Genomic DNA, 57,671 nt, shown 5'->3' with positions numbered 1-57,671 from the left:
TCAGATTGGTGACTTAAGCTTAGACACTCGCAGCTCTAAAGTGCTGTGGCAAGGGCAAGCTGTAAGCCTGACAGCATTAGAATATAAAGTTGTTGCTTACTTTATGCATAATCAGAACAAAGTCATATCTCGTACTGAGCTCATTGAACATATTTACAAACAAGACTTCGACCGTGACTCCAACACTGTCGAAGTATTTATTGGTCGTATTCGTAAAAAAATCGCGCCGAAGATCATCAAAACGGTTCGTGGGCTTGGTTACCAATTAAATGCCGAGTAACACTCTCAATATAAGTGGACAGCCTATTCAGATCATTGTACTTATGACGAATAGAAACTGGCTGGTAATAAATGAATTTAAAAAGAAACACACTTAAAAATACCAGCCTAAAAAGCCGCTTGCTCCTTGCCGCGGCTTTTTGGCTTGGTGCCATGATATTAGCAGCAGGTATCGGTATACCAAAGCTGGTTAACGACTACCTCGTCGATGACATGAAACAACAGCTTGGCTTAACCATGGATGAGCTAACAGCCAATATCGAAACCAATAATCATGGAGCACTGATAATGGCTGAGCGCCTTTCAGACCCCAGATTAAACCAACCTTACAGCGGCATCTATTGGCGCGCATCAACTCAAGATCAAATCATTCGTTCTCGCTCGCTATGGGACAAAGACCTCACTATAAAACGGTCACCGATAAATACGTCAGTCAAAGGGCCTAAAGAGGAGAAGCTGATCTATATTGAGCAAGATATCTACCTTCCCGAGCTAAGTGACCCCGTCACTATAACTATAGGCATGAATGACAATTCATTAGAATCGACACTCAATCAGCTCACAGGGCAAGTGTGGCTGATATTAATTCTATTATTCGTTGGTGTTTTATTGTTGATTGGTATTCAAGTCAGTTGGTCTCTACTTCCTCTGAATAAGATGCAACGAGAGTTAGCATTACTAAGAAAGGGTGAACAACAAGGTTTAAGCGATAATTACCCAAAAGAAGTGTCACCATTAGTGTCCGATCTCAATGCCTTACTCTTCCATTATCAAGAATTGTTAGAGCGAGCTCGTAACCACGCAGGCAACCTTTCTCACGCCTTAAAAACACCACTATCAGTTCTCAAAAATGAAATAGAAAGGCTTCCCGATGATGAAAAGAAACTCTTACAGGAACCTATCCATCAAATTCAAAGCCAAATAGATTATCACCTTGGCCGTGCACGTATGGCAGGCGCAATGAACATCCTTTCCGTTAAGTCGTCGCCTTGTGAACGTGTCGAGGCAATTGCGATGGCGTTTGACAAAGTCTATGCCGACAATGACGTAACCATGGTCAACGAACTGGGTTTAGAACTTGATGTCGCAGTTGAAAAAACCGACCTCGATGAGATGCTCGGAAACCTGCTCGAGAACAGCTATAAATGGGCACGTAGTATTATTCGAGTGCACGCCAAGGAACTTACTGGCGGCAATGTTGAATTAATTGTAGAGGATGACGGACAAGGTATCCCTGAAGAAAAACTCGAACAGGTAACGAAGCGAGGTGTTCGTCTTGACGAAACTACACCAGGAACAGGACTTGGGCTTAATATTGTGAATGAGATGGCTCACAGTTATCGAGGCAGTTTAACACTCCGTAAAAGCTCTATGGGTGGCTTAAGAGCCTCTCTAATCCTAAAGGTTTCTCAGACTCGTTAGAACCTCGATACCGGTTATTGAGTAAGTTGGTAACTATTACTGTCTAATTCTACCTTTAACCAAAGAGGGTGAATTCTATTTTCCAAATAGCCCGACATTTGAAAGACAGACCAAACATCATCGACATAAACGAACACTTTATCGACAAACAAATTTTTTAGCCCTCTAAATTAACAATCAAAAAGGATCTTACTTGCTCAATTAATTATGTGATGTTAGTATCCGCGCTCGCTTAAGCATGATCTCGTTTATGCTTAAGCATTGCCACATACTCAAGGTCGCATTGAGGTGTGAAGTTAATTTTTACTAATTTGAGAGTAAAACTATGAAATTTGAAGCAGTAGTACGTACTGAACTAGGTAAAGGTGCGAGCCGCCGCCTACGTCACGCTGGTAAATTCCCAGCTGTAATCTACGGTGGCGAAGCAGCAGCTGTAGCTATCGAACTTGTTCACGCTGACGTGATCAACCAAATGGATAAGCCTGAATTCTACGAAACAATCACTCTAGTGATTGACGGCGCAGAAGTTAAGGTTAAACCGCAAGACGTTCAACGTCACGCGTTCAAGCCTAAAGTTGAGCACATGGACTTCATCCGTATCTAATTCCCTACCAAGGAATAAGATTGGATAAATCCAAGCCTTCTGCATAGAAAAGATAATCGATCTTACCAATCGAAAAATCTAGAAATTCGAAACCCCGATGCTACCAACATCGGGGTTTCACCGTTTTTGAGCCCTCAAAAACGTCGTAAATCTCGCGCAACACACTGAAAACAATCGACTTTCCCCTTCCCCACTTTATTCCAACCTTGTTTGGGTGGATTAAGGGTGGACGAAAGGTGGACTTATACAGTAGTTTTTCTAAAAAAATAATAGGACACCTTTTAATCTAATTCAATGCCCGCAACAATCAGCCCCTCAGCGATACAAGATCAGCGACATTTAGCGCTAACTCTAGACACAGTACACACCTTAAAGGCCCTTTCAGAAACTGAATTGACAATTAACATAACAACCACAAAACCAACTCACAAACCGAACAGGGAACCATTTAAATTAACGCTTAATTACCATTAATAACTAAGATTCTGGTTCCAAAACACAACCTTATTCATTAATCAAAGTTATACTTGACGCCGCAACCTATCTAACTGAATATGAAAGAAAATATCATTAATAGCTAGGTGCAAACCTCGGTAGAGGTTCAAGGAGTACGAGTGAAATATCAGATTGTTGGTGGTGCTGGCCTGCACCGCAGCGAGACTAAAACCATTGATATGATGGTTCAACAGCTTCCTGACAGTTGGTTTGGATATGCCGGTTTAGTGGTTACGGATAGTCAAGGTTCAATGGAAATTGACGCACTTATTATCACAGCAGACCGGCTATTATTAGTTGAATTAAAAGAGTGGAATGGCACCATTACTTACGAAGGAGGAAAATGGTTCCAAAATGGGAAGCCTCGAGGTAAGAGCCCTTATCAAATTAAGCGCGAGCATGCGTTAAGATTGAAAAACCTTTTACAAGAAGAGCTTTCTCGAAAACTTGGCTACTTCCTACATGTCGAAGCTCATGTGGTACTTTGCGGTAATGCAGGCCCAGAAAACCTACCTACAAGTGAACGTCGCTTTGTACATACTCGTGATGAATTTTTAACTATTGGAAAACCTAAGCATTACGATAATTTAGTTCAAGCCACTAACTTCGCACATCTCTTTGAGGGTGAACATAAACGCCCCAACTCCCCTCAAGTATTACCAATTATTCAGGCTTTCTTTGATGGCCCCAAAGTTAAACCTTTACCATTAAAAGAAAACGACTATATCGCTAACGAGAAACCATTTTTCAGTCACCCCCGCAATATATACAGTGAGTTCCGAGCTGGCCATAAAGACAATGCTCTCCATAGAGGCTTACTTCGCACATGGGATTTCGATGCATTAGGTGTTGCATACGCTGAACAATCAATATGGGCAGAAATAGCCTTACGTGAAACTCGAGTAGGACGTCAAGTGCGTAATGGCAGTGCTACTATGCAAGATTATATGCTTCGTTCTGTTAGCGAGATTTCAGAAGAGAACGTAACCGACGATGCTCGTGAGCTTTACGAATTGCGTAGAAGCTTTAAAAGGTTAGATGAAGTTCTAGACAGCGAAGCTAAAGAGTGGAGTAAACCTGAACGAATCGACCGTGTACGAGCCCTGTTAGCACCATTCTCTGAATTACACAGCTTAGGTGTAGGCCACCGCGACATCGACCCTCATAATCTTTGGTATGCCGAAGATCAGAAAAGCATTGTTGTCACAGGATTTGGCTCCGCATCTATCGATGGACGAGATAACTTAGAAGAACTGCGTACAACGCTACAAAGTGCACCTTATCTTATCCCTGAAGATGCTTTTGAAGAGGCAGCCGAACCATACCGCCAAGACGTCTTTATGTTAGCTGTTATAGCCTATCGTATTTGTTTTTCAGGAGAATCACTATTAGTAGAAAATCAAGTACCAGAGTGGCGAATACCGCAAGAAGATCTATTTGGAGGGGCTCTCACACCTTGGTTTGAGCAGGCTTTAAACCTAGAGCCAAGCAAACGATTCCCTCGTGCGGATATCATGTTAAATGAGTTCAATTCAGCAACACAGGAACAAATCCAAGGACATGATGAAGCAAACCAGATCCACCAAGAAATAGAAAATAGCGATTTTTTCCGAAGTGATATGAACAGTGTGGGTGTTGTGATGGAATTTCAGCCATTACCTGAGTTCGCAGCCAGCGTTTATCCAGCTCTTGCTGCGATAGCTAAAACTGGGTATATCGACTACCTCTCCAATCAAAATGAGCAGTTATTGCAGGTGAAACTATGGGACGGAGTAACACTCAACACTCAACAGCCTGGAGTTAATCGTAGAATTCACGCATTTAAACAACGTATTGATAAGCTTGAACAACTAAACCTACCGACCCCCTCGGTCCATGCCTGTGGTTTATTAGGGCAAGGTGGGCTCTATTTAGTAAGTGAACATATTGAAGGTCAGCTCTGGTCGGAGTACATATCCTCACATGAGTTGAATCACGCACAGAGACTGAGCATTGCGGAGACATTAATACATACGGTACTCCGGTTCCATGAAAAGCAGCTACCACATGGAGACTTATGCCCAAATAAACTACTAGTTCAAGACGACGAACAGTTAGCTTTAACACTAACTGGATTACTAGAATATAGTGATGAATTGACTTCGAACAAGTGCTATCAACCCACGAACCCAGATGCTACAGATGCTTTTGGGCGAGATTGCTTTGCAATTTATAAAATAGTAGAGGAGCTTTTCCATGAAAACATGCCTCTTGCTGTCGCAGAAGAAATTAGCCGAGCAAGTCAGTCACCTGATGGGATTCCAATTGCGTTAGATCCTTTACTACAATCCCTGACAGCTCCCGACCAACCCGAAACTGAAATCAACTCTAAGCCTCAAATAAATTTAGAGGATTCCATTTCAATACGCTGGCGCGGAGAAGCATGGCCGGCCGACTTAAAATTACTAGAACCAAATGATGGTGGATATCACTTCAATTGCAGTTGGTCTAATAACCCCCGCTTTCCTAATGAATTACGTTGTTTTATTACAGGCCTTGGTGAGCAGTTATTAGTAGACCTTAACCCTGAGGATCGCTGTATATCAAGAATAAACTACAACACAGGTCTATCGATTGAAGAAACGATAAAGGCGGGGAAACACTCTCAAACTAAGATTGAATCACAATTATCAATTCAACAAGGGGTACTTACTGAACGCAATGATTTCATAGAACTACTAATGTCCCTTGAGCCTGTAATCGACGCTATTATCGAAAGAGCAAATCCAAATCAAGAAATGGAAGAGCATGACTTTGATGTAAGTGATTCGCAACCAGTTGAACTATGGCAAGCACTTGCTGATACCGAAGGGGAATTACGTGAACAAGTGACTATTGACTCTGCGGAATTTAAGGAGTCGACTAGTGGTTGTTTACTATACCCATACACTACTGAATCTGGCTCAGACCTCAATTTTGAAGTCGATGATAAAATTCTCGTTTACCTCAAAGAAAAAAATGATTCGATTCAATTAGGAGAACTCCGTCTTACTGAAACGACTCAAAACCTTTTAGCCATACGTTTCGATTTCGATTCCGCTCGTAAGCGAATCCAAGATGGTAGTCAGCTACAATTAGAGTCAATTCGAGACAAGTCTTCACGAGAGCTACGTTTAAAAGCACTACAACGAGTAATTGATCATAAAGCTGAAATTCCACAACTTGCGCAGTATTTTGACTATCACGAAAAAGTACAAATGCAAACAATGGAACCATTACCAAGTGTCGAAGCTTTGCGGAAACGATACGATCAACCAGGTCAAGAGTTTAATGATCAGCAATTAGCGGCATTCCAACAACTAGTATCTCAAGGGCCTGTTGGCGTTTTACAAGGTCCCCCTGGTACGGGTAAAACAACTTTCGTTTCAAAGTTTATCCACTACCTATACAAACATTGTGGAGTAAATAACATACTTCTAGTGGGTCAGTCACATACGGCCGTTGATAACGTAGCAATAAAAGCCAGAGAACTATGCCATCAACAAGGCATGGCTTTGGACACAGTTCGGATTGGTCACGAACAAATGATCGACGAGGGTATGCTGTGCGTTGAAACCAAAGCTCTCCAACGTCAGATACAACATAAATTTCATAGAGAATATGACTTACGAGTCAGTACTCTCGGTAAGCGGCTGGGCATGGCACCTTCTTTAGTTGAACAGCTATGCCAATTACATAGGACCCTAAACCCACTACTTGTATCACTTGCTCAATGCCGACGTGAAGTTTTGAAGTTAGAAAAAAATAAAAGTAATGGCCCTATCTATCAAGAAGCCGTTTCAAAAGAACTAAAGCAACTTGAGCACATAGAACAACGAATTCAGGCAGTGGTTTATTCTATGTTCGAAAGTGAGTTTTCGGAACCTCTAACTTATGACGAAACGCTACTTTCACAGTTGGCTGAAATCATATCGGCCCAACGTTGCTACAACAACCCTGAGAACCTTAGCCGCTTTTTACAATTACTAGAAATGAGCCAAGAGTGGATGGATGTACTTCAGGGAGGAGAGGCTGGTTTTGATCGATTCATGTTCAAAAGTAAACAGTTAGTATGTGGAACCTTAGTAGGTGTTGGTCGTCGTCGCTTAGAGCTAACTGAGTCTAGCTTTGACTGGGTTATTGTCGATGAAGCTGGTAGAGCACAAGCTGCAGAATTGATGGTTGCATTACAGTCAGGTAAAAGAGTACTGCTTGTTGGCGACCATAAACAACTACCACCATTCTACCAACAACAGCACCTCAAACTAGCAGCCAAGAAACTAGAGCTTGGTCGAGGCATTTTTTATGAATCTGATTTTGAAAAAGCTTTCAAAGCGACAAATGGAGTTGCTCTAGACACTCAATATAGAATGGTAGAACCTATTGGTGACCTCGTTTCGGAATGTTTTTACGCTAAAGATATGGGTAAGTTGCATACAGGTCGCGGAGCCTCTCCTGAATGGTATCAGAAACTACCTAGCCCTTGGAATAAATCAGTGACTTGGATTGACAGTTCAAGCTCATGTGCAAATGGTGGTGAAAAACAAAAAGGAAATGGACGCTATTATAACCCCCGAGAGATTCAAATTTTACTAGAAGCATTACAGACCTTAGCGGACGATGACACGATAGATCAATTAGAAAACACCATCACAGCAGAACAGCCTTATCCAATAGGTATTATTACTATGTATAGGCAGCAAAAAGAGGAAATTGAAAACGCAATTAGCCGTGCAGAGTGGGCAGGTAGAATACGTAACTTAATCAAGATTAATACCGTTGACTCGTATCAAGGGCAAGAAAATAAAATCATCATTCTAAGCCTAGTTCGTGACAACACAGAAAAGTTACAAGGCTTTTTGAGGGACGCTCCACGTATCAATGTCGCGATATCACGCTCACAAGAACGTCTGCTTGTATTAGGGGCAGGAAGAATGTGGTCAAAGGATAATAATGATTCAGCACTAGGGACGGTACATGAATTCATTAGTAATCAGGTTTCCGCAGCTAATCCAAATTATCAAGTACTTTGCGGCCATAGCTTATTAGGAGAAAATGAATAATGTCAGAGCCACGTCTAGGTAATGTGATCACTTTATTAATACCAGCTCGCAGTTACAAAATAAACTGCGCTTGGACAAAAGAAAAATTAATGCCTGGCATAGAACAATTCGCTTGTCGCCTGTTGCTTATTTTTGACCAACTTTACCCGAGTGAGCTACAAAGCTATTTTGGTCTTAACGACAGAGAGCGAGAAGTTCTACTAGATAGTTTACTTGCCAACCGCCTAATTAACGTCAATCCAGAAGGTCATGTTGAGGCAAGCTCATTTTTAAGAAAACATGCAGCAACTAATGAAGGCAAACCAAGCCTTGTCAAATATCAAGAGCAAACAGAAGATGTTGCTTTTGATTTACTGACCCTATCAGTTTGTAAACCACAGCAACATCGCAGGCTGACATCAGGCTTGCCTGAATTACTACCTCGGGATAAGTTAGACGCTGATATCTCGTCAATAACCGAAGCATTTAGTACCCAATTCCGACATCATTTAATGCTAAGCCGAAATAATGATTATGAGCGTCAAAGGACTCAACTTTACAAAGTTATGGGGTGTAGCTCGAATGAAATGGTACAAATTCCTGTAGATGTTGAAGTTAGCTATAACGCTGTCCATAACAGCACCCCTCAAAAGTTTACGCGTTCCTACGAGCGTATTGGCAACAATCGAATACCGTTAGCAAATGACTTGGAAGCTCACATCGCAGATTTTCTAGGCGAGCAGCTACTTGATGAATCAGGCTTAAATTGCACAGATTACTGCCATTTAGTTCATGACCCCGTATTGGAAAAATTCTCAAACGGGTATCAGTTTGATTACTCGGGCTGGCTAGAAGCCAGAGAGAAGCGGAATACTGGGTACGGTTGTAACCAAACATTTGGCATATTGGGAGCTGTATATCTGCCAGACAACGCTAAACGTTTCATTAACGAGTTAAAAGACGCTTTGCGTATGCAAGATAGTTCGATTCCACCCAAAGCCATTTGGTACAGCAGTGATGTTCCACTTTGGGGGGCGAATAGTAGTCTGCTAGCTCGCTTCAATAGAGATATAGGCGATATCTTAGATAACAATTGCGAGACTCAAGGAGGTCGCGTAACGCTTTTACATTCGAGTAAAAATAACGGCGAGAGTCGCCTAAAGCGCAAGCAACATCTTGGGCGATTTGCTAACGGTGTCAGTTTATCTTCAGAAGCACAATTTGATAGATTAGAGCTGTTATTAATCCCAGGAGTTATAGGGGTAGTTCAATATCATGGACAACCACATATGGATAGCGCTTTAACTCTACCTATAGGCTACGTTACGACAGATCCAGAGCGCTTGCAATTACTTGAATTCTTATTAGCTAAAAGAATTAATGGTGCTACAGCTTCTGTAAATTGGAGTGATGGCAAATACGATACTCTTGCCACTTTTTTACCTGATAGTTTATTGATTAAACTCGATAAAAAAAGCGGCTGTGAGATTGAGCAAGCGATCCGCCGCGAGCAAAAGGTTTTAAATAGCAACGCAGCAAGAGCAATACTTTCACTTCGAAGCAAGCCATAATTTAGTGGGATATTAAAGGTCTCTTTTACACATTGAGACCTTTAACTTTCTACATTTAACCAAGAGTAACTATAATATAAATAAGCAATTGACCATCTACTTCTATTGTGAATCTTCTAGTTTTTTAATTAGTTGCCCAAAATCTTCAGCCCATAACCAATTTTCGTGGTCGTTATTTTCGATAAGATTATAGCGCTTATCTGACCACTCAACGAAAACGACATGGTCACCTTCTACTAGAACGTTCACACCATAATTAATCAATAAATTTCTTAAAACTAGGAGAACTTCTATAAAGGTAAGCGTGCTTTTCCCCGAAATTATGTTGCTGAACTTCAACTTTCTTCTCAGCGTGAGTTGAACAACAACTTCTGCACTCTGGGTTTGGACAAATATATCTCCCTTCAGTGCACCGCTCAGTGAGATCTCTGCTGTCGATAATTTCATAACATTTAAAACCAATACAATGGTTGATGTAATAATCAATATTGTATTCTTGGCAATCTTCACAGTTGCACTTAAAGACTGTTAATCTATATGCAGCACTTACTGGCACTTTTATCTTCTGACCTGTGGATGGATCGTGTTTGACCACCTCAACACGCGCGTACTTCATGTTTGGCACCATCAACTTATCACAGGTACGGCAATGCAAACGCGAGTGAAGCTCTCTTATTCGATTCAAGTATCCAGCAAGCTTAATAGCAAAATCTCGTTTTGATGGCTCATTAAATGTTGCGTAGTTTAAACCATAGTGGCAGAGCCAATCGAATATCGAATATTGTTCAAAGTTTTGCTTAATACGGGTTCTACTCGAGGGTCATTACAGCGACGAGCACGACACAAGTAGACATTTTCCGGTCTGCTATATTTAGAAATTTTTTCTTTTTTCCACACAAAAGCTTCACATGACAAGTTAATATGTGGGTATTCGTTCTTAAGGGTATTGCACTGTGGAAACAGTTTAAATATCGATGGATGATCAATATCTAATTTATTATTTAAAATAGCACTCCATATTTCATGTAATATGACAGATGAAATTGTTTCAACACTATTTTCATAATTAATAAGAGGCAACAACTTTGATAACATCCAGCACTCAGGATCTGTAGCAATGTCTTTATCATTTTCTACATCTTCTACAAATGACATGTCTTTGTTATATGCCTTAATTCTGATGTTATGCTTTTTCACTAATAATTGATTAGCATTATATAGAGGATTAATAATACTATTTTTCGTGAAATCTAAAAAATTATTGAAACACTGCTTATAAATAGTTCGCACATAATTCTGAACATCTGTATTTTTTTTACAGAGCACATCAAATACAAAAGTATCTATCTCATCAATTCTATTGCTAAGAGAATCAATATCAATTAAGTTCTTGAACACTAGAGTAAGTAACGCACTTGTGTCAAAAAACCTCAGGTTCTCTTGGTAATATGATTTTCTAGTATCATCATCTAATGATTCAAGCCAAACTAAAATTGAATCTAGATGCTGTTCGAAAAAAGCATTCTTAAACTCCTTATCTTCTAAAGATAATATAGGTAGCAAATGATGCATCTCCTCAGCTGTGATAGAGTGCTTAATTGCCTGAGCTTTTAAGTACTCTAAAACTACTTTATCATTTTCAGTTAAGCATTGAATAATGTCACAGTAGTGAGTGACATGCGCTTGTTTAAGTAATTTGATCCCTTCGAGTCTAGTCGTCTGGTTTGTCAGAGTAAAAGTAACGATAGCCTCGTTCACTTTTCCACTAGTCCCAATCTTTGAATTTACCAGAAAACCAAGAAATTCTTGAATTTGATTTTTGATATAAGTAGGTGGTAGTAGGTTACTTGAAATGTCATTTTCAAGGTAGTCTGCGAGATTCCGCACTTTGCTATAAATATTGAATAAGTTAGCGCTTTTCATTCTATAATTTACTGAACGCAAAAACTCTTCATCGTAAGGTAGCGCTTCTGAGAAAGATTGAACTAACGCTATTTTCGTTTTTTCAGATACGCTATCTATTGCGCAATCAATTAAATGACACTTTGACAGTAACTTTAAAAATTGTACTGAAAGTTCATCGTAAGACTCATTAAGATCGATAACTTTCAGTTTTTTTATAAATGCTTTATTAACAAGTTCGATTGGCAGATCAAGTACAGACAACTCAGAGTTTATGATCATATCCACCGTGAGACCCGAAACATAACATTTGAGTACAGGGTTATCCTTTGATTTTTTACCTAATAGTTTTACGACAGAAGATAAAATACCTAACTCAGATTTTACGATGTTGATAAAGTCTAACTGTTCTTTATTAGATAAAGAATCCATGAAGTTTTCATATAAGTCATTTGATCGAGATAAATGAGCAACAGTACTAGTTAAAATTTCTAACTTTAAGTTTATATTACTTAAAGATGACCACCACTCAAATAGTTTTTCATAGTTATGAAAGAAGTAACTATTAGGTATAGTGGAGGGATTAATTGCAGAGTTGTACAGGTCTTCAGCACTTAGTTTTTCTACAAGTATTGAAAACAAAGCAACGTGATTGTCACATTCTTTCAAAATCCTAGATAAAATAGGAATTAATCTGACTTGATGTCTTACCTTTTTAATAATATCTTTTCCAAAGTCACCTTGCAGTATCTTGATGATTGAGTTTTTATAAGAACATCGTGAAATAACCTTATCTAAATCTGCGGCATAAAGAAGAAAATTAACCATTTCTTCAGATGAGGGCTGTTCGCTAGTCACCATCGTGGTGACATTTTTTGCGCTGAGTTTGTTCTTGGCATCTTTACTAAGTTCAAATACAACGACTTCGCCTTCTCCAAGTACGCCGCCGTTTACTTCATCTTTATGAACAAATACGCTTGTATAGTCATGTGTGGTAATAAAGCCAAAGTGGTTATTACGACCTGTTTTCTTATTTTTACCACCAAACCAGTCGACGGTACCTAAGGTGTAATTTTTTGTGTCGCTCATGCTTACCTTTTATTATGTACTTTTTTACTCGACGCTATCCCATCATTTCGCAGAATTGACCATACTAGAAGTAATTTATGGTAGCTACGTTTTAGAACTTCTTTTTAAGAATTTGGAAAAATTACTAAAAATCGCGTGACAGTATTTCAGCAAGTAAAACTGGGCTATGATGATGATCAATATCTACTTCTTTACGTTCAAAATATGTCCAAGGGCGGATAAAAGCTAACTCCTATCGGCACGAATAACTGACTATTGCAAAGCATCAGTCGAAGGCCTTTCGTAATCACCTTCAAGCCATCAAGTGGCGATACAGTGTCACCACCTGATGGGTGGCGCTCAACAACAATTAGCGCTATGTCGAGGCTGAGCTTGATGCTCTGGCTAGTTACAAATATTCGGATTCCGAATAAGGAATCCGAACTTAACTTACAAGCTTTAACGGCCTAGGTAAGCCGCGATAGCCTCTTCTCTTCCATACCCTAACTCTTCGGTAATGACCATTCTTGCTTCAAAGTCGTGCTGTTTGTCCATTCCGGTTAGTCCCTTGGTTGACGGCCCCGTCCCGCAGCAGGAGCATTAAAATCCGTCAATTCAAAGTATCGCTGAGCCGCATGCGCATGCAATGAACCATGCACTTTATCTAAGCCTATTTAGATAAAAATTCTTTTGTGTTTTTTCATCTAAGAAGCATATTTAGTATTACTGAAATCATTACCCCAACACATATCAACAACCTCACTATTTCAAGTACTTATAACTTGTGCTTTAATGCACCAATATGCTACTGGGTGAATTTAAATGGCAAGAAAAAATGATGGGATTATATGGCACTTAATGGACGCTCCATGGTGGCTAAGCGTATTGCTATCAGCATGTATTTATTTTGGACTTTCATATCTATTGCCTAACTTAGCCATTGAAAGTGACAACTTTCTCTTTAAAGCTATAGCTCCAAACTTACCCTTGATGGCACCATACTTTACGTTTTTATTTTTACTTCCCGCACCGATAGCGTTTTTCAAGCAATACAAGAGGAAGAGAAGCTTTCTTACGACGAGCTCTCAGGTTAGAGTGCATAAAAATACCTCACCGCTAAATCACCTAAACTGGATAGAATTTGAAAGTTACATCGGTGAATACTTTAAGTCTCAAGGGTATGCGGTCAAACAGTCTTTCACTCAAAAACCTGACGGCGGTGTTGATATTTGGCTCACAAAGGATAATGAGTTAAGTCTTGTCCAATGTAAGCATTGGAAAACTCGCAAAGTCGGAGTGCAAGTTCTAAGGGAAATGTACGGAGTCATGATCGCAAACAATGCCAGTAAAATGATAATTGTAACGTCGGGCGACTTTACTTCTGAGGCCGTTGCCTTTTCCCTAGATAAACGCCTATGGTTGGTCAACGGCAGTGAGCTAGTTCATATGATTGAAGACGGGCGCAGCTTTCAGAACAAACCGTTGGTGCCTCCCCCAGCGCCAAGATCCATCAGTGAACCCAGAATCTGTCCTCGTTGCCAATCTAAGCTTGTAATACGTGTAGCTAAGCGGGGAGCTAAAACTGGAATGTCTTTCTATGGGTGCTCTACGTATCCAAAGTGTCGTTATACTTGCGACTACTACCCCTCATGAAAATATCCAATTATATCATAACCTTATATTCAACAATCTAGCATTTACACCACTTTAAGCTCCCCAAAAACATTTGGGAACGAGTGAGTACAGCGCAGTACTTCATTCATGTCTACTTATGCCATTCCCTAACACATACAACAACTGTATTTACATACAGCCCACTTATTGATACTGTAAATGCATCCAGTTAAATGAGGTGTGTTATGTCAGCAAGTAACAATGGTAACAATGAAACTAGTAGTTCTGTTCCAAAGAAGCGAGATTACACGTTTCTGCAAAACCTATTGCTTTTGTGTTTGGGGTCGTTGATTTTTGCGGGGATCACCGAAGCTTACAAGAGCGATTTAACTACTGACAAAAGTTTGGTAAAAGAATATTATCGCCCACTTCGCGATGTCACATCCACCTGTATGCCTTTACAAAATCAATTGTTTCTGAAACATGGAGAATTAGCAGGTAATTACAAACTTATTCTTGATGAAATGGGCCATATGTTTACCAATTTAGAAATAGCGAACAGTTCAAGATATCAAGTTTATCCCATGTCACTAATGAAGGCTCATTCATCAGTAAAATTAGAGTTAAAACAACTGAGTGAAAAGGTATCTAAGTGCAGAGCTGACGTTTATCAAAAATATGAAGAACTTGCTCTGGCTACAGGGACCTACGGCGAATATAAAAAGTTATCTGAAGCTCACTTTAGGATCCTTAATGAGGGACATAAAGCTAGAAAGGCTGCGATTCCACAAGAAATAAAAGAGATAGACCCAAACGTTTTAGTACAAATGATGCGAGAGCTTACTGTATTCGACTTATCAACAGATGAAGCGATGGTGCTATTTAAGGAAAGAATAGATTCAATTGCAATACCTGTTATTGAATACGAGGTTGTTAAAATGGAATCTGAACAATCAGCATTTAAAGAAAATAATCGATTCCACGATGAAGTAACGTCTATCTTCTTAAATGAAATTAGCGCACGGAACTCTCCAAGCATACTTAGTCGCATATTTTGAGTGTAACAAAGTATAAACATACTTCTCCAAGCCGACATAATCGCAACAATCTGAATTGTTATCCGTGGCACTTTTCAGCTCAAAGTGCCACAAAGTTTATTTCAGGTATATGGCAAGCATTTTAATGAGCCGAATTTAACTAAATTTCTCTTACACTTAAACATTTTGTAGGTGACTGTAACTTACGATTACGCATACTTTTGGACATAAATATAACGATGCTACTCACTCCCAATCAGCGCAAGCTACTCAATACACACTTCCAGGGGATACCGGCACACGGTGTGCTGAATAAAGCGATCAAAACTAATCTTGAACTGGTACCGCTTCGTCCGCTGCTAAAAACTGGGCTCAATTTGGAGGACGTAGCAATACGCAATGGTTTGAAAAGGGTTTTAAAACGAACGACAGATGTGAGGGTTTGGGAAAGTAAGCATGCAAAACAGGCGTTACGCGAGTTTTACGCAGAGCTATGCACCAAGCACCAGACGTTACTCTCCAACTCAGCCTTATTAAGCCAGATCAAGGATTCAAAAGTCCTTGAATTCGATCATTATATCATTGAAATCAAGGCGTCAACCTTAGCCGAGAGACTGAAACAAGTATTTTGGCCTGAGTCAACAAAAGGCGATTACGGTCATATTGCCGTTTTGCAGCGTGAACTGCTGTCCGAAAATAAAATTGTGCTCAAGGGTTTTGATTATCAACAACAATTTGATCTCGATAATTTGCGTGCACTCGGTCAGGCCATTAAACAGAATCCGCCCCTTTGGAGCATAAAAAATACCATCAACTATGAACCGCTTTTAACCCAAATGATCATCGCTGCGAGAATGATGACCATATTTGTTACTTTTCCCAGTCATCGAGAAATTGTCGAATGCAATGACCCACTCATTAGTACAGTTGCTCTGAACTATCGTGAGTATTTTCGTAATGAAACAAAACTCTGCGAAGTCTTACCGGTGTCATCTGACGCACGTTTATCATTTTCTGGTAAACATGGACTGAAACGGCTAGAGGTTTTTTTTATCGAACTTTGCAAGGATCGAACCCAAATGGTCAACTTAAGTCTCATTGATGTACTGTCGAAGGATTACTGTAGCGCCACCATAAAACGTGCAGTCGAGAGTCACGGGTTTGCGAATATCACCGAATATCAAGCGCATTTATTTGCGCGTGGTAAGCTTAATTTTACTCACAAGGCCAATCAAGGCGCACTTCGACTTGACGCAACAAAAAATGGTACAGCAGGCGAGGTACTGATAGGTCAATTATTGCAATCAACCTCGGTTGAAAAAAAACTCAAAAATTATGGCGTACCTGTGACGGTTGAGTCGCAATGCTATGTCCCCTCGTTAAACCGCCGAGTCGACTTTGTGCTCGGTGGAAGGATGATTGTCGAAGTGATGATGGTCAAGACCGAGCATATGTTTGGTGATAAAGGGATTGCAACAAATCGTCGCAAAGAAGCTACGTATATCGACGGATCTAAAGCGTACTACCAGGCTCTGAGCGCCAGTGATATCCCACACCTAATCATCGGTGCAGAGAATACTATTAGGACTAGACGTGACGCGGCCAACCAACAGATTTTAGACGCAATAGATCTCTATTTTAATCGTTCAACGTTACCTTCAATACTGGCCTATGAACCGACCTACCAAACTGCATGTAACTATGACCTGGTGGGTTTAACCGGATGGTTAAAAGACACGTTGTTTTATCACAGTGGTTCACGTCTGTTACCGTCGCGTAGCGAACTCGCTGCCATCACTCTGCCGAAATGGGAATCCGCGATAGTGATGATGACGCACTTAGGTACCGGGCAAGTGTGCCAATCGGCCAACCTCTCATTCGAGTCCCATTTAAGCCGCATGGATAACCTCGATTTGAGTGACGGTACTGTCCGACGCACTATCTTAGAAAAACACTTTGGCCACCTAAAATATGTACCCAAGATAGGTTGTTGGAGCAGTTCACTAAATCCGCTAAAAACGTTTTATCAAGCACAGGGTCTCAACCTGGCGGAGGAGGATGCGAAAAAAATGTGGGTCCAGTTACAGAAAGCTCCACGAGGGCATTATGAGTCTGACGGTGAGTTAAACTTGTACAATATCGCAGCCGCTATCAGGGAACTGAAACCCTTCAAGATGGGAAGTTGTGTATTTCCGACTAAATATCAATTTGAGCTAGAATCTCTTTCTGGGGCTTATGGCCCGATGCAGAAAGCATTGGCAAGCAAGGACACCCAAACTCAGTTAAGCGAACTCACCGGTCTAATGACCATTGAACAATATGTAAAAAAAGCAATGACAATAGCGCAAGCGAACCTAGAACAGGCAGGTTTCATTGTCAGCAAAAAAAAGGCCTCTGCGTTAACAAAACATTTTCAACGTCAAGCGCAATTGGAGTGGAAAATACTACCAGCACATCGCTACAGTCGATTTTTTTGATTTTGCAGTCCTATTGTTTGTAAGCGAAGCCGAAATTGAGCGAATAAGCCCTGCTCTGCAGCACCAACACTGGGCAATAAACTAAGCAACTTTCCATGCCTGTGATTATTCGGATTCCGAAGTAGGAATCCGAACTTAACTTTCAAGCTTTAGCGACCTAGGTAAACGGCGGTAACCTCTTCCCTTCCATGCCCTAATTCCTCAGTGATGACCATTCTTGCCTCAAAGTCGCGCTGTTTGTCCTCTATTGTTAATGCCTTGGTTGACGGCCCTCCCGCAGCAGGAGCATTAAAACCCGTCAATTCAAAGTATCGCTGGTGCGCATACGCATGCCGTAACCCATGCGCTTTGTCTAAGCCCATTTTGATACAAGCTCTTTCGTATCTTTTCATCTGAGAAACGTACTTAGCATTTTCTGGAATTAAAGAGTTATTCCCTACCCACTTTTTCACCTCATCAATTAACTGACGTTGTTCCAAAGTGCGAATAGGCACATCTCTAGGTCTTGCGTCTTTGGTTTTTACTAGATGCAAATGGTCGCCTCTATCTGCTAAATGAAGCTGGACTTTCATGCACTCTTCTCGGCGTAAACCAAACGCGGCTTGCAAACGAAAACTCGCCTCAAGATACCTGTCATTGAGTGTTGCTAATTTTGAATTTACTAAGAATCTGGCTTTATTCTGGTTGGTGACATATTTGCGGTTTTCAATACCAAGGGAAGCGTTGCTTTTAGGAACTAGCCCTGGCTTCCCGATTTTTTCAGAGAGCCAACGCAGGTGAGTCATACGCGTCTTGATCGTGCCCGCTGCTAGACCTTGTGCTTGCCAATGAGTTACAAGCTTCTCGATATGTTTGCGGCCCAAGTTCCTTAGCTCAAGCTTTCTGACGTTGAGCTCTCTTAGTTGTTTGTCAGCTAACTTTAGTATCTTCTTTCGCTCTGCTTGAGTCGCTTTAGAGCCATCGGGGTTACGATTTAGAACTCGGGTAATTTGGTAAAAAAGTTCGTTGCCATAGTGCTACCTCAATATGTTAATTCTAAAAAAAAGCCGCTTTCGTTAGCGGCTCTTATCTCAGTCATTTCAAGGTTCTTATTTCATGGGTACAGTAGTAGGTATCAATGCGATTTCAGATTAGTGTTATTGCTCCCGTTCATTTCGAATGAACGCCTACTGCTTAAATCAAGTCAATAGGTAATGAAGCGAGACTACTGCGCGGTTCAGAAATTCCGAACAATTGAATGACTGTAAGCCATGTGTAATTGCTAATTCCCAGAAGCCCGTTGGGCGTTTGAGATAAGAATGCGCTGGTAATTAAAGGATTTCTTCGTCTAGTAGTCTTTGCAGCAACGGCTGCTTTTTAGTTCTCTTCCATTATTGTCTCAACCCATTCTACTCGCAACTTTGGAGGCGCTCTCAGCGCCATAGATTCTCGCCGTCATTCTTTTTCAATTCCGATAATTCGCTCGTAGCCCCCTATTGGTGAGTGCTGCCCGTCCTGTCACTCCCCAAAATTTTGGAGTGACAGGACTAGATACCCTTTTGACTAGGCGTAAAAAAGGCCGAATATATTCATATTCGGCCTTTGCATTTAAGCTATTTCGACTGATATCGTCGAAGCTTTATGAGACTGGTATTACCCTATTTCATTCACTAGGTTTTTTCTTAACCAGATGTTTTGTTGATCATTTTCATTTAGCAAAACATCAAGTGGAACTTTTACTCCACGTATTAGATCAGCACTTCTCACCTCACCCCTTAGGGTGTTCATCTCATTTGCTAAGTTTATTGGAAAGTTAACATTTGAAAGCTGTATTTCGCCTGTATACCCTAAGGTTTCAAACTGCTTGGCAAGCACTCCTAAAAAACCAATGACATAATCACCCATCCATTTACGGCTCGAAATATCTCTATATCCATTCGGATACTTAAACATAATGTCTAGTTCACGCATCTCAATACAGACGGTTTTACCGGAGAAGTTATAGTAACCATATGCTCTGATACCGAACGATGAAAACTCTATCCATGGGTTTACTTTATTTTTGACTCTATTCATGGCAATTCGACTTGCCAGTACTGTCGATACAGTATCATCAACAAATTCAAGTTCATTGATTATAGATTTCGCATCGCTCCAATCAAAAGATTCCCCCAATGAAAGGAGATAGTTCACAGCACCATGAGATATACAATTTAGTCTGTTGTTTACTACTAACGCCAATACGCAACAATCCAAATGGATATCGGGGTTCAAGTGAGCACGAATAGCAGGTAAGTGAGGTTTCAACAAGAACTCCAATGTTTCTAAGTCCTGCTTGTATGGAATTGCCGAGTATTTGTTATTACTGTCGAGTATCTCTAGATCAGAGATACTGCATAACTCTTTAAAATTGTCACAGCCATACATAAATGCGACAGCTTCTCTTGCAAAACTGAGCTTGATCTTTAAAGCTCTTGAAATGTACTTTGCGTGGGCCTCAGATTGGCTCACTGATGGGTATTTAAGCATGATTAAGCATCCTATTAGAGTTACGGGCTCACGAACCGTAATAAAGATACAAAATCGATGAAGTGATAATTCACTTCGCGCTGCTTTCGCTTCATCCGTGAGCTGATAGGTCGCGCACAACCTATATCTGACTGTATTCATCAACCGTTTTCTAGTCAATAAAATGTGCATAGATTCAAATTAAAGTTAATAGAGGAAGTCGACCCTTTATCAAATTCGGAATCCGAATTCTTCCAAAACTAAACACCTGACAAAAATCACTTCTGGCCACTTTTTGGCATAACCTCAACAGGTGGTACTTGGTGCCAAATAATGTCACTTGTGCCTGTATAGATTTTTGTTGTTTTAGCGTTCGCATGCGCCATTCGCTCAGTAGCACTCTGCCCTTGCTGTTCAATCATTCGAGCAGCCAGCCCTCGAATTTCATGATAGGTCGGCCTTAACGATTTTTTTAGGTGACTATAAAGCCCTAAAGAGTCTCGAACCTTACTGAACTCTTTACTTATATTGTGGTGATGTACTTGGTAAAGATGGTCGGTTTCTTTTGAAATGCCACGTTGCTGCTGTTTGGGTTTACGATGAACGATATAAGGACAAATCAATCTCGATGTTTTAGAAAGGTCGACAATGTCTTTAATCGTCTGAGTGACAGGAATGGCCACAGTGGAAGCATCGGACTTTTTCACCTTCTCTCGGTGAACATATAGCATTCCATACACAGCATGCCCATCCACATACTCCACCTCTTTGTCAGGGTTCCAAAGAATCCCACACACGCCTTCACGTGGTTTGTATATCCGATAACGAAGCCTATAGATCTCTCTCACAGCATGAGTTGTCTCAAGAGTTAGGCTCATTGCTACCTTCAGAAACAGTGGCGCTGCATCGTAGATCTTTTGATAGTTTTCGATATCTAGGTCGTGGCGGGCTTTTGTGTAATCTTCTCTGGTCAATCGACGCTGTTTTTTATTGAGTACAAAATTACTCTCAATAGCGCTCTCATCAGCAAGGTAGGAAAATACCTTTTTAAGGTTACTGATCTTATTGTTGAGCTGACGATTACTTAACTCTGAATAGTATTTCGAAAGGAACTCATTGATGTGCTGTAACTTGATCGATTTGGTTGGCAACCGCCCCATGAACTCATCAAGGCGGTAACAGTCCCTTTCCAAATTTCGATAAACGTCTTTGGAAAGCCGTTCTTCTTTCTTCACACGAGACAACACTAATGGAAGCCACTCTTTTAAAGGCCGATTGAATTTGTCCTTACGGCCTTTAGAGACAGCTTTGCGAAATGGGGTCATCTCAGAAAGGGAAAACGCGCTTCCTAACTCAGGACGATACTGCAAGTTATAAACATGCGCAGCTTGTATCGCTTCTTGCTCTACAGTCCCGATAGGAAATAGCTTCTTCACACCATCTACGGTCGTAAACCGAAACCGAGATTGACCCCTATGGCTCATTTTCACCAAGAATGGAGGGTAATGAGCCGTTTCTTTGCTTCTAGCTCTACCAACCATTTATGACTCCAAGAATCTTAGAAGTTCACTCACCCTGTCTGCAGGGTTCCCTATCTCGTCGTCAACACAGACTAAATATCGGCCCGTTGGCGTTCTAGTGCCCTCGAGCTTGCCATGTTTAATCCAGTTTATGATGGTGGTATTGCATATCCCTGAATCAGGGTAAAACTCATCAATAAATTGTCTAGGTCTGATTTTACGCGTCGCCATGTAGTTCTCCTTACCTTTCTCACTACATGAAAATTAAGATTTTTCATCTACTGGTAGAAAAACTATGCACGATTTTTTCAGTGACATTCTATTTGCGCAGCAATTAACGAAAAGGATTCCCGAAGCGTAAAACGATTCAACGAATCGATTTCAAGCCCACTTTAGGGTGGACTAATACAGTAGTACCAAGTTGCTAATCCATTGATTTTATTTGACTATTTCATTGGCCTTTTTAACCGTTTTTTAGGCCAATTAGAGCTTAACCACCAGCTCTAAATACATGAAATTCATATAAATCAATATCATACAGCTAAGATTACTACCAACATCGGGGTTTCACCGTTTCTGAGCCCTCAAAGACGTCATAAATCTCGCGCAATACACTGAAAATAATCAACTTTCCCCTTCCCCACTTTATCCCAGTCTTGCTTGGGTGGATTAAGGGTGGACTAGCACCTAAAACCTGGAAAATTGAAGTCGGTGCCGATATTTACTGTGGCAGGTTGCCGTCCATTTTTTGCAGCCCCTGAAGGGAGTAACCTAACTACCCGACTTAGAAAGTATGCATCAAAGATAAGCTTAATTTTCCTTAGAGATCGAGATCCTTAGGAGTGCTGACACATCAAATCAAACCTTCCTCCAACTGGTTATGATTCATCAATAATCGCTTTGATGACTTCATCTAGCTATGAGTACAAAATAGAAGAACGGCTACATTCTTTATTTCATAAAATATTTTTTCCAATCCGATTCTTTGATATCTATATGACCTCCATAAAGTGTCACTTATCAACATAAATCAAGGCACCACGTTAAGGTGATTCACGTTGACTATATGAACGAAGCAAAAAGCTAAAACTAAAAGGACTAGATAGAACCTCTAATACTGGTCATACACCTAGCATTAGAAGTCACACCGCTTTTTTATTGAAGGAACAAACTTGTTTCTCGGATTATCGTCAAAAACTAGGTACTTACCATTACTAACAAGAACTTCTAATTGGATGTTTTTGTTACCGCCACCAAGGTATTTTTCGGCCCAGCTTGGCCAAAACTTATAAACACGACCTGTAAATTTAAGTAAGCCTTTTTCGGAGAGTGGCATCATGTTTTGAGCAAAATTTCGCTCAACGACAAACCCTAGGATTCCATTCTTCAACAAAAATTCATCACCAGCGTTACGTCCAACTATTTCCCATCGCTGAGGTTCATTGGTACCGAAGTATTCAGTCGCTAATACTGAAAACGGTTGAAAACAACCACTTTCGATGCGCTCCTTTCTACTACAACTGTACATTAGAACCACACACACCAGCACAATAATCAATTTGTAGTTCATATACCTGCCTCCTATTAGTGTATCAACGCCCCGCGTTAAGTGCTCTGCAAATACGTGCCAAAATGATAGCAAAGCGACACTCAGCCAGTTGCTTTCCATGCAAGCGATGGAGAAGAAAAGATATCAGGACTCATCGAAACCTACCCTGAATACCAAGCCAAAAATGAGATACTACAAATCATGCCTGGGATAGGAAAAATAGCATTAGCGCCGTCCATCAGTAACGTTCCAGAGCTTATTATAACGAAGCACCTTCGTGTGCTTGTAGCTTCATTAGCCATTTACTGCGCCTTTCTATGTCTTACGAAGGTGACAACTAAAGCCACCAACGCCAGTAGCTGAAAAAGCCAAAATAAAGGAATAAGTCCAAATGGCTCAACTAAAAAACCATTTTCATCTACGGATGAGCCGATGATGTTATAAGCAATTAAACACAAAATACCGCTGATACAGAAAAGGACGCTTATTTTATACTTACGGAGAAAATTCATCGGAACCTCAATATTTGAACATCTAAATGTTGGACATTCTTTAAAGGTACATGGTTCCCCCCTATAAGTGTAATAAGGCAGACAAGTTATAATGCGCATAAAGGTGCGAGCAACACTCTCACTTCACTTCACTTAATTTGTACACCGTAAGCACGGAACTAAAACCAAAAAAGCCAAGCGTTGGGAATCAGTCTAAAATGAGAAAGATGGTTGTTATCTTAAATTCGATACTAAGAGACGGTGTAATGTGGGATAAAGATAGCGTCAAAAATTAGCTATTGACGCCATTGTCTCTTGTTATGTTCGTACTTTTTTCACCTCTGATCTCAATAAAACAATGTGAGCAACCGAGATTACAGCGATAATAAGTGGAATAAATACCGAAACGAGTGATAGCAAAATGTATATTTGAGACATCATTAGTTTTTCCCCAACACTGCTACTATGCGTCCAACCTGCTAAATGACCATCTGCAAAAAGCCCAAAAGAACCATAATAGTAAATTGGATACATTAACGCTGACTCTTTCCAATAACCTTTCTGCAAGTACCTAATTGAAACTCCAGAAATCAGGAATGCTAGTAGGCCACCAAACACTATAAACATAAAATCTGAAGGATATTTGAACGCCGTCCCCAAAAAACTCCCTTTTGAAACTAAACCCGCGATAATCATTCCCAAAATGAACGTGATCATAGCGTTTGTTAATCTTAGCTCTTTCATATTGCCCTCCGCTCGAACAGTATGAAATAGTCTCAGAAAGAAAATGTATAAAAAAGACTCAAGCTCGACTCATATCTCTTTTTTTAACGATGAGCTTATAACGCCGCGTTAAGTGGTGAGCAACGCAGACCACCACACTTAAAGTATTGTGCCGTAAACACTTAAGCTGAAGCAAACCAAAAATGCCAAGCGTTGGGAATCCGTCTTAAACGCTTTGTATGGATAATAAGCACTCCAATCGGGTAAGGTGAGACCCAGACTTTAGCTGCAACTAAAGTTCTTCTATCTGATAGTTCGATTAAACGACGGCTCCTCTATTGAGAGACCGATAACAAGTACGAACGTCAGATAGAACTCCAAGCACCACACTCGAATAGTCTTCTGGGTCTCGAGCCCGCATTTGCAAGCAAGAGTTAGCTTATTATGAATACAAACACACTTCAAAACATTAATGTTGGCGTTGATACTGGTAAGTCACAATTAGACATCTATATCCGTCCACTCGACATTTATTTCACCGTACCAAATACCGATAAAGGCATCAGCGATGCCATCAAAACCATTAAGAAACACAAACCTCAACGCGTCGTAATTGAAGCTACAGGTCGATTAGAAATGCCGTTCATACTCGCATGTGACAAAGCCAAATTACCTTATGTTGTTGCCAACCCACTACGTATTAAAAGGTTTGCTGAGGCTATTGGGCAACGTGCTAAGAATGACCGCTTAGATGCCGCGCTCATCGCACATTATGCCGAAAGAGTTCAACCCGAACTGACTAAGCTAAAAAGTGAAAACATACGCCTTATGAGTGACTTAGTCACGAGGCGGAACCAACTACTCACCATGCAAACCATGGAAAGAAACCGACTACAAATATTACCTAAAAATATCTCATCGACCATTACCCCGATTCTGACCGCTCTAAAAAATCAGCTTGAAAAAGTAGAGGCAAAGATAGCAAAACTGATTGAGAGCAGTCCTGAGTACCAAGCTAAGAGCACCATTCTTCAAAGCATGCCAGGCGTTGGAAAAGTCCTAGCCGCCTCCTTAATTAGCAATGTACCCGAACTCGGTTTTATTACTAACAAGCAAGCTTCTTCTCTCATTGGCGTAGCACCTATAACAAGAGAAAGTGGACGCTTTAAAGGCAAACGGATGATAAAAGGAGGTCGACCTCAAGTTAGAACCGTTATGTATATGGCAATGATGTCTGCCATCCAATGTAACCCCGTTTTTAAGGCTACTTATGAACGATTACTCGCGGCAGGTAAACCAAAAAAAGTCGCAATCGTTGCCTGCATGAGAAAGATGGTTGTAATACTTAATTCAATGATAAGAGACGGCGTAATGTGGGATAAAGGTAGCGCCAAAAATTAACTATTGACGCCATAGTCTCTTGTTAGGGCTTGAAACTGTCAGCAACAAACTTACTACCCATTGACCCCATTAATACACCTGAACCTTTGTTGATGTAGGACTTAAATCGTAAATAACTGGCTTGGGCCTTTGGACTCGATAGCAAAATAGACACTAGGAAGTACCAAGAAAAATTTAAGACAAACACACCAACAACTAATATTGATGTTGTATGAACAGGAACTTTCACGGGTAACATGGCTGCAAACACACTGCTAAATACAATTGCAGTCTTTGGATTACTTAACTGTGTCGCCAAGCCAAAAACTACCGCCTTAAAATGAGCTGGTTTACTAGTTAGCTCTGCGTCAGCAGAAACAACTTTGCTTTTGCTCGCGCGCCACATTCTCACCCCCAGATAACATAGATATAGGCCACCAAGAACTTTGAAAGCTACGTAAAACTCAGGCACAGCGTCAAAAAGTGCAATGAGCCCCATTGAGGCAATAAATGCAAATGTACTTGCCCCCAAACCTAAACCTATAGAAATACACATGGCTTCAGATCTAGATTTTGACATAGCTGTTTGCGCAACCAATATAAATGAAGGGCCTGGTGTCATCGCGCCAAAGAGTAACAGCGTAGCGATTGGCAGTAGAAATAAGTATTGCTCCAACATTTATAATCATCCTTGTACTAACTTGCGTGATTGAGCCCTAACGCCGCGTTAAGTAGTGAGCAACGCCAACCACCTAACCTAAACCATTACGCCATAAACACTAAAACCAACCTTGAACTGAGAACGCCAAGCGTTGGGAATCTGCCTTAAACGCCTTGTTATGAAACAATATTTTCGTAATTGTATATATGGTCTGCGTACAATTTGCCACCAATTTGATAAGCTTCCGGCACGACCTTGGTTAGAGAAAACCCAGCCTTGGTCAGAACTTTCTCTGAGCCAATATTACCTTCCGTGACTATTGCGCCGAAGGAACGAATTCCTTGCTCTTCAGATGCCCATGAAATCAAAGCTTTTAACGATTCGGTACCAAAGCCTCGACCGTGATATTTAGGTAGAATCAGATAACCCACTTCTGCACTACCATCGGCGATACGGAAACCAGTAACACCTATTTTCTCACCAGTTTCAGTCAGAGTCATCGTCAAGCACAACCAGTGCTCAGAACTGTTACTCCAAACAGGTAGCCTTGACTCAAAACTTTCCTTAATTGCTTCAGGTGATGGTTCATCGAAGCATAAGCTTATTACTTTTGGATCTTGATTTAGAGACTGAAATAAATCCCAGTCATCAGCCGTAATTTGAACCATTTCTAATCTATCTGTTTGTATATTCAATTGCTGAACTCTCCTTGTTTCATAACGCTAAGCTAAGTAGTGAGCAACGTAATACGAAGCCACCGCATAACACCTTAAACACATAAATCAACGCATACTAAAAATGCCACGCGTTGCGAGTCTGCCTTAAGCGCTTTGTTATATGTTTGGTTACACCTTATCCGCAAAGTAAGCCATGATTTCTTCTGTAGTCATTTCCTTAGTCTCGTTGGCAAAGCAGTAATAGCTCGGGCGCATGTCGCTAAAGTATTGCATGTCCATTTTCAAACCTTCTAAGTTTGGAAATAAGCCTACTGGCATGTTGTATTCACCTGTTTCTTTGAACTTGTAAAACAAATGAGTTCCACACTCCGTGCAGAAACCACGAGAAGCCCAAGAGGATGACTTGTACATTTTAAAGTTGTTCTCACCCTCGATTTTCACTTGAGTTCCACATTTAACTGCGAAAAATGGTGCACCACCCCAAGTTCGACATGACTGACAATGACAAACTGTGAAGTTAGGGTTGATGCTTTCTGCTGTGATTTTTACAGAACCACATAGGCAGCTAGTCTCTGCGTAAGACATTAAATTACTCCTAAATTGATGAAAACATATAACGCCGCGTTAAGTAGTGAGCAACGCTACCACAAAACCCAACCATACAACCGTAAACACAAAACCCAACGATGGAATGAAAAATGCCATACGTTGGGAATCTGTCTTAAACGCTTTGTTAGAGCGCTACTAACTCTGCAAGTTTACTAGCAACATTACCTATTGGATCTTCTGCTGTATCTAAACCACTTCGAGAGCCAAGTAACGGACTTACATCACGAAGATCTTCATACGTAGTACCGTGGACAATTGGCACGAGCAAATCTGTAGAGAGTAAAGCAGATAGCTCTTTGTCTGCGACCCCCTCCCCGGCTATGCGCTTCAAAAATGATGGAGTTACCATGACGATTCCAATTCTTGATTTAGCTAAACCTTTATCGATTTCACGCATTAAATTTGAGCCGAGCAAAACGTCTTTTTCGCTAAACCAAACTGAAACACCTTTAGCTTCGAGTAAGTCATGTAACTCATTGGCAATTCCTTTTCGGTCATCCCAAGCGTGACATAGGAACACATCACGAAGATCAGGTTTAGAAGCTCGTCTCTCTACATTTTTTCGTACTGGAGTAAGAGTTCTAATTTCAGCCGGAGTATAAACAACCGAGGAACCAGGGCTTGACCAACTAGGTCTAGGTCGGCTTGAACTTGAACCACTTGAGCTGTTGCTACTGCCGCCGTACGAAGAGTATGAAGACGATGGATACGAGGAATATGAACGGTAGCTACCACGACTACTACATGCTGGACAGTTAGCTCTAGCACTTGCTGTTCGGTGACCATTTACTGGTGCTGTACATCTTGCCATTTAACGATTTCCTAAGTATGAATTCAATCCAATGATAAATGATTGAACACAATATGAAACAACGTCAGTAAAGCATTTCAAAGACGGTCACAAAAATACCGGTGCGCTCTAACGCCGCATTAAGGTGTGAGCGGCGCTTGGCTATACTTGAGCGAAGCGAAACTGCCAAGCGTTGCGAATCACTCTTAAATGCTTTGTTAGTTGCACAATGCGCACTGAATTTTTTGTTTATTGTCAGTGATATATTTTATGTCATTTAGATAGGCTTGAAGATGACCTTGCTCTATGTTGTCAGCAAAGGTTTCATTACCATTTTCAGCTTCACTGCGCATGAACAAAACTAAAGCCTGTAATCGCTCAATCATTGCGTCAGCTAGTTGATTTCTTTCTAACGTAGTTGCACCGTAACTATCACAGAACAACTTAGCTCTAGTTACCTGCTCAAAGATTGTGCCTAACTTATCATTGCTGTCAGTTTTGAAAGGCGACCAACAATAAACTGAATATGCTAAATCCCATATTCTTGGCGCAGGGTGCGCAGTATCAAAGTCAAATACACCTACAACTGTGTTCTCGGATAGAGCAACATTGTAAGGGGTAAAGTCACCATGACAGATAACTTCAAAAGGCTCTCTTGGCTCTAGCATCCACCTGTGCGCATTGACATCTACTTTTTCCAAAAGTGGCACAGTTGAGTCATGTATTTTACGCAATAGCTTACCTGCTGACGTGAGTGCATCCACAGTCGCAATTGCACCGACTAGAGGGTAGTTATAAGTATTACCAACAACAAAACTTAGGACTTCCTGTTCTTGGTTAACACCAAGAAATCTTGGAGATTCAGCTACATTTTCTCGCTCGAGGTGTTTCAAAATAAGGTGAATTGTAGGACTCCACGGCTGAAGAGGACGATAGACAACTTCACCATCTCGATATATTGCTGATTCTCTTCCACCTGATAATTCTTCCACGAAACCTCCTCGTGCAACTAACGCCGCGTTAAGTGGTGAACAACGCCAACCACCAAACTAAAACCTTGTACCTTAAACACTAAACCTGACTGAAACTGAAACCGCCAAGCGTTGTGAATCCGCCTTAAACGCCTTGTTAGTTTTACGTTTACTACTCAGACTCCGCGATCATTTGTGCTCGCCACTCGGCTATATTTGCCCATTTCTCATCTGTTACACCGTTGTGTGACCAAAACACTACTTCACCATTAGCGTTTAAACAGTAATAATCAGAGTTATCTTCGCATATAGGTAACAGTTCCACAGGTAAATCGTAATACTCTCCAGCATTTTTCAGTGTCTCGAATATATTTGCATAGCTGGGAGGGTTCAATATTTCTAAAGCTTCAATAGGAGCGTCGCCTAGGTCATAACCAGATTTAACGAACTCTATATATTCAAGCGGAAATTCAAAACCAAGTATTCTTTGAGCTTCATCTATTTCGGCATCTGTAATTGTTTTAACCATAAATCTATCCGTTGTCATGACGCTAACTAGTACAACTAACGCCCAATTAAGTAGCTGACAACGCTACTAATACACTTAAATCTACCACCTTAATCACTGAAGTAAACCGAGTTGAAAATGCCAAGCGTTGGCAGTCTGCTTAAATTGCTTGTTATACGAGTGTTGCCTTCAGCGCCGCAGCTTGTTTTTCAAATAACCCATTGTCAGATTCAGAGTAAGACTTAGCTACATTTACCCATTGAACTCCTGTTTCATCAATATGGCGAAACTCAATTTGTAATGCATATTTTGAACAGCGAAGTAGACCAAATATAAGCCCTACAATCGTTAAAGTGATAACTAAAGCTTGCAACCAAAAAGGTGTACTCTCAAGAGTGGTGATTGCGAGCCAAACTGCTCCTGAAAAAACAAATAGCCAAAATATTATTTGCCCCAGATTATCAAGCAAACCTAGCTTCTTAACTCTCGCATTGTTAATTTTTGATAAAGGATATGAGTCTTTTTTGAAGCTAAACTCTTCTTGGCTTAGTCTAAAATCTGTTTCCTTGTACATTATTTACTCCATTCGTATAACGCCTTGTTAAGGGGTGAGCAACGCAATACTGAAGCTCCTGCATACCACCTTAATCACTAAAACCAACGCATTGTGAAAATGCCACGCGTTGCGAATCCCTCTTGAACAATTTGTTATGTTGTAGCTACGACACCCCAATTTTCTTGGACATATTGAAACCAGTAATCACAAAGCCAACTTCCTGGTACAGCTTGAGTGCGCGCTCATTTTGATAAGCTACTCTTAGCTTTATTTGATTAATACCCAATTCTTGCAGCTGTTTTTCCAACGCAGATATAGCTTGTGTACCATAACCCAAACAACGGTATTCTCCGAACACAAAGAAATCATATATAAAGGTCGAATGATCTGTAGCATTCATTGAATGCCACAAATAACCAACACGGTTTAACTGTCCATCAACCTCAGCATCAATGCATAACAATGAATGCTCATTTGCCTCAAAGCCATTAGGAAAGCAACGTTGCAGCTCTTTTTTAGCCAGCTCAATTGACAGCTCTATGGAATAACCATAATTCTTGGCTATTTCCTGACTGTAATCGTCGATAAAATACTGACAATAAGCCGAATATTCTTCTTGCCGCATTTCCCTAAGTACAACCATATCTATTCCTTTCAATGCGATGAACTCAATCCGCAACATAACGCTAAGCTAAGTAGTGAGCAACGCAATACGAAGCCACCGCATAACACCTTAAACACTAAAATCAACGCATACTAAAAATGCCACGCGTTGCGAGTCTGTCTTAAGCGCTTTGTTAGTTTGCTACCGCGATGAAGCCAAAGGTTTAGCGCCAAGATGCTGAATTAGCTATGAAACTACTGGCTTTAAACCCAAAAGTAAAACGGGCAGCTCAGAATTTAAACCCAACCAACAAAACGCACTTGGCTAAGAAGACTTTCGTAGATGCCGACAGCCACAAATGCAATTTTCAATGTCCACAGTTAACTTTCAAAACCAAAGAAGCAGCGCGCAAGAACATTGAGAAGTGAACCTTACTAACACGGAAGAAATGAATAACACCGAAAGCCAATTAACCGAAAAACTCGCTACGCGAGATGCCTATTTCGATGAAGAGTCTTTGGGAAATAACAGGTGAATAGCTAGAACGCAGAACAAGGCTTTTAGACCACAAACGCTTTTCTGCCCTTTGCAAACTAACGCTGCGTTAAGTAGTGAGCAACATTACCACCTAACCTAAACCATTGTGCCGTAAACACTAAATTCAAAGCAAACCAAAAATGCCGAGCGTTGCGAATCTGCCTTAAACGCCTTGTTAGTTGCCATTCTAAACCTTTGATTTCCACTTCATTTCAGCTTTGCCAACGCCGTTTTTCAGCGCTTTGACAACTCAAATCAGGCGCAGTTTTAAAGCGCCTGCCACTGAAACCACTTGGAACTTACAACGACGTAGAAAACTGGCCAAAAGCACCCAATAAACCTTTTGGAAAGGCAATGCCACAAAGCTGACTTTCAACGAGTAAATTCGCGTCTGCAACGGCAGAACAAAACCACAACACTAAAAATCGAACACAATTTCAGCAAACCACACCCAGATAAAAAAACGAGTAAAATTGCACGATTCATTAGCCCTAAACTTTCTGCCTTAGCTACGTTTTTTCCACTGGCAACTAACGCTAAGCTAAGTAGTGAGCAACGTAATACGAAGTCACCGCACAGCACCTTAAACACATAAATCAACGCATACTAAAAATGCCACGCGTTGCGAATCTGTCTTAAGCGCTTTGTTAGTTTGCCACCGCGATGAAGCCGGAGGTTTAGCGCCAAGGTGCTGAATTAGCTATAAAACTAATGGCTTTGAACGCAAAAGTAAAACGGACCGCTCAGAATTTAAATCCAACTAACAAAACGCACTTGGCTAAGAAGACTTTCGTAGATGCCGACAGCCACAAATACCATCTTTCAATGTTCCCGCTTAACTTTCAAAACCAAAGAAGCAACGCGCAAGAACATTGAGAAATGAACCTTACTAACACGGAAGAATTGAATGACACAAAAGCCAATTAGCCGGAAAACTGGCTACGCGAGATGCCTATTTCGATGAAAAGTCTTTGGGAAATAACAGGTGAATAGCTAGAACGCAGAACAAGGCTTTTAGACCATCAACGCTTTTCTGCCCTTTGCAAACTAACGCCCTGTTAAGGTGTGAGCAACGCAATACCAATGTTTCCGCAAACCACCTTAACCACTAAACACAACGCATAGTAAAAATGCCACGCGTTGCGAATCACTCTTAAACAGATTGTTAGATTTTAAATGCTATCTACCAACTCTTTGATTGCAGACGCTTTCCACACAATCCCTAAATCTGACTCAGAGTTAATACGACCACTATAGACACCCAAGAATTTAGTAACTGGTCCTGCAAAAATAGCCGTGTTACCGTCTTTCATTGCAACTGAACCACCACTACGATAGGCGATAACAGCAGACCCCGATTGCCCTTGCCTACTGCGGCAATCTATTAAAAAAGTAGGTAGATCTTTAAAGTTAACTTCAGGCTCTGAAGCCATAAATCCTGTAGCCCATACTGCTAATGAGCCACCCGCTTGGATTCCAAATGGAAAACCTACAACGCTTACTGAATCTGCTGGGCCAATGTGCATGTCTGGGCCAGTGTTATTTAAATCGTAAGCGTAGAGTTCTACACCTTGAAGGTCTGTTAATGGCAAAGCTACAAAATCAGCTTTCTTGCCTAGAACAGGGTGTTCTATCCATAGTGGGTTGTCATCTGCGTCCAAAATAGGTTCGACAATACCAACCCATTCACCAAGTGCCCTTTTGCTGTTATGAACTACAACAATTTCATTAGGTATGCCACCTGTTTTGGACAGTGGTTGATCTGTTTCTTGATGCCTACCTGTTACGTTGTGTCGATTAGTGATCAATAAAGGTCCAGTTCTCCCATTGACGACAAAGGCAGTACCAGTAGACAAAGTTTGTCCATTAAACCTCATTTCTATAATGAGTGACTGAACTGAAGGCTGAGCTATTGTTGTCATACAAACTCCAAATGAAATCTAACGCCCTGCTAAGTGGCTGACAACATAACACAAAACTTAAACAAGCCACCGTAAACACAGAGCATACTTTGAAGTAAATTCGCCGAGCGTTGGCAGTCCGTCTTAAGCAGTTTGTTAGGTTTATTGGCAAAGGAGTCTTATGTTTCCTGTCTGTTCATCATATTCATGATTTGGAATAAGCAGTGGTAGTTTTGACAACTCCAAGCCTTTTGATTTTGCTCCCCACTTAACAGGCCTACCTGTCGTGTCATAGTAAACTTGATTATCGTAGTCGATAAAACCAGGCTGCCATCCATCGCTAAGGTAACTTAGGTCTTCTGATTCATCGAACCATTCTGGACTAATCAGAGTTACTATCGCTCCATTAACAGGACTGCGGTCCCAAAAAACAAAATACTCAGGAACAACTGAACGCTCTGCTTCAGAAACGTAATTGAGGGGGTATTTATCTTTAGGCCACCAAGAAGGGTATCGTTCATCAAAAATACTACCACTATGTTTTTTAGCTTTAGCGATTTCCACCTCACTTCGTCTGTAAACATTGACCCTTAGTTCTCCTTGCTGAACTCTCACCATTTGACCTGCTTCCAATCTATTTGATTGGATAATTTCCTCTGAGCAATATTCTGAAGTTACAGGATTACCATGCGCTATAAACGCAGCAAACACACCCATTAATACTAGTAATCTGTTGATAATAACTCCTTAAAACCTAACAGCTATTAGACATAAAAATTCGGCACTTAAATACAGAATTATTCTGTCTAGCATCTTAATGATGTAAACGATACCCCGTTTTTATGAAAACTAACAGTAACTTAATCACTACAGCTCTCTACCTACATCCCAAAGTACAGATTTTTTCTATATAGCATGAATTGATGTGCCAAACTGGAGAACATGTATGTATAACCAGTTAAAGTTTAATGAAAAAATCACCATTTCTATCATATATACAAGAATATATGCTTGGCGGCACTATGCCCTTCGTACAACGGAGGCATACATTTATTGGATTCACCAATACATTCTTTATCATGACAAAAAGCACCCAAAGCGTTTGACTTCCAGGCATGTAGAGGATTTCCTAACACATCTGGTTGTTGACAAAAAATCAGCAAAGAAAACACAAAGTCTGTCCCTCAATTCACTAGTATTTTTATACAAAGAAATCATTCAAAAACCCATAGATCTTGATATGCAGTTTCGGCGTTCAGATAAGTCCAGAAAATTGCCCACGATTATGACTCCGGAAGAAATTGGAAGGTTATTCAATCACTGCTCACCCAATTACAAATTGGCTTACCAATTAATGTATGGGTCAGGCTTGCGTTTAATGGAATGCGTGCGTTTACGCATACAAGATATCGACTATGAATATAAATCCGTACGTGTATGGCAAGGGAAAGGAGGCAAAAACCGCATAGTTACAATAGCGCCAGAGCTTTTCCCCGCAATCAAACATCAACAACAGATATCTACGAGTTATTATCAACAAGATGTGAATGACGAAGCTTTTTCTGGTGTATACCTTCCCGAGGCTTTAGCTAGAAAATACCCAAATGCAGAAACGAGTTTAAACTGGCAATTTCTCTTTCCTTCTAACCGTTTGTCGTCAGATTTACAAACAGGCGAGGTACGTAGACATCATATTCACCCAACAGCGCTGCAAAAGCACATTAAAGTAGCTAGCCAAAAAGCCAGCATTGAAAAAAATATCTCATGCCATACTTTAAGGCACTCATTCGCTACGCACCTTCTTCAAAGCGGGGCGGATATCAGAACCGTTCAAGAACAACTTGGGCACACCGATTTGAAGACAACGCAAATCTATACTCACATCATTGATAGAGGAGCTAATGGTGTTGTTAGTCCACTATCTAGAATATTCGTAAAATAACGATAAATGGAATTCTGAAATGACTTTGTAATCACGAAACAGAGCACTTGCTCTTGGGGCTGAAGCCTCTCGTCATTCTCAAAACTCAATAACAATTTATGTTTGTGTTTTACTCTGCAGCAATGGCTGCGTATTACCTCTTATTGTTGAGTCACCATTACCAATTACAACTTTCGTGGCGCTTACAACTCCCAATATATTCAATAACTAGATACCTCACAAACACACAATTAAACAGTAGGCTGCGGACTTACTACTCTCTACTTCTAGCTTTCGAAAAGAGATAATTCACAATTTTCATCAATAACAACGTTCGCAAAGTAACATATGCATCAAAGACACACACCCATCAATATGAACCAAACTGCATTATGAACTGTTTTTATAAAAAAGCAGGAGTAGAGAATGATTAACAAGGATAGAGATTCAAAAATCAACAACAGTCTTCAACAGAAAGCTGGCGCAAAAGTAGATCAAGATGTCTCGTTTTACTTACATAGGGAGCTTGGTGATGCAAATGACGCTCTAATCGGTCGAACTTCTATACCTAAAGATATATCGAAGAAGCTAATTAAAGCCGAATCTATTGGTAACAGTATTAAGAGCCTCATCAAAACGCACCGCGTAGGTTCAATACTAAATCCGAATCCTACGCTTAAGCATGATGAACTGGACCGCCGGACCGCCTGGCTCACTTTCTAAACGAACAACATGTGTCTACTTCTTCTTCGGCTCCCAAAGTACATCAGCCAAAGTCAGTAAGAAAAAGAACACGTACTCCATTGCATGCTCTTGTGGTGAATAATGACACTTGTAACACCACCATCCACCTATTGAGCAATTGATTTCATAATATTAAACCTGTACGCTCACAATATGCACACGGTTACCCAATGGAGATCACAATGAACGAACTACTGACATGCGCTATGGAACAGAAACAACGAACAACTGTGACGAGTTTATTCGCAAGAAATGGATTTAAGATAGCTTCTACTGACTTTGATGATGTGACTTTCGAACGAGAGAGTGTGTTGGTCAATATTCGTTTTGATGCGTCGTCAAACGTTGAATCGATTTCAATTCTAAACAACTAACAAGAACACACAGGTCGCTAAAATGATTGAATTGCCAGCATTCGAGTCATTTTAGCGTCTTTGGCAACCGTCACTATTAAATTTCTTATAGAATTAAAATTTTTGCTATCTGAATAAAGCACAACGTTTCACAAATAATAAAAGACAAGAATGTGCATCGAAAAAAGATAAAGTAATTTTTATCTCTGTTCGACACACTTTTCAATTACTGAGTAGAGTCGATCGTTGAAGGAATTGAAGACAGAGGACCAAAATATCCTTGTGCATTTATAATAGTCTCAACCATCCCTAGCCTTGGATCCTCTTCAAGCTTTTTCAATATGTAGTTGTTTTCGGAATCTCTCGATATTTTCAGAACAATGAGCGACTGGTGAGACTTAAGAAATACACTCAGATTGTTCACATCTCCTTCAACAACCTTATTTTGCCGTACGTTAAACAAATACAGCGTATCGAACAACCCTCCGTAATAGCCCGTACTTACAACATGAGTACCATCAAGATATTTGGCTTGAAGCTTAAAACGACCATGAGAGCCTATCATTTTTACTTTGCGATCTGAGAACTCAAAAGCCAAAATAAAGTCGCTGAACAAAGCATTAGCCCATGGCAAAGCAAGAGGGAGTGTCAGAATCAATACAATCACTAGCTTTTTATTTATTTGAATTAGTCCCATACTTTCAACCGCCCTTGAACAATAACACGGTCAAATTTTCTGTGATTTGTATCTTTTTGCAATCTACCAATCATGACATCACCTTTTTGCTGAACGGTAACATGAGTCATACCTCTAAAATAATTATCGAGATCAGAAGCAATAACTTTCTTGGCAAATTCAGGATCCAGGCCGGATACATAGTCCCCGGTTAAAGAGAAGAAATATAATGAATCCCCCAGTGACGCATAAATTCCCCGATGTACCCGATACACCTCGCCTTCATAACTGTGAATGGTTTTGTATAAACCAGACTTCGCATTCAGCAAAATTTCATGCTCATCGTTTTCAAATTTGGCGTAGCCAGAAAAGTATGTACCTAAAGACAAAAACCATGGCACCAAAAACAACACCACAATAAAAAGCCCAATTCGTAGAGTGAGGGATTTAAGGCTAACCACCAGCACCTCCCCCAAAACATTCAAAGCATTCAAAAGCTTCACGATAGACAAAGTAGAAAGTGATCAATCCAACAAACAATGCGATGGTGATCTCCCATACTACAGGCTTCTTACTCCAACGACGAAATACGTTAGATGTTGCAGACGGCTCTTCTGGAATAGAATTAAGAGACGTACCGGTATAGTTTTCAGCAGCTTGTACAGTCGACGCTTGAGTCAATTCTTTTTCATAATCTAACTCGTTAGCCTTAGCGACATTGTCATTATTGCCGACAGACTCATCTTGAACAATCTCGATGTTCATCGCATTGATGAACACATACCCTTCTCCGGGCAAGTTGTTCACTTCAAACCCTAGATCCAAGCTGTCTAGCTTTTTTCGTAACTTCATAATGGCAACGGCCAAAGAGTTCTCACCGACGACTCTTCCTGGCCAACCTTTCTCAATCAGAACCTGCTTATCAATCACTTCTCCGTGTGACTCACCAAAAGCCAACAGCAAATTATATTCACTTCGATTCAACTCTAAGGGCTGATTTTCTTGCCCCGAGTCGCTGTTTATCAAAGTTATGGTTCTTCTTACTGTGTCTATAGAAAGTTTTTTAAACATTCTTTTCCCTGCATTCACACTACCTGATAAAAGTAGCCTAAAAATATATAAAACAATAATTATCAGACACTTACATGTAGTTAACCTAAAAAATTAAACGTTATTAACTGGATGTAAAGCACTATTAACGGGCTTTTATTTCCAATTCATACGCCGTTGAAGTCAAATCAATCACCTAGAAAGTGTGCGGGAAATATCGATTCCAATACACCTTTTATTTTTATACATACATTTTTAAATAATAGGCAAGAAATATGAAACTTAATAACTTTTTCGTGATGGGCGCAACAGCATTGGCAACGACTTCTGGTTCGGTATATGCAGCCGATGAAGCGCTAGCCGATGCAATTTGGAGTGGTGTGATTGGCGGCTCGGTACCTAGCTCGAACCTTATCATTACAGGTGAGGCTGGTGGTGACATTCAACCAGGCAGTTTGTACGTAAACACTGATGGTACTTTCACTTCTTCTAACGTGGTTCTAGAAGCTCGTGACTTCACACCAGAAGACCAAACTATCGGTGACCGTCAGCCATTAGCAACTTGGACTTACGTAACTTCTCAAGTACTGGTCGGCAACCAAGTAACTCAAGACGCATCCGTTGAGCTTTACAACGACCAGACACAACTAATTCAAGGCGAAATCGGCTCAGTAACTGGCGGTTATGTGCAACTGAGCGTTAGAAACTCTTCAGAAGTATCAGACGTGCCTGTAGAAGGTGAAGCTCAAGTTATCGTACAAATGGCTGCTAGCTACGTAGCAGCGCTTTAAGGAGCTTGGGGAAAACTGTGAATTACTTAACTCACACACTTCTCGCTTTGTTAACTGCAGGCGCGATGAGTCTTTATGCCAATGCAGAAACTCATACGTTCCAGTTAACGAGCGAAATCGATAAGAAGCACTTTTTCTCTTATCAAATTACAGAAGTCGCGTTTTCCCCTTCTTCTTTATCGCTAAGGGTCGATCCAAAAACCGACACTTTTCGTGATGCTACAACACAGTTATTGGTCGAGACCGATATTCCAAGTTCTGATCAGTCGACTCGGTTCCAGTTGTTCATGACCGGCAATACAGCTCAATGTTTCGATATTCATAAACAGGCACTAACAACGCCTGAAGATCTTGTTGATGTCACTGTCGCTGAACAGCCCTTAACCTCATTAACCCCTGTTCTGATGGATTTCAACACCACATCAAACGACCTAAAGAGTGGCGAGTACGACGTCATATTATCCTTTGGGGCTTTACCGACAGGCTCAAACCTGTGCCAAGGCCAGTTATCTGTTTTAGCGGAGCTTACATTATGAAAAATAGCACGTTGATTACAACAGCGATCTTAAGTTCATGGACCTTGTCACATCTGGTTTCTGCTAATGGAGACACTTCAATCCCCGCTGGATTTGAAGATTTTTACTCGCAACAGGAGCGCGATGTCGAGTTAAAAAACATTGATGGTCGTTACATGACGATTCCTATGTCTGTAACTTACGATTCAGTGCAATTCAGTAATCCTGAAGATGCAACTGCAGTTGCAAAGAAACTGATGTCATCAGGACTAAATGAGCGCTCAGCAAAGCAAATAGTTGCTGGGTTTACTCGCGGTCAGTCGAATACTGTTGACTGCCAGGGCGACCTGAACTTATGCAGCCTTACTCCTAAAACGTATGACACTTTTTATGATTATCACTCAAACAAGCTCTACCTATACGTAAACAAAGAGCTACTTGAGGAGAACAAACCGAAAGCACTCAAGAAGCATTACGCGTCGACTTACAACGCAAACCCAGGCTTGATCAACAACGCGAGCTTATACACATCAAGCGACTTTACCGACGACTTGAATGTGAACTTAAGTGACCAATTTATTTTAGGATTGCCTTATGGCTCGGTTCACGTAGATACCTACCTGAGCAACCAAGAAGATGCGTCTGAGCTTAATTACGGCTATTACAACCTTGAATACCAAAACCTACGTTTAACAACAGGCTATCATCAAGATCGTTTGGCGCTTAACAGTACCTCTTTCTTGCTCAACAGTACTCAATACCATGATGTAAACATCAACTTGTCTTCGAGCAAAAACTTAAGCCGTACCGCTAAAAATGAAGAGCAGTCACTGTACTTCTACGCACAGACCCAAGGTGTGTTAAAAATATTTCGCGATGACCAAATCATCGTGCAGCAGTCTGTACAAGAAGGTCAAGGAAGCATCAGCTACTCAGAACTCCCAGATGGCGTGTATGACGTAACTGTTGAGATCTCTGCGGGTACGCAAGTGGTTTCTTCTGAATCGGTACGAATTTACAACGCCAATACAGACACATTGAATACTGGTGAATTCGATTACTCGGTTGCCGCGGGCCAATTCCAAGACAACGACACTGTTCAGAGTGACGAAGACCAACCATCAGGAGTGTCTTTAACTAATGAATTCGAAGGCGTGGCATTCCTTCAAGGTGGATTGGCATACAAATGGTCTGATACACAAACGGTGGCGATTGGCAGCACATTAACCAACAAACATGCGATGGGTCAGTTAGGTTTTAAAGGCTACCTACCCTTCGATAGCCGCTATGAAATATTCCTTTCTAACATCGACAATGAAGCTTGGTATGTATCTGGATATTGGAACCTTGGCAGCTTGGGCTTTACCTATGAGCGCCTGAATAACCCAGACCAAAACCAATTTGCTGAACACTTATATGGCGCGAGTAACAAAGAACAACTCGGTATTTCCACCAGCTACACCATTGGTGACACGGTTCGTGGGTATAGCTCAGTGAGTTACATCGAACAGAGCAACTTGTACAACAGTTCACTCCGTAATTGGTCGTTTTCATCAGGCTTGAGTGCGCCGTTTATTGTCGATTCAACGCTTGATCTGAATGTCACTCTTAATAATGAGCAACTGACATCAAATTGGGAAGACGGTGAGTTATCAATATCTCTGAATTGGTCGGTACCTCTGTCTTCAAAACTGACAGGAAACACAGGTGTCACGATCACAGATAATGGTTTCAGCCAATATACCAACAGCTTAGAAACGCACGATTTGATTAAAGACCGAGATACAGACTTACGACTGACGGCTAGTAATAGCTATTACGTTAATTCAGCGAATGCAGCGGTGACCAATTTGACAGCGTACGCGGCAAAACGTGATGAATACTACCAAGCCGATGGTTTTGTCTACGCCGCGAACAACGGCGAAAAAGCGTTAAACGCTACATTACGTAGCACCCAAATTATTGGCGGTGAGAGCATGAGTTTCACTACCGCACAAAGTGATGCTTATGTGGTGGTCGATACCAAAAATAACATCCGTTTTGATACCGACGAGAAAAAGACAAAAGGCTTAGTGGTTGTACGTGCCGATGATCAGGTGATGAACAAACAGTACATCTACAACGACCGAGCAGTCATTACCCTAAACGACTACCAAGCTGCAACGATAGAGCTTGATGTAGAAAGTGTCGCTTTACACAACACTGGCGAACAATCAGTGACGGGATACACACACCCTGGCTCGGTCATTGAGTTGAACTCAAACGTGAGCCGTGTGATCAGCTTTGTTAGTAAATTCAAGGACATTTTCGGCAACGATGTACACAACATTGAATGTGAAGGCCCGGCATGTTTGAACGTATCAAGCATTACGACTGGCATTCACAAAATCGATGTTCAAGAAGGACAACAGTTCGCTCTAACCAGTAACGGCCAACAATGTTACTTGCCGTCTGTCGATGATGCGAAACAACTGAACTTTGGGACTAACTTCTGCCAACCAAACTTGAATCCAATGGAATCAATGATGTTGGTGAGTAACAACGAAGAAATTAACGTGATGTACATCGGTGAATTCGATGACATCAACACACTGAACGAACAATTGCATGCACTGACTGACAGCGGGCTGGAGTTTATTACCACTCGTCTAGGTCATACTTCTTTTGTCTACCTGACTGTAAATAAGGAACTTCAACTCAGTCATCAACAACGTCAACACATAGAAAATGTTGCTCGCTACGCCAATTCGGAATCGCTACGAGAGCACAACTTTGTACTTAACCGACCTGAAGGTAACTGATTATGAAAAAGCTTCCTATTTTACTGACGACAGTTCTTGCAACCTCTGTTAATGCGAATGCAATGAACGTCGATACCATGTTATTGGTTGGAGACGAATACGGAAACGGCGTATTTACCCTAACCAATCGCAAAGAAATCACGGAATTTATTAATTCCAATATTACTCAACTAATTGTCGAAGACGGTAAAATCACACGCATACCTTACTCTGAAAGCAATTTTGAAGATTGGCACGTAACACTTACTCACAACAAAACAATTTTAGAACCGAATCGCCAAAAACAAATCGGTGTTCGATCTTTATGTGGCAACAAATGCGATTTCACCGAAGATCAGTACTACCTCGTGAGCTTCGAGCCCTCTCCATACGATCCAGAAGGCAAGCTTAAATCGGCAGTAACCATTAACTTTGGCTACCGTCCTTTATTTGTGATTCCGGCACAAACTCAAGATATTGATTACTCAATGTCTTTAGACAAAGGCGAGCTGTACATCAACAATACGGGCAACAGCTTTGTGCGCGCCTATGTTGATCAGTGTACCGATGAAGTAACAGAAGATTGCGAAGCGACGATCATGTCACTTGCTGGCCGTGAGCGTAGCTACCCTTTGCCGGAAAACATTAACCCCTCGAACTTAAAAGTTACGGTCGTTAATCACGATGAAAGTTACCGTCAAGATGTCACTCTGAGTGAGAGTAAGTAATGAAACGACTCGTTTTATTGTCGCTATTATTCGCGGCTATGCCTAACTACGCTGCCACTCTCAATATCAATATTGAGGGGCAACAAGTGCGTTTTGAAAACGCCATCATTCTCGGTGCGGACCAATATACCTTGAGTGATTGGTCTATCGCAAATGGCCTCACCACAACGAGTCAGTTTTTGCCTAGTGCATTTGTTACAGACAAGCCAGACACCATGACATTAACCAGCAACGCAGGTCAAAGTGTGGAAGCGGCGATTGCGGTTAATGGATTGCAATACAACACAGCATCTAACCCATACACACGCGGTGATAATAAATTTGTAACGCCTACATGTAGCCAGTCTCAGTTATCGGGGAATATTGTAACGCTCGGTGACAGCGATACCCAAAACTGCAGTGCCAATTTTTCACTTGAGTATTCGCAATCAGTCACACCGTTTTATTTTTATCGCCCGACGTTCAACATAGATACAACGTCGCTATTGAACTCGCTTCAAGGTCAGGCAAAAGGTGTGTATACGGCAACAATTCCAGCTGACATCAAATATTACTATCGTTCGGCAGGAGGGGCGTTAACTTACCGTATTCTACCCGACGTTTTTACTGTGAATATCGATTACACACCTAATAGCTTAGAGAGTATTGACGTTAGCGGTGATGGTGTACTGAGCCCAGTATATGACACAACCAATCACACTGTTTCAGCTCAAACCACATTCAATATCACGGCAATTGGCCAGTTCAGTACTGGCTTGTCGATGACATTATTAACCAATGAGTTTGAACTTACTTCGGCGTCAGGCAACACATCCATCCCCTACTCTATTCAGTGCAATGAAGCGAATTGTGAAGATAAAGACTGGGTTAAGAATGGCGTCAATCAACTCGACAATAACCAGACCAGCTACGTGATTCAATCACCAAGCTCAGTGATCAATTTCGATCTCAATGTGAATTACCAAAATATTCCTTCGACAGATGTGGAGACTGGTACTTATTCAGGAAGTTTCACCGTCATGTTTGAGGAACTGTACTAATGAAAATATTGTTTAATCATACGCTAATGGCCAAAAGCTTTATTGCGGGTGCATTAGTACTGCCGAGCTTATGTTTAGCTAATGCATCACCAATTTATATTGGCGTTGATGTGACCAACGCAGGGAAAACTAACTCTGAAGTGTCTGATGCTGCATTTGGTGGTCAAATTCTTTTAGGTTACGACCTAACAAAAACATGGTCCGTCGAGGCCAGTACTGGTTATTACGGGCACATCAAAACCATGAAAGAACCGGACCTCCCTTATTCAGAAGTTGAGGAACAAAGATTCAACAGCATTGATATTTCGTTACTCGGCACGATCCCACTATCTCGCCACTACAACCTTTATGCTGGTATGGGCTCACTATGGGAAAGCGATACATGGTCTCCCATCAGTCAACTTGGCGTGGAGTATGAGTTCAACGATCAACTTACTATGAAATTTGGCTATAAATTCATTTTTAGCGCTGACTCTGAAAAAGATCTACAAATTCTCACCTTGGGCGTGCGCTATCACTTCCCGGCGCAAAACGTTACTGAAGCGGAGCCATTGGTCTACGACGATATTTCAGTCTCGTCAACCTCTGAAATGGCGGTATACGAGCCCAAAGCAGAACTACAGACCTGTCAGCCAATTCGCTACATCGTAAAACAAGATGATTGGCTAATCAAAATTGCTCACAGTCATCAAATTAGTTTCAAGAGACTAGAGCAACTAAATCGCAAATTTGCTGACCTCAAAGACATCAACTTGATCTATGCCGGTGATGTTGTGTTGATTCCAAACAAACGTTGTGAATAAGCCATGCTGTTGTATCTAAACTCTAAACGAGACGCGCTAGAGCTTTATGCTGGAGAACCATTGGTTCTCCAGCATTCAGTGTCCCTCAGTAACATTGAATTTAATGTTCTCCGTGTTCTTTACGAAAATAATTTCGAGTCGTGCACTCGCCAACAGTTAAAGCAAGCGGGATGGCCAGGTCGGGAAGTTGGACCAAACTCCCTCAATGTCTGCATCATGCATCTGAGAAAAAAGCTGAATTCTCTCATTGATGATTCAGAAATAAAGGTAGTGCCTTCTCATGGATATAAGTTATATGTGCCAGATCATATTAGTTTAGTGCCCGATAAAAAGATTGATGAGATTAATCTTGCAAATCGTTCTGCCATTTTACCTGGTTCAAATACAAAGAGAACGTTGAATAAAAGGAACACAGAGAAGTTAAATGAAACTAAAGTAAAAGTTCAAAACGTTTCGATACATTGGGGAGACGTCATTTTAAGTATTTGGATTTGGGTTTATACCTTTGCACTTTACCACTCTATTTATCACTGAATGAGATATACATGAACTTTAAACGACTCATCATCATTGTCGTGACTATGTTAGCAATACCATACCTCAATGCTACAGGTGGTCAATTTTCTATTTATGCCCATACCTATGAGAAAAATATAGAAACACACTTGCAATTCACTCATGGATTTTACTTTTCTGTACAGTTTTTGCCAAATGAAGTAGTTAGGAATGGATATGGTATCTACGGAGTGTTCAACGACACCGTTTTTATGCTGTCTTTGCATAAAAGCTACAAGTTTCTTAATAAAGATATTGACGACAGCGAAGTGTTAAAAGCCGATTCTATACAACACTTGTCCCGTATCAATATCACTCAATTTAGTTCAGACCAACACACTATTTATATGCGGAAACGTTTAGACCATGAAAAGATCGAAAATATTCAATTTAAAGGCAAGCTGGGTTTCTGGTAAATTTTCAGTATGGCAATTCTCTTCCATCATTTGTTTTATGATTATTTTTAGCCCGTGGGTTCGTTTATTCGGTTCCGAATTTACAATTGAAAGTCAATTATCAAACCCAAAACGATCTCTTATTTTATATGTCAATAACGGGTTGTTTACCTTCGTAACGACACTTTCGGACGGGACAACGCGGAAGAGCTCAGGAATAGTAGGCTTCACCAATAATTCTTTCTATTTTCTCACCTTGGAATCGATATACCTTCATGTAGGCGAACACCTAACTCCAGACCTACGCCGCGACTTTATTAACGTAAATAATCATTTTTTTGATGCGAGATTAAGGTATCTAACAAAGAATACAGTTCAGGTCACCTACGATGAAGAGCTAAAAGTCGAGGGAGTACAGACTCAAACAGCTAAAATAAAAGGCAGTTACCCAAAGATACATTGATTGTTTCACATTGAGCTCATGCAACAAAAAGCCCCAACGTATGGGCTTTTTGGCGTTTTATTGTAAAGGCAACTATTCGTTATTCTTCGGTGAACTCTACTCGCTCTCGCTGCTCACCGCCTCTTTTTCACTGCCGGCAAGAGCCTGCTGTTCTGCGGTAATATCAGACTCTTTAAACACAATGAACGCGCGGCGGTTTAATGCATCGGCTTTTTCAGAGCGTTCATTAATCGCAGGCTGCAACTTACCAAATGACTTCACTTCCCAGATGAACTGCTTAGGGTCAAGTTTGGTTTTGAGGTATTCAACCACCGTTTCTGCGCGGCGCTCTGCCAGCTTTTCATTGTAAGAAAGTGAACCCGATTGGTCGGTGTGCCCTGCCACCATAATACTACCTTGCAGGCCGCTCAATTTAGTTGTGAAGTCATCTAACTGAGTGAGATCTTCTTGCTTGAGTACTGATTTGTCGAAATCGAAGTGCGGCGTCATTGCCATATAAACTTTACGTTCTGGTTTTGGTGGCTCACAGAAAGGCATATCTTCGTACTTCTGAGCTTCTTCAAACACAATAAATGCACGGCGGTTCTCCGCTCGGTCTTTATCTGTCTTACCAAACAGAAGAGGTTGAGTCTCACCAAGGTGTTTCACTTCCCAGTCATATTGCGTTGGGTCTAGTTGCCCTTTCAAATAATCTGCGACCGATTTAGCACGGCGTTGTGAAAGACGTTCGTTGTATTCCAGAGAACCTTTGTAATCAGTATGGCCGACAATCGTGATACGCCCTTTGAGGCCTCTGATCTCTTTAACAAAGGTATCCAAGTTGATCTTGTCGAGGTCGCGTAATTGGTATTTATCAAACGCAAAATGCTCTGCGATGGCGATGTGCACCTCACGCTCCGGCGCCAAACACTCGCTGATTAAAAACTTAGACACGTCTATGCCAGCAAACTTGTCTCGGTTCTCCTGACTCACGTACGTGTCGGTTGCACAGCCGGACAGCAGCAAAGTACTCATCACTGCGCTAACTAGGAAAATAATTGTTTTCATCTTACTCTTAACCGTCACTTCGAATTCTCAACTCTTAACTTTCAACCCACTTTGGGCTGGCTTAGATCTTACCGACTAAGTTAATGAACACACCGGATGCGTCGTAGTCGTCATCATTGGTTAAGTCACTATCAAACGCAGAGAAGTTATAACCAATCCCCATTTTAAAGTTCTCGCCAATGTGCTTGTTCACCGAAACTAGCGCACCGTGTTCTAGCTCATCGTTGAGTGTGTCTGTTTTCCAGTGGTATTCACCCGTCACATCCCACTCTTTCATCACGCGATAAGAAGCGCTAAGTCCATATAGGTCGATATCGCTTTTAACCAGCTCATTCGAACCAGATGCTCGCTCAAAAGCTTGCTGTTTGTATTTATGCGCGTACTTAGTACCGACGTCCCAATGTTGGTCAATCGAATAGATCGCTTCAACTTCAATGATCTGGCTGGTTTCGTCTTGATAATCCACATCGCGATCCAGTTGATCGAAATCTGCAATATACGTGTAGCGGCTCAGTAAATTGAGTCGATCGTTGTAGATCGGACGATACGCAAGGCCGCCAGTGGCTTCAGTAAATTGCGCCATGGTTTCGCCCGTAGTCTCGCTTTCGGTGATGGAGTAGTTGTACTTACCAAATAGCGTGTACTCTTCCGTTAGGTGATGCGTATAACGGTTGGTCGTCACGATTTGTTGAAGTTCTCGCTGAGCGATGTCAGGGTCGTCTTCACTCTTATCCACTCGGTATTCAAATTTGTGGCTAAGGGTGATGTCATCTAGGTCAATTGAAGCATTGAAGCTGATGGACTCACGCTCCGTGGTGATGTTCTGGTCATCTTCAATTTCACCAAGCTGATAACCGATCCCCATCTCGACATCTTCCGTCACATCGTAGCCAAAGCCGTACGAGTCGATACGGCCATGACCATCGTTTTCATCAACGAACTGGTTCTCTTGGTAGAAATCGACACTGCTAGTCAGGTCTGCACGCTGACCAACAATCACGTTGTTTTGGCCTTCGTAGTTATCATCTACATAAGTTACGTAGGTTGAGTGGTCATCGGATACATCGTAAGTCACAGTCGCTTCTGCTACTTGGCCTCGGTCGCCATCGGTGTATTCGCCGCCAAGAGACAAGTCTTCCAACACTTGGAATTCAGCACCAATCGATGCGCTGTCGTTTTCGTCATAGTCATCCGACTGATCGACGGTCTTTTGCCCTTTGACATAAACGCTGTTCTCGCTGTCCCACATGTATTCCAAACGCACACCCGCTAAGGTCGCATCGCTGTGCTCGTCGTTTTGGTTAAGCTCTTCAGTTTGTTGCCCTGCCGCCGAAACCTTAATGTGCTCGGTGATTTTAACTTGAGTCTCAATCTCAATGGTTTCAGTATCTGTTTCTAGATTACCATCGACATCGCGCTCTTCATTGGTCGAGAAGCGAGACAGAACCGCCAAGCGATCAGTGGCTTGTAAACGAAGTTCAGCACCGTATGCCTCTTGCTCTAAATCATCGCTGCTGCTCGCGTAGCTGTATCCTGCGTCTTTGTCTCGGTACCAAAGTTTCAGGTCATTACCAACGGCACCAAAGATGGTTGGCGCAAGGTCATAAAGGCTGGTCACTGCGGTGATTTGGACACTATCACCCTCGCGGTCTCCCAACGTGTCGCTGATTGGCGTAAAGGTTAAACCACCATCGGTAGAGACGAAATTCGACTCGGTTTGCCTACCTTCACTATGCGCAAACTCAGCCTTAATGTAGGTCCCTTCAGTGGCACGTAGCGTTAAGTCCGTGCCATAAGACTCGTAATCTTGATTGTCTTTCTCTTGGGTCGCGTACGTCACGCCAACGCCAATGTAATCGTTGATCCAGCCTTTGGCACGACCACCGTAAGACATCGCATCTAATGAATCTGAACCTTGTGGAACATACTCATAATCGACAACCAGAAAGTTTTCGTAATCATCGCCGTTTTCAATCACGCTACCAAAGCTATCGGATAGGATGTTGTCGAGTGGCTTGGTCAAAATAATTCGACCTTGGTATGGGTCAAAATCATAGTCGACGCCCGGCTCAAGCGGGATTTCATTCTGCACTAGGCCAGATTCATCTTTTACTTTGACGTAAACTTTGTCACTTCCCGGTACCGCTTCACCATGACGAAGGAAGTACAGAGAGCCGCCTGTGCCCAAGAACTCATCGTGTGCATACAACGAATCTGCTTCTGCGGTAAAACCGACCACGTTCAAGCGGTCTTCACCGTATTGTGTAGTATCGCGAGTACGATAATCAGCTTTGAAACCATAGAGGCTACGGTTGTAATCGTTGTTCTCGGTGCCTGTTAAACCCGTGTTGTAGTTACCCCACAAGTATTGAGACTTATCGTATTCCACATTGAGGTAAACCTTGCCCTTGGTGTTGACCACTTTTTCGATGTTTGAGCTATCGCCATAGTTGCCGTAATAAAGCTCATCGTCGTCTTCGAGGATATCGAACACATCCGAATCGTCCGAGGCGAAGGGATGTTTGAACATGTCTTTGATTTCACTTTCTCGCGTATCGAAGTGAGTCGTTACACGAAGTTTGTCGCCAAATTTCCCCTGCCCAAAGTACGCCAAACGACCTTGGTTATAGATGTCATCTTGATACTGGTCATCGACACTTAATGCATCGCTATTACCAGACACATTATTCTTACCAACATAAAGATCAGCCAAACCAGTTTGTGCGTAGTACGTATCTGGAATACGAACGTACAGTTTGTAGCGACGTTCATCACCGTTATCAAACACAACCTTGGTAGGGAAAATGTAGGAGTCTGTTGGTAGGTATTGCTCGGCGTATAAGTTGCCATCTTCGACATCAAATGCATCTTCACCGATGATGACTTTATCAACGCCCTTTAAGCCAGTACCGATGAATTTCGCTAAGCCCGCATTGGTCGGAATGTTGTGACGCATCAGCTTTGCCTGTCCGTAACTTTTACCTTTGCTCTCCTCATCGTCGTTATCGTTTCGGTCGATATCGACTTCAGAATCAGGCTTCACCAAATCCGTCACACCAACCGTGGTCACGTCCATGTTGCCATCTTTGTCCCACGCTTTTAGACGGAACATCAACTGCTCGCCGACCTCAAATTGGTAGTCAACATCGGTTTGACCATCCCAATTGATGTCAGAGTCGTTCGCCAGTTTGTCGCCATCAAGTACAGCGATTGGCTCAGACAAGCCAAAGTCGCCCACTCGGTACACTTCCAACTGGTATTTTTTGATGTAGTAACCGTAGTTGGTGGTAATGGTGAAACCGACGCTGTCACGCAGTGTGCCTTGTTCGACTTCTAATTCATCGCTGACACTGACATCTAATACTGGGTCAAAGCGAGTGATGTCGCGGCTTGCCCAAATCGCACCTTGTTCTAGGTAAATACGCGAACTGTCTTGGTCTTGGTTCGGCTTAATGATTTCAATGCCAGTCGTCTCAGAACCGAGTTTTTCAAGCTTACCTGTGTCTTTCGCTACCGCCATCACAGGAATGGCCGTTAACACACACGTCGCTAAACGAGACTTACTAAATACTTTCATACAATTTCCAGATACGGTTCCAATGGCTTACTTCTGTTCACTTTTTTGGTCTTTGCGATGAACGCTAAAGTTGAACTTGGTGAGCTTGTTCGGGGTAATTCGCAACACTTTCGGGTTTTCGCTTACCACTTCCATGGAGGTGGAGAGCGAATCAGTGTCCAACTTCACTAGGAAGTTCTTACCTTTCTTATTGAGTACCCATTGGTCGGGCACGTGGTAACGACCGTACTGGTCTGTGTAAATAACGATTCCCTCAACCGTCATCAACTTAACGCCCGGAATACCATCTTCGTAAATACCTTTGTTCTCGATAACGATTTCCCACAAGTAATCCTCGCCATCGCGATATAGGTTTCTGGTTACGTTAAGATTTTCCGCGCTCAGTCCCTTTTTCTTGTCCGATTCATGTTTAAACTGAATCTGACCCTGTGCGTCGAACTCGATACGAGAGCCAGCATCGGTCGTGACGTAGAAATCAAAGCTTTGCTGCGTGCGAGTTTTAAATTGAACCACCACTTTGCTGGTTTCTGGCAGTGTTCGGTTTACGGAATGACCCCAAAGGTCACCAAGAGCCAAGCCTTGCTCAAGTGCAGTGGTTATCGCACCATCTTGAATTGCGACATCCTGACCATCACGGATGATGTGCGTCGAATCAGCGATGTAGCCTTGCGTTGCTAGGTTCGCGGTTAACTCAACATCAAAAGCCGTTGCATCGGCTTGGAATCCATCTGTGTTGTGATCTTCAAAAACTTTACCGATGATCGATGAGGTATCGAACACCTTGTCCGGTTCTACGGTCACTTTGGCTGTGTCTTCATTAGAAACAGCCGAGCCATCAACCTTCGCTACTGCGGTGTTGATGTAATCACCAAAGGTGGCACCTACCGACACACGCAATAAGTAACGAATACGCAGCTTTTCACCCGGGTCAAAGTTCAACGATGTGAACATTAACTTACCCGTGTCTGATGGTTCTTGAGAGATAACCTGATCGTCTTCAGTACCAAACTCATCATCAATACCGCTCAGCACAATTTCTGATGTGTCCACGATGTATTTCAGACCACCTGGGTAACGGTCTTCCACAGTCACGTTCTTAAAGTAAGATTCATTGTTGTTCTCAACGATGATCTCGTACTCAACCGCATCGCCCACTTGCGCGGTATCTTGCAGCGCAGACTTGGTTAGCTCTAACTCCCCAGAGTTATCTGGAATTTTCTTGATGTGAGTAGTTACGCTGTCGCTGGTTTCAGTACCGTCAGATTCAGTCGCCGTGAAGGTATTGGTAATGTCATCATCCAAGCCCTTACCTAGCGTGCCCACCACTTCAAACGCGTAAGCATTTCTTTTGTTGGATTTCAGGTTAACGATGGTATCTAAGTCTTTATTCGACGGGAAAGAATGACGCTGAATTACCGCGCCCGAGTCGTCGACTTCAACCCCTTCAATCGTCCAATCGGTAAAGACTTTATTACCTGTGCTGTTTTGTAGTTCACTGATCTCATCGGTTAGACGAACATTAGCCGCGTTACCTTGACCGTTGTTGGTCACGGCTAAGTAATAAGTGACACTGTCGTCATCTTCGGTGTATTCAGGCTTATCAGAACGTTTTTCAACAACCAGATCAGCACCCACTGGCGGCAAATCCAAAGCAGATACTTGGTCTGCCACTAACTGCATCGAGGTTTCAGAGGCCAACATGCCCTTAGAACGAGCGCGCATCGCTGGGCTACCAGTTAAATCGAGGTAGTAACCAAGCACATCGATATTAGTCAGCATGTCTTCGTTGACCGTTAATGTGAACGTGTAATCAATCTTGCCGCCCGGCTCGATGTCGACCAAGGTGAACAGATCTTTGTCATTATCAAAGGTGCCCGGTTGAGTTTCAGCCCCTTCTGATGTTGCCGTTAGTGTCCATTCATCAAACGCATTACTAAAATCACCATCAATATGATCACCCATGGATTCAGAGAACTGGGTGTAAAGCGCGACGTCTTTGGCTATACCTCGGCCTATGTTTTGCACCACTAAGTGATACTCAACTTGCTCACCGGGAACGTAATAAGGGGCGTCGGTGAAGAGCTCAGCTTGAACCACAGCCGCGACTGTTTGAACTGGAGGGCTGATAACATCGCCGCCATCGACTTGCGCAGTATTAATGATGTGTCCGGTCGCGGTATCGACTACGGTGCCTTTTGAGCGGAACACAACTGTGCCGCGCGGCGCGATATCTACGTTGTACTCCGTCGGACTAACTTGCTCGGTAGTGGTGCCTATTGTGGTTGAATCGACCACCAAAGAAGTGGAACCAGCCACAAAAGCAGGCCCCTTCGATCCGTTGTAGTATGCGACCTCAATCGACTCCATATCATCAACAACACTTAAGTCACTGATGTAGTTGTTCGAGGTGTTTTCAATGGTGATCAGGAACTCAAGCTCACCACCCGGCTCATATTCGGTTTGCACGTTAGTTTTCGTCGCAACAAACTCCGCCTCTTTCGGTGTGATAATCACTACAGAGTCTTGTGGGGCACCGTTGTAAGTGATGGTCGCCGTATTGCTGATATCACCAATCGCTGTCGTGCGAATTAACGCCTTAACGCGGAAAGTTACTGTGCTCTGTGGCGCAACATCCATACTCACATCGATGTCTTCACTCAAGTCGAACGTCTTTGGAGTGACAACAGAGCGATCATCGGAAGCTTCAAAGCTCACTTCCCAAAGCAGGAATGCCGACTCTTGTTTATCCGCGGTCGTGTCGACTTGAATGTCACTGATGATGTCTTGAAGTTGAACACCAGATGCAAACGCATCAGAGCTGTTGGTTACGGTGATGTCGTAGTTAATCAGCTTAGTCACTTCATACGATGGCGTATCAACCGTCTTCTTGACCGAAACCGTCGCCAACACTGGTGTGCTGGTAGCACTGTCATCAAATGTTGTGCCGTCAAAGGTCGCTGATGCCATATTGGTGATATCGCCAGTCGCAAGTGCATTCGTTGTTATTTGAATCGTGAACACAATGCTGTCTTCCGGTGCGATATCGAGCGTCTCGTTTAGATCTTCACCACTCGTTGCGTCTGGTACGGGCGTTTCACCTGTTGTCGATACCGCAGATATTTGGATTGAAGCAGGGTCAAAAGCTTGCTCAGTCGCACCACCTGCAATCGTGGTTTCAACCGACTTCAGCGCATCTTCAATAGCAACATCTTCAGCCCAACCTAAGCCGTTATTCTTAACAGTTACCGTGTACTGAAGTGCCTCTCCCGGAAGGTACTCTGCTTTATCGACGTCTTTAGTGATCTCAACTTGCGCATCTTCTGGAATGTAGGTCGCGTCGGCAGAGTGCTCACCGTCGTCGCTATCAACTTCAACGACGTTAGTGATCTCGCCTTTGGCTTTATCATTAACAGTGTTGGTCACGACAAATGAATAACTGTCACCCGGGTGAATGCTGTAAGTAGCACTATAACCCTGCGTGTTATTAACCACATCTTTGCGAGCGTTCAGGGCTGGTTCGCCACTGCCATCAAGCTGTTCGTCACTAATGACCCAATTGCCTGTCAACGCTTGTTCTTGATCTGGGCTGTTAGCCACCTCTGTCATGATGGTGTCGATACGATCGGTTAGGACTTGATCGACAAGGTAACCTTCACCCGTGTTAGCCACAGTGATCTTGTATGAGATTGGTTGACCCGGTTGGTATTTGGCATCAGGTTCTGCAATTGGCGTCGTTTCTTTGGTTAGCACCAATTGACCTGACTTCGGAGTGATAAAGCCTTCTCGTAAGCGAGCAATCTTCGAATCGTCCCAACCATGTCGCAGATAAGCCGTATTGGTAAAGCGCCCAATCGCATCATCACGCACCTTGCCTTGAACGTGAATACGAATAACTGTGTACTTATCACCGCCCCCCGTACCGGCATCATCACGCCCTGCCATCTTGATGGATTCGGCAGGTAAATCGATGTCTGGACTGTTTTGACCAACTAGATTATCAATCTCTGAGAAGTCATTCGCGTTGAAATCTGACGGCGCCGAGTTATAAAGCACATCGTAATCAACCGTCCATTCTGTCAATGCCGTTTTCATTGAGCCATCGACGGTTTCGACTTCAAAGCCACTGATGATGTCACGAATCGAGAACAAGCCAGAATCCACATCGTCATTGGTGATGTCGATGTAGTAGTTCACTGTTCCACCCGGCACGTACTCAGGCGTATCCGTCCATTTATCAATTAGGATATTCGAGCGACCCGGATCAAGTACGATGTCGTTGGTGTTATCACCGTTCACTTGCGCCGTGTTGGTAATAGTGCCTGTCGCTGAAGTCGACACGGTGCCTTTCACGTCAAACACAATACGCTCACCAGGACGAAGATCGACGGTTGCGTTCAATGGCACGCTGCCGTTGTAGTTACCTTGCACGTCGTAAGTGCCTGCAGGTTCAACCGCAATAGCCGTTGTCCAGCTAGAGAACGCATCATCGCCATCTTCGGTTTTGATGGTGTGAATCGCATCGATAACGCTCACGTCATTTGCGATGCTATCGCCTATGTTGTCTAACGTAACTTGATACTCAACATCACCACGAGGTGCATAAGTACAGCTACTGCCATCGTTTGAAGGAACTGAACAGCCCGCCGATTCGCCATCGGTGTAAACCAAGGTTTTGAAGTAATCGATCTCAGCATCTTTAGGTGGTATCACTTGCGATGTTGCAGAATCACTTCCTGCGATCACTTGGTTCGCATCAATCGTGCCCAAAGCCTCGTCACGAACGACACCTGTTAAGTTAAAGGTCAGCACTTCTCCCGCGGCAATATCGGTTTCAATATCAAGGTTGCCGCTGGTGTTGTAGCTTGGTACATAAGTATCAGCGTTGGCATCAATACCATTGCTGACTTCATGGGTAATATCGCCAGAAACAAAAGCGGATTCCGTTTTACCGCCAATCACTTCGACTTGAATGTCTGTGATTGTGTCTTTGATCTGAATATCATTCGCCCAACCGTTTTCAGGGTTTGTGACTACAAATTCATACTCAACTTCGTCACCCGGAAGATAGGTATCACCATCATTGAACGGGTTGCCGTTGATCGACACCACACGTTTTTCAACACTGGTATTATTTTCAAGCGGCATTAAATTCGCTGTTCGAGCACTACCGTCGTACGTCGCTTTATTTTGAATGTCACCCAATGCATCTTCACGAATTTCAGCATGAATAGTGAACGTTAGGCTTTCTTGAGGCGCGATAACAATGTCGTTATCAATATCGATGTTATTGCCCGATACAAAGTCAATCGCGTCGGTAATAGAGCCTGTCGCCGCCTTTTTATCTAGGCTAACTTCCCAGCCAGCCAAGAACGGCTGTCCAACAGGATCACCACCTGAAGTGGTTCTGTCTTCTGCAATACGAGTTTGAATTTCCGAAATCGCATCTTCTAGGCGAGAACCATATTCAATACCATCACCCGCATTCTTAATCTCCACGCGGTAATAAACCTCACTCTCACCAGAAGCTTGAGAATATTCAGTTTTTTGCGAAGAGAAGCCTGCATCATAAAACGCTTTTTTAGAGAACGTGACTTCAGGATCCGCCATCGTTGATGGTGGTGATACCGCGATCAGTTCATTACCATTGTCTTCATCGATGTAAGCTTTATTAGTAAAAGAACCTACCGCTTTCGGACTGATCTTGGCTTTTATGACATAGCGGACAAACGCTGACGATGCAACTCGGCCAAAGTTGTCTGCCGAGATATCGAAGTGAGTATCAATCGGCTTATTATCATGAATCGAATTATCAACATCTGGGTTAGAAATCCCTGAGCTATCTGAATACGTTTCAATCGTCCAACTATCAAATGCAGGGCCACGCGTTCCATCAAAGTATTGAGTGTTAATTTGGTCGATGTCATCACGCAAGCTCATATCATCAACGTGTGCGCTAGCAATGTTCTCAATTAAGACTTCATATTCGACGTAGCCACCTGGCATGTAATTGGTTGCGCTAACCAACTCATTACCATCCGTGTCGTAATACGCCAGAATGTTCTTTTCAAAATCAACTTTTCGAGCTTCTTGACGAATATCATGAGATATCGTGTCGCCATCAACGGTTAGAACGTTAACAACATCGCCATTGGCTTTGTCATTGATGGTTGCGACAACTTGGTACTCAAGCTTAGCGCCCATCGGAATATCGGCTTTAACATTTAGGTTACTGTTGGTTGATGTGTAAACATTGCCAGCACCTGCGCCCGCATCCACATACTCAGAATCAGTTCCAGTTGCGATCGATGTGATGGTCCAATCTGAATACGCTGGCCCTGTATTACCGTCCACTAAGCTGACCGTAATATCTTCGAGGTTATCGATGATTGGAATATCGTGAGCGTTACCTTTGCCGTCATTCTCAATCACTAAGTGATAGGTCACGGTTTGAGCTGGCTCGTACACTACTTCATCGGTCGTTTTATCAAAATCTAAATGGTAGTCATCGGGAATCACGACGGTATCTCGATAATGAATATCACCGACCGCATCCGGTCTTACGGTGCCAGTTACTGTGTAAGTCACGTCTTCGCCAGCATCGATATCAATCGAGGTTACGATGTCAGTGTCGTTCGCAACATCACCGTCTTTGGTACCATCGGTCGTACCCGCGTTCACAGGGTCACTCTTAGCAACTGCCACCGTAAACTTGTTTGAACCTACCGAATCATCGAAAAATG

The 57,671-nt window shown here is 42.0% G+C and carries 43 protein-coding genes and 5 pseudogenes (2 of these 48 running past the window's edge); 22 read left to right on the top strand and 26 right to left on the bottom strand.

Features of this window, described 5'->3' with window-relative positions:
* The 5 genes from OCV24_RS05970 to OCV24_RS05950 form a co-directional block, all read left to right on the top strand.
* On the top strand, positions 1-280 hold the 3' portion of the coding sequence (locus tag OCV24_RS05970; RefSeq protein ID WP_017057576.1) for a response regulator transcription factor. The gene continues 380 nt to the left of window position 1, outside the view; only the last 280 of its 660 coding nucleotides appear in the window; its start codon lies beyond the left edge, outside the window; it ends in the stop codon at positions 278-280.
* Positions 281-351: 71 nt separating this feature from the next.
* On the top strand, positions 352-1,701 hold the full coding sequence (locus OCV24_RS05965; RefSeq protein WP_150878429.1) for an ATP-binding protein: 1,350 nt from the start codon (positions 352-354) through the stop codon (positions 1,699-1,701).
* A 325-nt stretch (positions 1,702-2,026) separates the two neighbouring features.
* Positions 2,027-2,305 carry a 50S ribosomal protein L25 gene (gene rplY / locus OCV24_RS05960; RefSeq protein WP_009847093.1) on the top strand — a complete coding sequence of 93 codons (279 nt, stop codon included), beginning with the start codon at positions 2,027-2,029 and terminating at the stop codon, positions 2,303-2,305.
* 614 nt (positions 2,306-2,919) lie between these two features.
* Entirely contained in the window at positions 2,920-7,881 is a 4,962-nt protein-coding gene (locus OCV24_RS05955; protein WP_150878427.1) for an AAA domain-containing protein, read from the top strand.
* Between the two features lie 23 nt (positions 7,882-7,904).
* Positions 7,905-9,431, top strand: coding sequence for a hypothetical protein (locus tag OCV24_RS05950; RefSeq protein ID WP_244291730.1), 1,527 nt, complete (start codon positions 7,905-7,907; stop codon positions 9,429-9,431).
* A gap of 102 nt (positions 9,432-9,533) precedes the next feature.
* Here OCV24_RS05950 and OCV24_RS05945 read toward each other — a convergent pair whose 3' ends face one another.
* From OCV24_RS05945 to OCV24_RS20795, 3 genes and pseudogenes are all read right to left on the bottom strand, one after another.
* Positions 9,534-9,941 carry a hypothetical protein gene (locus OCV24_RS05945; RefSeq protein WP_150878425.1) on the bottom strand — a complete coding sequence of 136 codons (408 nt, stop codon included), beginning with the start codon at positions 9,939-9,941 and terminating at the stop codon, positions 9,534-9,536.
* A gap of 234 nt (positions 9,942-10,175) precedes the next feature.
* The gene (locus tag OCV24_RS05940) at positions 10,176-12,422 is read right to left on the bottom strand and encodes a cold shock domain-containing protein (RefSeq protein ID WP_150878423.1); all 2,247 of its coding nucleotides are present in this window, start codon (positions 12,420-12,422) and stop codon (positions 10,176-10,178) included.
* A 438-nt stretch (positions 12,423-12,860) separates the two neighbouring features.
* Positions 12,861-13,075 (bottom strand): annotated as a pseudogene (locus OCV24_RS20795) (integrase); the annotation flags it as partial.
* Positions 13,076-13,223: 148 nt separating this feature from the next.
* Between OCV24_RS20795 and OCV24_RS05935 the strand changes: the two are divergent.
* From OCV24_RS05935 to OCV24_RS05925, 3 genes are all read left to right on the top strand, one after another.
* Complete coding sequence (locus OCV24_RS05935; RefSeq protein ID WP_150878421.1) at positions 13,224-14,054, top strand: restriction endonuclease; 831 nt, start codon at positions 13,224-13,226, stop codon at positions 14,052-14,054.
* A 206-nt stretch (positions 14,055-14,260) separates the two neighbouring features.
* The gene (locus tag OCV24_RS05930; protein WP_150878419.1) at positions 14,261-15,073 is read left to right on the top strand and encodes a hypothetical protein; all 813 of its coding nucleotides are present in this window, start codon (positions 14,261-14,263) and stop codon (positions 15,071-15,073) included.
* A gap of 218 nt (positions 15,074-15,291) precedes the next feature.
* Positions 15,292-17,529, top strand: coding sequence for a hypothetical protein (locus OCV24_RS05925; RefSeq protein WP_150878417.1), 2,238 nt, complete (start codon positions 15,292-15,294; stop codon positions 17,527-17,529).
* 149 nt (positions 17,530-17,678) lie between these two features.
* Here OCV24_RS05925 and OCV24_RS05920 read toward each other — a convergent pair whose 3' ends face one another.
* The 5 genes from OCV24_RS05920 to OCV24_RS05900 form a co-directional block, all read right to left on the bottom strand.
* Complete coding sequence (locus OCV24_RS05920; protein ID WP_150878415.1) at positions 17,679-18,518, bottom strand: phage integrase N-terminal domain-containing protein; 840 nt, start codon at positions 18,516-18,518, stop codon at positions 17,679-17,681.
* Between the two features lie 643 nt (positions 18,519-19,161).
* A complete protein-coding gene (locus OCV24_RS05915) occupies positions 19,162-20,037 on the bottom strand; it encodes a hypothetical protein (protein ID WP_150878413.1) in 876 nt (291 codons plus the stop codon).
* Positions 20,038-20,294: 257 nt separating this feature from the next.
* Complete coding sequence (locus OCV24_RS05910; RefSeq protein ID WP_150878411.1) at positions 20,295-21,557, bottom strand: site-specific integrase; 1,263 nt, start codon at positions 21,555-21,557, stop codon at positions 20,295-20,297.
* The gene (locus OCV24_RS05905) at positions 21,558-21,767 is read right to left on the bottom strand and encodes a MerR family transcriptional regulator (protein ID WP_010434910.1); all 210 of its coding nucleotides are present in this window, start codon (positions 21,765-21,767) and stop codon (positions 21,558-21,560) included.
* 904 nt (positions 21,768-22,671) lie between these two features.
* The gene (locus OCV24_RS05900) at positions 22,672-23,106 is read right to left on the bottom strand and encodes a pepsin/retropepsin-like aspartic protease family protein (protein WP_017057578.1); all 435 of its coding nucleotides are present in this window, start codon (positions 23,104-23,106) and stop codon (positions 22,672-22,674) included.
* A gap of 111 nt (positions 23,107-23,217) precedes the next feature.
* Between OCV24_RS05900 and OCV24_RS05895 the strand changes: the two are divergent.
* Positions 23,218-23,343: pseudogene (locus OCV24_RS05895) on the top strand (IS110 family transposase); the annotation flags it as partial.
* 44 nt (positions 23,344-23,387) lie between these two features.
* On the opposite strand, the gene OCV24_RS05890 reads toward OCV24_RS05895, so the two are convergent.
* Positions 23,388-23,597: a DUF3955 domain-containing protein gene (locus tag OCV24_RS05890; protein ID WP_017057579.1), complete on the bottom strand. Its 210-nt coding sequence runs from the start codon at positions 23,595-23,597 to the stop codon at positions 23,388-23,390.
* 161 nt (positions 23,598-23,758) lie between these two features.
* Here OCV24_RS05890 and OCV24_RS05885 point away from each other — a divergent pair.
* Positions 23,759-23,872 (top strand): annotated as a pseudogene (locus OCV24_RS05885) (IS110 family transposase); the annotation flags it as partial.
* A 22-nt stretch (positions 23,873-23,894) separates the two neighbouring features.
* Here the strand turns inward: OCV24_RS05885 and OCV24_RS05880 are convergent.
* A complete protein-coding gene (locus OCV24_RS05880) occupies positions 23,895-24,320 on the bottom strand; it encodes a hypothetical protein (protein WP_017057580.1) in 426 nt (141 codons plus the stop codon).
* A gap of 423 nt (positions 24,321-24,743) precedes the next feature.
* Here OCV24_RS05880 and OCV24_RS05875 point away from each other — a divergent pair, with 423 nt between their 5' ends.
* Positions 24,744-25,700, top strand: coding sequence for an IS110 family RNA-guided transposase (locus OCV24_RS05875; protein ID WP_150879399.1), 957 nt, complete (start codon positions 24,744-24,746; stop codon positions 25,698-25,700).
* A 22-nt stretch (positions 25,701-25,722) separates the two neighbouring features.
* Here the strand turns inward: OCV24_RS05875 and OCV24_RS05870 are convergent, their stop codons facing one another.
* The 10 genes from OCV24_RS05870 to OCV24_RS05815 all read right to left on the bottom strand — a co-directional run bounded on the left by OCV24_RS05870 (position 25,723) and on the right by OCV24_RS05815 (position 34,210).
* Positions 25,723-26,358 (bottom strand): LysE family translocator, encoded by a 636-nt coding sequence (locus OCV24_RS05870; RefSeq protein WP_150878282.1) that lies wholly within the window; start codon positions 26,356-26,358, stop codon positions 25,723-25,725.
* Between the two features lie 158 nt (positions 26,359-26,516).
* Positions 26,517-27,008 (bottom strand): GNAT family N-acetyltransferase, encoded by a 492-nt coding sequence (locus OCV24_RS05865; RefSeq protein WP_150878297.1) that lies wholly within the window; start codon positions 27,006-27,008, stop codon positions 26,517-26,519.
* A gap of 177 nt (positions 27,009-27,185) precedes the next feature.
* The gene (locus OCV24_RS05860; RefSeq protein WP_150878280.1) at positions 27,186-27,602 is read right to left on the bottom strand and encodes a GFA family protein; all 417 of its coding nucleotides are present in this window, start codon (positions 27,600-27,602) and stop codon (positions 27,186-27,188) included.
* A gap of 148 nt (positions 27,603-27,750) precedes the next feature.
* Positions 27,751-28,437, bottom strand: a complete 687-nt coding sequence (locus tag OCV24_RS05855) for a toll/interleukin-1 receptor domain-containing protein (RefSeq protein ID WP_150878278.1) — start codon at positions 28,435-28,437, stop codon at positions 27,751-27,753.
* Between the two features lie 197 nt (positions 28,438-28,634).
* Positions 28,635-29,408: an aminoglycoside phosphotransferase family protein gene (locus tag OCV24_RS05850; RefSeq protein WP_150878276.1), complete on the bottom strand. Its 774-nt coding sequence runs from the start codon at positions 29,406-29,408 to the stop codon at positions 28,635-28,637.
* Between the two features lie 151 nt (positions 29,409-29,559).
* Positions 29,560-29,916: an SMI1/KNR4 family protein gene (locus OCV24_RS05845; protein ID WP_150878274.1), complete on the bottom strand. Its 357-nt coding sequence runs from the start codon at positions 29,914-29,916 to the stop codon at positions 29,560-29,562.
* A gap of 151 nt (positions 29,917-30,067) precedes the next feature.
* Positions 30,068-30,469, bottom strand: a complete 402-nt coding sequence (locus OCV24_RS05840) for a hypothetical protein (protein ID WP_150878272.1) — start codon at positions 30,467-30,469, stop codon at positions 30,068-30,070.
* Positions 30,470-30,614: 145 nt separating this feature from the next.
* Positions 30,615-31,094 (bottom strand): GNAT family N-acetyltransferase, encoded by a 480-nt coding sequence (locus OCV24_RS05830; protein WP_150878270.1) that lies wholly within the window; start codon positions 31,092-31,094, stop codon positions 30,615-30,617.
* 1,670 nt (positions 31,095-32,764) lie between these two features.
* The gene (locus tag OCV24_RS05820; RefSeq protein ID WP_150878266.1) at positions 32,765-33,514 is read right to left on the bottom strand and encodes a trypsin-like peptidase domain-containing protein; all 750 of its coding nucleotides are present in this window, start codon (positions 33,512-33,514) and stop codon (positions 32,765-32,767) included.
* Positions 33,515-33,655: 141 nt separating this feature from the next.
* Positions 33,656-34,210, bottom strand: a complete 555-nt coding sequence (locus OCV24_RS05815; protein ID WP_017058501.1) for a Rieske (2Fe-2S) protein — start codon at positions 34,208-34,210, stop codon at positions 33,656-33,658.
* 251 nt (positions 34,211-34,461) lie between these two features.
* Here OCV24_RS05815 and OCV24_RS05810 point away from each other — a divergent pair.
* The 3 genes and pseudogenes from OCV24_RS05810 (at position 34,462) to OCV24_RS05800 (ending at position 36,532) form a co-directional block, all read left to right on the top strand.
* Positions 34,462-35,435 (top strand): annotated as a pseudogene (locus OCV24_RS05810) (integron integrase).
* Between the two features lie 405 nt (positions 35,436-35,840).
* A pseudogene (locus OCV24_RS05805) lies at positions 35,841-36,181 on the top strand (nuclease-related domain-containing protein); the annotation flags it as partial.
* 159 nt (positions 36,182-36,340) lie between these two features.
* A complete protein-coding gene (locus tag OCV24_RS05800; protein ID WP_017057145.1) occupies positions 36,341-36,532 on the top strand; it encodes a hypothetical protein in 192 nt (63 codons plus the stop codon).
* A 205-nt stretch (positions 36,533-36,737) separates the two neighbouring features.
* Here the strand turns inward: OCV24_RS05800 and OCV24_RS05795 are convergent, their stop codons facing one another.
* From OCV24_RS05795 to OCV24_RS05785, 3 genes are read right to left on the bottom strand one after another with little or no spacing between them, the layout of a single operon-like run.
* Positions 36,738-37,208 carry a hypothetical protein gene (locus OCV24_RS05795; RefSeq protein ID WP_150878264.1) on the bottom strand — a complete coding sequence of 157 codons (471 nt, stop codon included), beginning with the start codon at positions 37,206-37,208 and terminating at the stop codon, positions 36,738-36,740.
* Entirely contained in the window at positions 37,199-37,648 is a 450-nt protein-coding gene (locus OCV24_RS05790) for a hypothetical protein (RefSeq protein WP_017057143.1), read from the bottom strand. Before OCV24_RS05790 ends, OCV24_RS05795 begins: the two co-directional genes overlap by 10 nt.
* The gene (locus tag OCV24_RS05785; RefSeq protein ID WP_137008480.1) at positions 37,641-38,258 is read right to left on the bottom strand and encodes a winged helix-turn-helix domain-containing protein; all 618 of its coding nucleotides are present in this window, start codon (positions 38,256-38,258) and stop codon (positions 37,641-37,643) included. Before OCV24_RS05785 ends, OCV24_RS05790 begins: the two co-directional genes overlap by 8 nt.
* Positions 38,259-38,512: 254 nt before the next feature.
* Between OCV24_RS05785 and OCV24_RS05780 the strand changes: the two genes are divergently transcribed.
* From OCV24_RS05780 to OCV24_RS05745, 8 genes are read left to right on the top strand one after another with little or no spacing between them, the layout of a single operon-like run.
* A complete protein-coding gene (locus tag OCV24_RS05780) occupies positions 38,513-39,028 on the top strand; it encodes a hypothetical protein (protein WP_137008478.1) in 516 nt (171 codons plus the stop codon).
* Positions 39,029-39,045: 17 nt separating this feature from the next.
* Positions 39,046-39,564 (top strand): hypothetical protein, encoded by a 519-nt coding sequence (locus tag OCV24_RS05775; RefSeq protein ID WP_017057140.1) that lies wholly within the window; start codon positions 39,046-39,048, stop codon positions 39,562-39,564.
* Complete coding sequence (locus OCV24_RS05770) at positions 39,561-42,344, top strand: TcfC E-set like domain-containing protein (protein WP_150878262.1); 2,784 nt, start codon at positions 39,561-39,563, stop codon at positions 42,342-42,344. The genes OCV24_RS05775 and OCV24_RS05770 overlap by 4 nt, the downstream gene beginning before the upstream one ends.
* 2 nt (positions 42,345-42,346) lie before the next feature.
* Complete coding sequence (locus tag OCV24_RS05765) at positions 42,347-43,051, top strand: fimbrial biogenesis chaperone (protein ID WP_017057138.1); 705 nt, start codon at positions 42,347-42,349, stop codon at positions 43,049-43,051.
* Positions 43,051-44,091: a hypothetical protein gene (locus tag OCV24_RS05760; RefSeq protein ID WP_150878260.1), complete on the top strand. Its 1,041-nt coding sequence runs from the start codon at positions 43,051-43,053 to the stop codon at positions 44,089-44,091. Before OCV24_RS05765 ends, OCV24_RS05760 begins: the two co-directional genes overlap by 1 nt.
* Complete coding sequence (locus OCV24_RS05755) at positions 44,091-44,894, top strand: LysM peptidoglycan-binding domain-containing protein (protein ID WP_150878258.1); 804 nt, start codon at positions 44,091-44,093, stop codon at positions 44,892-44,894. Before OCV24_RS05760 ends, OCV24_RS05755 begins: the two co-directional genes overlap by 1 nt.
* A 3-nt stretch (positions 44,895-44,897) precedes the next feature.
* Positions 44,898-45,428 (top strand): winged helix-turn-helix domain-containing protein, encoded by a 531-nt coding sequence (locus tag OCV24_RS05750; protein WP_150878256.1) that lies wholly within the window; start codon positions 44,898-44,900, stop codon positions 45,426-45,428.
* Between the two features lie 11 nt (positions 45,429-45,439).
* Positions 45,440-45,865, top strand: a complete 426-nt coding sequence (locus OCV24_RS05745; RefSeq protein WP_150878255.1) for a hypothetical protein — start codon at positions 45,440-45,442, stop codon at positions 45,863-45,865.
* Between the two features lie 538 nt (positions 45,866-46,403).
* On the opposite strand, the gene OCV24_RS05740 is transcribed toward OCV24_RS05745, so the two are convergent.
* The 3 genes from OCV24_RS05740 to OCV24_RS05730 form a co-directional block, all read right to left on the bottom strand.
* Positions 46,404-47,354, bottom strand: a complete 951-nt coding sequence (locus OCV24_RS05740) for an OmpA family protein (RefSeq protein WP_150878253.1) — start codon at positions 47,352-47,354, stop codon at positions 46,404-46,406.
* 61 nt (positions 47,355-47,415) lie between these two features.
* Positions 47,416-50,931, bottom strand: coding sequence for a hypothetical protein (locus OCV24_RS05735; protein WP_150878251.1), 3,516 nt, complete (start codon positions 50,929-50,931; stop codon positions 47,416-47,418).
* 27 nt (positions 50,932-50,958) lie between these two features.
* Positions 50,959-57,671: the 3' portion of a DUF11 domain-containing protein gene (locus OCV24_RS05730; RefSeq protein ID WP_150878288.1), read on the bottom strand. 3,682 nt of this gene lie beyond the right edge of the window; only the last 6,713 of its 10,395 coding nucleotides appear in the window; its start codon lies beyond the right edge, outside the window; the stop codon is at positions 50,959-50,961.

It is taken from the genome of Vibrio kanaloae (assembly GCF_024347535.1).
Classification (GTDB): Bacteria; Pseudomonadota; Gammaproteobacteria; order Enterobacterales; family Vibrionaceae; genus Vibrio; species Vibrio kanaloae.
Note: the sequence above shows the minus strand (reverse complement) of the source record. Positions and strands in the feature narration are given on the sequence as shown.

Excerpts from the sequence above, each read along its gene's own strand:
- OCV24_RS05965 (WP_150878429.1), top strand. The coding sequence starts at position 352 with ATGAATTTAAAAAGAAACACACTTAAAAATACCAGCCTAAAAAGCCGC.
- rplY (WP_009847093.1), top strand. The coding sequence starts at position 2,027 with ATGAAATTTGAAGCAGTAGTACGTACTGAACTAGGTAAAGGTGCGAGC.
- OCV24_RS05940 (WP_150878423.1), bottom strand. The coding sequence starts at position 12,422 with ATGAGCGACACAAAAAATTACACCTTAGGTACCGTCGACTGGTTTGGT.
- OCV24_RS05935 (WP_150878421.1), top strand. The coding sequence starts at position 13,224 with ATGGCAAGAAAAAATGATGGGATTATATGGCACTTAATGGACGCTCCA.
- OCV24_RS05930 (WP_150878419.1), top strand. The coding sequence starts at position 14,261 with ATGTCAGCAAGTAACAATGGTAACAATGAAACTAGTAGTTCTGTTCCA.
- OCV24_RS05925 (WP_150878417.1), top strand. The coding sequence starts at position 15,292 with ATGCTACTCACTCCCAATCAGCGCAAGCTACTCAATACACACTTCCAG.
- OCV24_RS05915 (WP_150878413.1), bottom strand. The coding sequence starts at position 20,037 with ATGCTTAAATACCCATCAGTGAGCCAATCTGAGGCCCACGCAAAGTAC.
- OCV24_RS05910 (WP_150878411.1), bottom strand. The coding sequence starts at position 21,557 with ATGGTTGGTAGAGCTAGAAGCAAAGAAACGGCTCATTACCCTCCATTC.
- OCV24_RS05905 (WP_010434910.1), bottom strand. The coding sequence starts at position 21,767 with ATGGCGACGCGTAAAATCAGACCTAGACAATTTATTGATGAGTTTTAC.
- OCV24_RS05900 (WP_017057578.1), bottom strand. The coding sequence starts at position 23,106 with ATGAACTACAAATTGATTATTGTGCTGGTGTGTGTGGTTCTAATGTAC.
- OCV24_RS05890 (WP_017057579.1), bottom strand. The coding sequence starts at position 23,597 with ATGAATTTTCTCCGTAAGTATAAAATAAGCGTCCTTTTCTGTATCAGC.
- OCV24_RS05880 (WP_017057580.1), bottom strand. The coding sequence starts at position 24,320 with ATGAAAGAGCTAAGATTAACAAACGCTATGATCACGTTCATTTTGGGA.
- OCV24_RS05875 (WP_150879399.1), top strand. The coding sequence starts at position 24,744 with ATGAATACAAACACACTTCAAAACATTAATGTTGGCGTTGATACTGGT.
- OCV24_RS05870 (WP_150878282.1), bottom strand. The coding sequence starts at position 26,358 with ATGTTGGAGCAATACTTATTTCTACTGCCAATCGCTACGCTGTTACTC.
- OCV24_RS05865 (WP_150878297.1), bottom strand. The coding sequence starts at position 27,008 with ATGGTTCAAATTACGGCTGATGACTGGGATTTATTTCAGTCTCTAAAT.
- OCV24_RS05860 (WP_150878280.1), bottom strand. The coding sequence starts at position 27,602 with ATGTCTTACGCAGAGACTAGCTGCCTATGTGGTTCTGTAAAAATCACA.
- OCV24_RS05855 (WP_150878278.1), bottom strand. The coding sequence starts at position 28,437 with ATGGCAAGATGTACAGCACCAGTAAATGGTCACCGAACAGCAAGTGCT.
- OCV24_RS05845 (WP_150878274.1), bottom strand. The coding sequence starts at position 29,916 with ATGGTTAAAACAATTACAGATGCCGAAATAGATGAAGCTCAAAGAATA.
- OCV24_RS05840 (WP_150878272.1), bottom strand. The coding sequence starts at position 30,469 with ATGTACAAGGAAACAGATTTTAGACTAAGCCAAGAAGAGTTTAGCTTC.
- OCV24_RS05830 (WP_150878270.1), bottom strand. The coding sequence starts at position 31,094 with ATGGTTGTACTTAGGGAAATGCGGCAAGAAGAATATTCGGCTTATTGT.
- OCV24_RS05820 (WP_150878266.1), bottom strand. The coding sequence starts at position 33,514 with ATGACAACAATAGCTCAGCCTTCAGTTCAGTCACTCATTATAGAAATG.
- OCV24_RS05815 (WP_017058501.1), bottom strand. The coding sequence starts at position 34,210 with ATGGGTGTGTTTGCTGCGTTTATAGCGCATGGTAATCCTGTAACTTCA.
- OCV24_RS05800 (WP_017057145.1), top strand. The coding sequence starts at position 36,341 with ATGAACGAACTACTGACATGCGCTATGGAACAGAAACAACGAACAACT.
- OCV24_RS05795 (WP_150878264.1), bottom strand. The coding sequence starts at position 37,208 with ATGGGACTAATTCAAATAAATAAAAAGCTAGTGATTGTATTGATTCTG.
- OCV24_RS05785 (WP_137008480.1), bottom strand. The coding sequence starts at position 38,258 with ATGTTTAAAAAACTTTCTATAGACACAGTAAGAAGAACCATAACTTTG.
- OCV24_RS05780 (WP_137008478.1), top strand. The coding sequence starts at position 38,513 with ATGAAACTTAATAACTTTTTCGTGATGGGCGCAACAGCATTGGCAACG.
- OCV24_RS05770 (WP_150878262.1), top strand. The coding sequence starts at position 39,561 with ATGAAAAATAGCACGTTGATTACAACAGCGATCTTAAGTTCATGGACC.
- OCV24_RS05765 (WP_017057138.1), top strand. The coding sequence starts at position 42,347 with ATGAAAAAGCTTCCTATTTTACTGACGACAGTTCTTGCAACCTCTGTT.
- OCV24_RS05760 (WP_150878260.1), top strand. The coding sequence starts at position 43,051 with ATGAAACGACTCGTTTTATTGTCGCTATTATTCGCGGCTATGCCTAAC.
- OCV24_RS05755 (WP_150878258.1), top strand. The coding sequence starts at position 44,091 with ATGAAAATATTGTTTAATCATACGCTAATGGCCAAAAGCTTTATTGCG.
- OCV24_RS05750 (WP_150878256.1), top strand. The coding sequence starts at position 44,898 with ATGCTGTTGTATCTAAACTCTAAACGAGACGCGCTAGAGCTTTATGCT.
- OCV24_RS05745 (WP_150878255.1), top strand. The coding sequence starts at position 45,440 with ATGAACTTTAAACGACTCATCATCATTGTCGTGACTATGTTAGCAATA.
- OCV24_RS05740 (WP_150878253.1), bottom strand. The coding sequence starts at position 47,354 with ATGAAAACAATTATTTTCCTAGTTAGCGCAGTGATGAGTACTTTGCTG.
- OCV24_RS05735 (WP_150878251.1), bottom strand. The coding sequence starts at position 50,931 with ATGAAAGTATTTAGTAAGTCTCGTTTAGCGACGTGTGTGTTAACGGCC.